49 protein-coding genes and 2 riboswitches are annotated in these 51,842 nt (G+C 34.2%); of the genes, 42 read left to right on the top strand and 7 right to left on the bottom strand.

The features are described from left to right. Positions 1–48 precede the first annotated feature (48 nt). The 23 genes from GH715_RS14445 to GH715_RS14335 all read left to right on the top strand — a co-directional run bounded on the left by GH715_RS14445 (position 49) and on the right by GH715_RS14335 (position 25,664). Positions 49–210 carry a hypothetical protein gene (locus GH715_RS14445; protein WP_163578678.1) on the top strand — a complete coding sequence of 54 codons (162 nt, stop codon included), beginning with the start codon at positions 49–51 and terminating at the stop codon, positions 208–210. Positions 211–848: 638 nt separating this feature from the next. After that, positions 849–935: riboswitch (cyclic di-GMP riboswitch) on the top strand. A gap of 98 nt (positions 936–1,033) precedes the next feature. Further along, positions 1,034–1,663 (top strand): LuxR C-terminal-related transcriptional regulator, encoded by a 630-nt coding sequence (locus GH715_RS14440; protein ID WP_153835925.1) that lies wholly within the window; start codon positions 1,034–1,036, stop codon positions 1,661–1,663. Between the two features lie 200 nt (positions 1,664–1,863). After that, the gene (locus GH715_RS14435; RefSeq protein WP_153835926.1) at positions 1,864–2,628 is read left to right on the top strand and encodes a YveK family protein; all 765 of its coding nucleotides are present in this window, start codon (positions 1,864–1,866) and stop codon (positions 2,626–2,628) included. Next, positions 2,603–3,295 carry a CpsD/CapB family tyrosine-protein kinase gene (locus tag GH715_RS14430; RefSeq protein WP_276208115.1) on the top strand — a complete coding sequence of 231 codons (693 nt, stop codon included), beginning with the start codon at positions 2,603–2,605 and terminating at the stop codon, positions 3,293–3,295. Before GH715_RS14435 ends, GH715_RS14430 begins: the two co-directional genes overlap by 26 nt. A gap of 199 nt (positions 3,296–3,494) precedes the next feature. Then, complete coding sequence (locus tag GH715_RS14425; RefSeq protein WP_153835927.1) at positions 3,495–4,256, top strand: CpsB/CapC family capsule biosynthesis tyrosine phosphatase; 762 nt, start codon at positions 3,495–3,497, stop codon at positions 4,254–4,256. Between the two features lie 159 nt (positions 4,257–4,415). Next, entirely contained in the window at positions 4,416–5,183 is a 768-nt protein-coding gene (locus tag GH715_RS14420; protein WP_153835928.1) for a tyrosine-protein phosphatase, read from the top strand. An 87-nt stretch (positions 5,184–5,270) separates the two neighbouring features. After that, positions 5,271–6,149: a UTP--glucose-1-phosphate uridylyltransferase GalU gene (galU, locus tag GH715_RS14415; protein ID WP_153835929.1), complete on the top strand. Its 879-nt coding sequence runs from the start codon at positions 5,271–5,273 to the stop codon at positions 6,147–6,149. Positions 6,150–6,185: 36 nt separating this feature from the next. Continuing rightward, positions 6,186–8,018: a polysaccharide biosynthesis protein gene (locus GH715_RS14410; RefSeq protein ID WP_153835930.1), complete on the top strand. Its 1,833-nt coding sequence runs from the start codon at positions 6,186–6,188 to the stop codon at positions 8,016–8,018. A 43-nt stretch (positions 8,019–8,061) separates the two neighbouring features. Next, complete coding sequence (locus GH715_RS14405) at positions 8,062–9,171, top strand: DegT/DnrJ/EryC1/StrS family aminotransferase (RefSeq protein ID WP_153835931.1); 1,110 nt, start codon at positions 8,062–8,064, stop codon at positions 9,169–9,171. Between the two features lie 4 nt (positions 9,172–9,175). Then, entirely contained in the window at positions 9,176–9,841 is a 666-nt protein-coding gene (locus tag GH715_RS14400) for a sugar transferase (protein WP_153835932.1), read from the top strand. Next, positions 9,838–11,052, top strand: a complete 1,215-nt coding sequence (locus GH715_RS14395; protein ID WP_153835933.1) for a glycosyltransferase family 4 protein — start codon at positions 9,838–9,840, stop codon at positions 11,050–11,052. The genes GH715_RS14400 and GH715_RS14395 overlap by 4 nt, the downstream gene beginning before the upstream one ends. Then, a complete protein-coding gene (locus GH715_RS14390; protein ID WP_153835934.1) occupies positions 11,053–11,907 on the top strand; it encodes a sulfotransferase family protein in 855 nt (284 codons plus the stop codon). Positions 11,908–11,918: 11 nt separating this feature from the next. After that, positions 11,919–12,935 carry a polysaccharide biosynthesis protein gene (locus GH715_RS14385; protein ID WP_153835935.1) on the top strand — a complete coding sequence of 339 codons (1,017 nt, stop codon included), beginning with the start codon at positions 11,919–11,921 and terminating at the stop codon, positions 12,933–12,935. A 1-nt stretch (position 12,936) separates the two neighbouring features. Next, positions 12,937–14,046, top strand: a complete 1,110-nt coding sequence (locus GH715_RS14380) for a capsular polysaccharide biosynthesis protein CapF (RefSeq protein ID WP_153835936.1) — start codon at positions 12,937–12,939, stop codon at positions 14,044–14,046. 2 nt (positions 14,047–14,048) lie between these two features. Next, positions 14,049–15,173 (top strand): non-hydrolyzing UDP-N-acetylglucosamine 2-epimerase, encoded by a 1,125-nt coding sequence (gene wecB, locus GH715_RS14375; protein ID WP_153835937.1) that lies wholly within the window; start codon positions 14,049–14,051, stop codon positions 15,171–15,173. A gap of 22 nt (positions 15,174–15,195) precedes the next feature. Beyond that, complete coding sequence (locus GH715_RS14370; protein WP_153835938.1) at positions 15,196–15,972, top strand: glycosyltransferase family 2 protein; 777 nt, start codon at positions 15,196–15,198, stop codon at positions 15,970–15,972. Between the two features lie 24 nt (positions 15,973–15,996). Beyond that, positions 15,997–17,223: an oligosaccharide flippase family protein gene (locus GH715_RS14365; RefSeq protein ID WP_153835939.1), complete on the top strand. Its 1,227-nt coding sequence runs from the start codon at positions 15,997–15,999 to the stop codon at positions 17,221–17,223. A 19-nt stretch (positions 17,224–17,242) separates the two neighbouring features. Further along, entirely contained in the window at positions 17,243–18,001 is a 759-nt protein-coding gene (locus GH715_RS14360; RefSeq protein WP_163578677.1) for a putative capsular polysaccharide synthesis family protein, read from the top strand. 138 nt (positions 18,002–18,139) lie between these two features. Continuing rightward, the gene (gene cysD, locus GH715_RS14355) at positions 18,140–19,039 is read left to right on the top strand and encodes a sulfate adenylyltransferase subunit CysD (RefSeq protein ID WP_153835941.1); all 900 of its coding nucleotides are present in this window, start codon (positions 18,140–18,142) and stop codon (positions 19,037–19,039) included. A gap of 1 nt (position 19,040) precedes the next feature. Then, the gene (gene cysC / locus GH715_RS14350; protein WP_153835942.1) at positions 19,041–20,867 is read left to right on the top strand and encodes an adenylyl-sulfate kinase; all 1,827 of its coding nucleotides are present in this window, start codon (positions 19,041–19,043) and stop codon (positions 20,865–20,867) included. A gap of 66 nt (positions 20,868–20,933) precedes the next feature. Continuing rightward, positions 20,934–22,712, top strand: a complete 1,779-nt coding sequence (locus GH715_RS14345) for an SLC13 family permease (protein ID WP_153835943.1) — start codon at positions 20,934–20,936, stop codon at positions 22,710–22,712. 23 nt (positions 22,713–22,735) lie between these two features. Next, positions 22,736–23,527 carry a 3'(2'),5'-bisphosphate nucleotidase CysQ gene (gene cysQ / locus GH715_RS14340; protein ID WP_153835944.1) on the top strand — a complete coding sequence of 264 codons (792 nt, stop codon included), beginning with the start codon at positions 22,736–22,738 and terminating at the stop codon, positions 23,525–23,527. Between the two features lie 979 nt (positions 23,528–24,506). Further along, entirely contained in the window at positions 24,507–25,664 is a 1,158-nt protein-coding gene (locus tag GH715_RS14335; RefSeq protein ID WP_153835945.1) for an O-antigen ligase family protein, read from the top strand. Positions 25,665–25,858: 194 nt separating this feature from the next. Here GH715_RS14335 and GH715_RS14330 read toward each other — a convergent pair whose 3' ends face one another. Together GH715_RS14330 and GH715_RS14325 are read right to left on the bottom strand one after the other, a co-directional pair. Continuing rightward, complete coding sequence (locus GH715_RS14330; RefSeq protein ID WP_153835946.1) at positions 25,859–26,023, bottom strand: hypothetical protein; 165 nt, start codon at positions 26,021–26,023, stop codon at positions 25,859–25,861. A gap of 186 nt (positions 26,024–26,209) precedes the next feature. Continuing rightward, positions 26,210–26,581, bottom strand: a complete 372-nt coding sequence (locus GH715_RS14325; RefSeq protein ID WP_153835947.1) for a helix-turn-helix domain-containing protein — start codon at positions 26,579–26,581, stop codon at positions 26,210–26,212. Positions 26,582–26,771: 190 nt separating this feature from the next. Here GH715_RS14325 and GH715_RS14320 point away from each other — a divergent pair, with 190 nt between their 5' ends. Then, entirely contained in the window at positions 26,772–26,954 is a 183-nt protein-coding gene (locus GH715_RS14320; protein ID WP_153835948.1) for an aspartyl-phosphate phosphatase Spo0E family protein, read from the top strand. A 75-nt stretch (positions 26,955–27,029) separates the two neighbouring features. Here the strand turns inward: GH715_RS14320 and GH715_RS14315 are convergent, their stop codons facing one another. Next, positions 27,030–27,476 (bottom strand): competence protein ComK, encoded by a 447-nt coding sequence (locus GH715_RS14315; RefSeq protein ID WP_153835949.1) that lies wholly within the window; start codon positions 27,474–27,476, stop codon positions 27,030–27,032. After that, a complete protein-coding gene (locus GH715_RS14310) occupies positions 27,473–27,772 on the bottom strand; it encodes a helix-turn-helix domain-containing protein (protein WP_153835950.1) in 300 nt (99 codons plus the stop codon). The genes GH715_RS14315 and GH715_RS14310 overlap by 4 nt, the downstream gene beginning before the upstream one ends. 478 nt (positions 27,773–28,250) lie before the next feature. Here GH715_RS14310 and GH715_RS14305 point away from each other — a divergent pair, with 478 nt between their 5' ends. The 4 genes from GH715_RS14305 to GH715_RS14290 all read left to right on the top strand — a co-directional run bounded on the left by GH715_RS14305 (position 28,251) and on the right by GH715_RS14290 (position 31,775). Next, the gene (locus tag GH715_RS14305; protein ID WP_153835951.1) at positions 28,251–29,459 is read left to right on the top strand and encodes a GHMP family kinase ATP-binding protein; all 1,209 of its coding nucleotides are present in this window, start codon (positions 28,251–28,253) and stop codon (positions 29,457–29,459) included. Between the two features lie 21 nt (positions 29,460–29,480). Further along, positions 29,481–30,209: a nucleotidyltransferase family protein gene (locus tag GH715_RS14300; RefSeq protein ID WP_153835952.1), complete on the top strand. Its 729-nt coding sequence runs from the start codon at positions 29,481–29,483 to the stop codon at positions 30,207–30,209. A 15-nt stretch (positions 30,210–30,224) separates the two neighbouring features. After that, positions 30,225–31,391, top strand: a complete 1,167-nt coding sequence (locus tag GH715_RS14295) for a nucleotide sugar dehydrogenase (protein WP_153835953.1) — start codon at positions 30,225–30,227, stop codon at positions 31,389–31,391. Positions 31,392–31,622: 231 nt separating this feature from the next. After that, positions 31,623–31,775, top strand: coding sequence for a LytR family transcriptional regulator (locus GH715_RS14290; RefSeq protein WP_153835954.1), 153 nt, complete (start codon positions 31,623–31,625; stop codon positions 31,773–31,775). Positions 31,776–32,046: 271 nt separating this feature from the next. Here GH715_RS14290 and GH715_RS14285 read toward each other — a convergent pair whose 3' ends face one another. After that, positions 32,047–33,048, bottom strand: a complete 1,002-nt coding sequence (locus GH715_RS14285; RefSeq protein WP_153835955.1) for an LLM class flavin-dependent oxidoreductase — start codon at positions 33,046–33,048, stop codon at positions 32,047–32,049. A gap of 171 nt (positions 33,049–33,219) precedes the next feature. Between GH715_RS14285 and GH715_RS14280 the strand changes: the two genes are divergently transcribed. From GH715_RS14280 to GH715_RS14265, 4 genes are all read left to right on the top strand, one after another. Then, entirely contained in the window at positions 33,220–34,161 is a 942-nt protein-coding gene (locus tag GH715_RS14280; RefSeq protein WP_153835956.1) for an LCP family glycopolymer transferase, read from the top strand. Positions 34,162–34,516: 355 nt separating this feature from the next. After that, entirely contained in the window at positions 34,517–35,020 is a 504-nt protein-coding gene (locus GH715_RS14275; protein WP_163578676.1) for a DUF5673 domain-containing protein, read from the top strand. Between the two features lie 65 nt (positions 35,021–35,085). Beyond that, on the top strand, positions 35,086–35,409 hold the full coding sequence (locus tag GH715_RS14270) for a hypothetical protein (RefSeq protein WP_153835958.1): 324 nt from the start codon (positions 35,086–35,088) through the stop codon (positions 35,407–35,409). A gap of 348 nt (positions 35,410–35,757) precedes the next feature. Beyond that, the gene (locus GH715_RS14265; protein WP_153835959.1) at positions 35,758–37,758 is read left to right on the top strand and encodes a bifunctional diguanylate cyclase/phosphodiesterase; all 2,001 of its coding nucleotides are present in this window, start codon (positions 35,758–35,760) and stop codon (positions 37,756–37,758) included. A gap of 120 nt (positions 37,759–37,878) precedes the next feature. Here GH715_RS14265 and GH715_RS14260 read toward each other — a convergent pair whose 3' ends face one another. Continuing rightward, positions 37,879–38,421 (bottom strand): phosphoribosyltransferase family protein, encoded by a 543-nt coding sequence (locus tag GH715_RS14260; protein WP_153835960.1) that lies wholly within the window; start codon positions 38,419–38,421, stop codon positions 37,879–37,881. A gap of 15 nt (positions 38,422–38,436) precedes the next feature. After that, complete coding sequence (locus GH715_RS14255) at positions 38,437–39,510, bottom strand: SulP family inorganic anion transporter (protein ID WP_163578675.1); 1,074 nt, start codon at positions 39,508–39,510, stop codon at positions 38,437–38,439. A gap of 159 nt (positions 39,511–39,669) precedes the next feature. Further along, positions 39,670–39,771, bottom strand: a riboswitch (purine riboswitch). A gap of 698 nt (positions 39,772–40,469) precedes the next feature. On the opposite strand from GH715_RS14255, the gene GH715_RS14250 reads away from it, so the two are divergent. The 10 genes from GH715_RS14250 to GH715_RS14205 all read left to right on the top strand — a co-directional run bounded on the left by GH715_RS14250 (position 40,470) and on the right by GH715_RS14205 (position 51,833). Continuing rightward, on the top strand, positions 40,470–41,468 hold the full coding sequence (locus GH715_RS14250) for a TRAP transporter substrate-binding protein (protein WP_240469397.1): 999 nt from the start codon (positions 40,470–40,472) through the stop codon (positions 41,466–41,468). Between the two features lie 26 nt (positions 41,469–41,494). Further along, positions 41,495–41,992 carry a TRAP transporter small permease gene (locus GH715_RS14245; RefSeq protein WP_163578674.1) on the top strand — a complete coding sequence of 166 codons (498 nt, stop codon included), beginning with the start codon at positions 41,495–41,497 and terminating at the stop codon, positions 41,990–41,992. 4 nt (positions 41,993–41,996) lie between these two features. After that, complete coding sequence (locus GH715_RS14240; RefSeq protein WP_153835963.1) at positions 41,997–43,277, top strand: TRAP transporter large permease; 1,281 nt, start codon at positions 41,997–41,999, stop codon at positions 43,275–43,277. 202 nt (positions 43,278–43,479) lie between these two features. Continuing rightward, positions 43,480–44,499, top strand: a complete 1,020-nt coding sequence (locus tag GH715_RS14235) for a LacI family DNA-binding transcriptional regulator (RefSeq protein WP_153835964.1) — start codon at positions 43,480–43,482, stop codon at positions 44,497–44,499. Positions 44,500–44,781: 282 nt separating this feature from the next. Beyond that, entirely contained in the window at positions 44,782–46,212 is a 1,431-nt protein-coding gene (locus GH715_RS14230) for an ABC transporter substrate-binding protein (RefSeq protein WP_163578673.1), read from the top strand. An 85-nt stretch (positions 46,213–46,297) separates the two neighbouring features. Next, complete coding sequence (locus GH715_RS14225) at positions 46,298–47,299, top strand: carbohydrate ABC transporter permease (RefSeq protein WP_153835966.1); 1,002 nt, start codon at positions 46,298–46,300, stop codon at positions 47,297–47,299. A 23-nt stretch (positions 47,300–47,322) separates the two neighbouring features. Continuing rightward, positions 47,323–48,126 carry a carbohydrate ABC transporter permease gene (locus tag GH715_RS14220; protein ID WP_240469396.1) on the top strand — a complete coding sequence of 268 codons (804 nt, stop codon included), beginning with the start codon at positions 47,323–47,325 and terminating at the stop codon, positions 48,124–48,126. Positions 48,127–48,145: 19 nt separating this feature from the next. After that, positions 48,146–48,781, top strand: coding sequence for a YesL family protein (locus GH715_RS14215; RefSeq protein ID WP_153835967.1), 636 nt, complete (start codon positions 48,146–48,148; stop codon positions 48,779–48,781). A 36-nt stretch (positions 48,782–48,817) separates the two neighbouring features. Continuing rightward, entirely contained in the window at positions 48,818–51,190 is a 2,373-nt protein-coding gene (locus tag GH715_RS14210) for a glycoside hydrolase family 2 TIM barrel-domain containing protein (RefSeq protein ID WP_153835968.1), read from the top strand. A gap of 427 nt (positions 51,191–51,617) precedes the next feature. Next, a complete protein-coding gene (locus tag GH715_RS14205; protein ID WP_153835969.1) occupies positions 51,618–51,833 on the top strand; it encodes a helix-turn-helix transcriptional regulator in 216 nt (71 codons plus the stop codon). The last annotated feature ends 9 nt before the right edge of the window (positions 51,834–51,842 follow it).

The following is a 51,842-nucleotide window of genomic DNA, read 5'->3' as shown; positions in this document are numbered from 1 at the left end:
AGAGTATATTAACGATATTTGAATTATATAGAGGGAGGAGTATATATAATGGAAATCATCATTGGATATTTTCTAGGTGCTGTTGTTTTAGTCTTATTCCTTATTTCACTAATGAAAATGATATCCACTCGAATTAATACCACCAATCGTGAATTAATGCAAAGGATAGATCATTTAGAAGAGCGAATAGAAGATTTAGAAAACAAATAAAAGGAGTTTATTCAAAGAAATCATTTTAATCAGTATTTTCTCAGCTATTATTATTTTTATGACGATTTATGTTTTGATTAAAGCTTGCCATATTGCCTACCAAAGAAAAGAAATATCGCTTAGGAATTTTAGAGTTTTAGTAGCTTCATTTCCAATGGTGACCAAGTATCGCTAGTTCTCGTATCATTTACTTGTAAACACTATAGTGGCAAGTTAGTAGAAAGTAACGAGGAGTCTCTGCAAACTAAGTTCTTTTCACTAAAAGCTCCATCAAAGAATATATTCCATTAACATAAGATGTTGGTTGATGATTTAGTATCTAAAAACAACAACCGATTGTTAGGTAATACCCTTCAATCGCTTCCTTTCGACACGCTTGTCAAATTCCCTCTGATTATAATGATAAAAATCGTCAAAATAACTAGAATTTCCCCGAAAAAATGCTAAAATAAAGAAATCGATTTCCGTTCTATCAACAATAAACTCCATAAATCGACAAATAAACACGTGTATATAAACCTATAAATTATCCATTTAATTTCCAATCAATAAACCAAAATACTTATTTTAAAAAATATTTCTACCTAAATATTGAAATAAATATAGGAAAACGGTAATATATAAGACAGAATAGAATAGTAAGAAAAAGGCAAACTGTTTGAAAAAGCAGGACGCAAAGCCTAGGATCTAAGGGTAAAAGTACCTATGATAGCCTGGTTACCTAATTGTTCGTATTATATCGTCGAAAGTATTTTAGGCTATTTCTGCACAAAAAAGAAATAGTCTTTTTAATTATAAAAAAAGGAAACAGGAGGAAATATCAATGCGTATAGCAATAGTGAAAGAAGCTTCTATCTATCGAGAAGGTCTAGTAGGGGTGCTTTCGAATGAGTTTAAAACTTATGATATCATTGCGGTTGAACCACAACAACAAGGAAAACTACGAGACTATATTATCGACCTGCTCATCATTGATATTGACACAGATATAGATACCATAAGTTTAATTAACACGTACATGAAAAATAACAAGAAAATTATTGTGTGGACAGAAGACAATGATCATCCAGATCTTACAGAATTATTTAAAATGGACCTTAATGGTTATTTCTTTAATGGTATGGAGAAACAAGAGCTTGTTCATGCCATTGAAAAGATTATATCTGGGCAAAACTATATCCACGAAGAATTAACACAAGTTCTATTAGGAGACTATCGCGAAATTCATAGTCGAAAAGATAAACGTCCAGTCGGTGTATTCACCAATCGTGAATGGGAAGTGATGGAGCTCTTAACGCAAGGGTATAGTAACAATCGCATCAGTTCGACATTGTATATCACCGATAAAACAGTTAAAAACCATATCAGCTCGATTTTAAGAAAATTAGAAGTACCTGATCGGACGAATGCTGTAATCACAGCATTAAAAAATCAATGGTTCCATGTATCTTAATAAAGTAAAGCCTGTGTTGATAGGTGACATGGGCTTTTTTTATTGCGCTAATGACAAATAGTACCTAGAAAATTCACAAAAAATCACAAGATATTTATGACAAATAAAAACAGTTTATGTTATAATTTCGTTTATGATGTGATCGTATGCAATTAACGACAGAAGTCATCTGAAAGAATTATATGCGGAGGTTACGAATAATGGAGGAAACGATATCACTGAAAGAGATTTTCGAAGTTCTGAAAAAACGTCTATTATTGATTATATTATTAATTGTTGGTGCTGCTGGTATCAGTGCTATCATTAGTTTTTTTGTTTTAACTCCAACCTATCAATCTAGTACGCAATTTATAGTTAATCAAGATACGAATGAGGTAAATAATGTTGATATTAACCAAATTCGTTCTAATGTCGAAATCATCAATACATATAAAGAGATAATGAAAAGTAACAGAATTTTAGATCAAGTTGTTGAGGAAATGAACTTAACAATAACACCGAGTGCTTTAGGAGAGAAAATATCGATCTCCAGTGCAGAAAGTTCACAGGTTGTAACACTTACTGCGACTGATTATGATCCTGAGGTAGCGGTGGATATTGCCAATACAACGGTAGAAGTATTCCGAGAAGATCTTCCAGAATTAATGAACGTTAACAATGTGAACATTCTATCCGAAGCGGTAGTCCCGGCAAACCCAAAACCAGTTAATCCGAAGCCAATGCTTAACATCGCAATAGCGATGGTGCTTGGCGCAATGGTTGGTGTAGGTTTAGCATTCTTACTTGAATACTTAGATAACACGATTAAAACTGAGCAGGATGTAGAAGATAAATTGGAACTACCGATTCTTGGAGTAGTCTCGCATATCGATGAAAAAGATATGATGTCGATGGGACAGTCAGTTTCTATCAATCAAAAAACGGAGAGGGGGAATTTTGGTGGTCAGAGGAAAAAAACAGTCTAATCTAAAAAATGTAAGACACTTAATTACCAAGATGAACCCTCGTTCTCCGATTTCAGAACAATATAAAACGATTCGGACGAACTTACAATTCTCGTCTGTGGATGGAGAACTAAAAACAATGCTGGTAACCTCTTCTGGACCTTCAGAAGGGAAGTCATCTACAACGGCAAACTTGGCAATTGTGTTTGCTCAACAAGGGAAGAAAGTATTGTTAATTGATGCCGATATGCGTAAACCAACATTACACTATACCTTTCGCATTGATAATAGAAAAGGGTTAAGTAGTGTTCTAGTCGGAGAAACAGAATTAAACGAATCTGTAACTAGCAGTGATGTAGCAGGATTGGATTTATTGACTTGTGGACCAATTCCGCCGAACCCATCTGAGTTGTTAGGATCAAAAGCGATGGAAAATCTTATATCTAATGCAAGTTTGGATTATGATCTAGTGTTGTTTGATACACCTCCTGTATTAGCAGTAACCGACGCGCAAATTCTCGCTAACATCTGTGATGGTGCTGTAATGGTTGTTCGTAGTAACCAGACAGAATATGATGCTGCCACCAAGGCTAAAGAATTATTGGATGTTGGGAATGCGAAATTGTTAGGAGTCGTCCTTAATGATCGTGAACAGAAAAAAGGTCACTATTACTATTATGGAAATTAAAAAATACCTTTCGGCTTAATAAATAGTCGAAAGGTATTTTTTTGAATAAATCCCCATAAAATAAAGATGTAAAACTAATGTATATAGTGAGGGTGTTGATGTTATTACTTTCCAAACAACGACGAATATGCTATTCTTTACATATAATGGGACTAAGGTCTAGTATGTATGAGTAGGATGACTAGAAAGGGTGGTGCATATGTTGGATATTAATCCATATATTCTTCCAATTAATCGAGAAAGTGTAACAAATATTTCCTCGTCAATCGCAATAGCGAAGGAAGCAGAAAAAGCGAACGTGAGAAAAATCATTGCAGCACCTAGATACATACAAGGAAAACAGGAAATCAATAAAGATACCATTATTAATTTGGTGCAAAAGGTTAATCAACAATTAATGGAAGAAAACATAGAAGTAGAAATAATTCCTGGACAAACGATCCGAATTTATGGAAACATGGAAGAAGATCTAGAGGCGGAAAGTTTAATGACTTATGGGGCAGAACCAAAATATGTCTTTATGGAGTTAATGTATGATCATATCCCGGAATATACCAAACAATTATGCTACGAACTTCAATTGAAAGGTTATAAACCTGTCTTTATGAATCCTGAAAAAAACCTGCAAATTCAGGAAGACCATGATCATCTTTACAGTATGGTAAAAAACGGTGTATTAGTACAAGTAAGTGCTAAAAGTATTATGGGTAAAAAAGGTAAAAAGCTGCAAAAACTAACACAGCAATTTCTGAAGAATAACCTCGTCCATTTCGTCGGTTCAGACACCTCAGAAGCAAAAGATTATCACATACAATCGGCTTGGAAGTCGATGAAACGCAATATTTCATTCCATCAGTGGTATTTACTACAAGAAAACCAAAATTTACTGTTAGACAATAAAATGGTTCAAGGGGAAGAACCAGCCCGTATTAAAAAGAAGAAAATCTTTGGAATCTTATAATATGGAGAAGATATACATAGTTTACAAAAATTAAAGTGAATTCGACAATACTCGTTTGATTAAATCCTATTTTCATTTAGGATGTTCCCTGTTATACTTTAGTATGATATTATGACGTACAAGTAATGTATTTTTGATTAGAAAGGGCGATGAATTAATATGATCGATATTCATTGTCATATCCTACCTGGTGTGGATGACGGAGCAAAGCATTTGGAAGATAGTGTGCAAATGGCGAATTCTGCAGTATCACAAGGAATTAACACGATTATTGCTACACCACATCACTTAAATGGTAGTTATGATAACTATAAAAAAGATATATTAATAGCAGTAGATCAATTAAAAGATAGATTACGAGAAGAAGAAATTCCCCTCACTATTCTTCCTGGTCAAGAAACACGAATAAACGGAGATATGTTAACTGACTTAGAGAATGGACAACTATTGCCACTGAATGATACAAGTGGATACTTATTCGTGGAGCTTCCATCCGACCATGTTCCGCGTTATACGAAGCAATTAATGTTTGATTTGCAATTACAAGGAGTCAAACCAGTTATTGTGCATCCTGAACGAAATAAAGAGCTAATTGAAAATCCTAATATATTATATGACTTAGTGAGTAATGGGACATTGACACAAGTTACTGCAGCGAGTGTTGCGGGAAAATTCGGTAAAAAAATCAGAAAATTCAGCCTTCAATTAATTGAAGCAAACTTAACGCATTTTATTGCCTCTGATGCACATAATATTACGAGTAGAGGTTTTGTGATGCAAGAAGCACATACAGTAATCAAGGATAAATATGGTGCTTCTTTGGTTTATTGGTTTATGGAAAATGCGCAATATTTAGTTAATGGAGATCATGTAGTAGGAGATGTTCCAGAAAAAATCAAGAAAAGGAAAATTATGGGGATTTTTTAGTTGTAGAGTGCTAAAAGTTAAAGTATACTTTAAAAGGTGTATTATAAGTGAATGTTATCATTATATTTTGGAGGATTGTTATCTATTATGAAAAAAGTAAGAAAAGCGATCATCCCAGCAGCAGGGCTGGGAACAAGATTTTTACCTGCAACAAAAGCGATGCCAAAAGAAGTTTTACCGATTGTGGATAAACCAACAATTCAATATATTGTGGAGGAAGCAATTGCATCTGGAATAGAAGATATTATTATTGTAACTGGTAAAGGGAAACGAGCAATTGAGGATCATTTTGATCACAACTTTGAATTAGAAGATAACTTATTAAAGAAAGGCAAGTTCGATTTACTAGAAAAAACAAAACAACCTGCAGAAGTGGATATCCATTATATACGTCAAAAAGAACCTCTAGGATTAGGCCATGCCGTATGGTGTGCACGTAAGTTTATTGGTGATGAGCCATTTGCGGTATTACTTGGTGATGATATTGTTCAATCGGAAACACCTTGTCTTAAACAGTTAATTGATGAGTATGAAAGTACAGGTGGTTCTATTATTGGTGTGCAACAGGTTCCAGATCACGAAACTCACCGTTACGGAATTGTTGATCCAAAAGAACAACACGGCAATAACTATTCGGTAAACAAATTCGTAGAAAAACCCGAACCAGGAACAGCGCCGTCAAACTTAGCGATAATGGGACGTTATGTATTATCACCTACAATCTTTAAATATTTAGAACAGAAAGAAGTCGGTGCTGGTGGTGAAATTCAATTAACGGATGCGATCCAAAGTTTAAATGAGTCTCAAAGCGTATTTGCATATGATTTTGTGGGGAAACGTTATGATGTCGGAGAAAAGCTTGGCTTCATCAAAACTACGATTGAATTTGCATTACAGAATGAGGAAATCGGTGAAGAAGTACAAAAAATTATTAATCAGTTAGCTCAAAACAAGGTGAAACAATAATTCCAATAATTCTTAACGATGGAAGGGATGGCCCCAATGGGTTACAAACAACGGATTTGCTTATTAATATTATTAGACTCTCTCATTGTTAGTACTGCGATTTTTATAGCTTCATGGATTGTTTACCCAACCCATTCATTTGGTGAATTAGATATAATGGCAATTACAGCAATTGCCTTATTTCTATTTCATCATCTATTTGCCTTTGTCTATAAGCTTTATCATAAGGTTTGGGCATATGCGAGCATAGGGGAGTTAATGGCAATCGTGAAAGCAATCACTTTCACAATAGTAGCAACAGGTATTGTTCAGTTCTTAGCAAATGATTTCACCATTTATAGAAGAGCACTTATTGTAACTTGGTTATTACATATTATATTAATTGGCGGTTCAAGGTTTGTCTGGAGAGTCTACCGCGACCACTATATGCAAGATAAGACTAATAGAAAACGAACATTAATAGTCGGAGCCGGTGCTGCTGGTGCAATGATTGCCAGACAATTAAAGAATGAACAGCAACACACCGATCTTTTACCTGTGGCTTTCGCAGATGATGATATGGCTAAACATAAAATGCAACTTTATGATTTACCGGTTGCAGGTAACACGAACGAAATCCCTGAATTAGTGAAAAATTTAGAGATCGATCATATTGTAATAGCTATTCCATCTTTAACAAATGGAGCACTATCAGAATTAGTCGCAATCTGTAACAGTACCAATGTCAAAGTGCAAATGGTACCGAAGATAGAAGATATTGTATCAGGTAAAATATCGGTAAGTTCTTTGAAAAATGTAGATGTCGAAGATGTATTGGGGCGCGATCCAGTTGAATTAGACATCAACTCCATATCAGAATATGTAACAGGTAATACTGTAATGGTTACTGGTGCAGGTGGTTCAATAGGTTCGGAGATTTGTAGGCAATTAATGCGATTTACACCATCAAAAATATTGTTAGTCGGTCATGGAGAGTTTAGTATTTATTCGATTGATATGGAACTACGTCAAAAATATCAACAAGAAGAAATTGAAATTATACCAATTATTGCAGATGTACAAGATCGACAACGTATTTTTGAGGTTGTACAAGAACATAATCCACGGATCATCTATCATGCAGCAGCTCATAAGCATGTACCGTTAATGGAGCATAACCCTCACGAAGCAGTAAAAAATAATATTATCGGAACGAAAAATGTAGCGGAATCGGCAGATGCATTTGGCACTCATACATTTGTTTTAGTTTCTACAGATAAAGCCGTAAACCCTACTAACGTGATGGGAGCAACGAAACGCATAGCAGAAATGGTTGTACAAGACTTAGCAGCTCGTAGTAAAACAAAATTTGTTGCGGTAAGATTCGGTAATGTACTTGGAAGTCGTGGCAGTGTTATTCCACTATTTAAGAAGCAAATTGAAAAAGGCGGACCAGTCACGGTTACACATCCAGACATGACGCGTTATTTCATGACAATTCCTGAAGCTTCACGATTAGTTGTCCAAGCTGGAACCTTAGCCAAAGGTGGAGAAATATTTGTCTTAGATATGGGAGAACCAGTGAAAATAGTAGATCTAGCGAGAAACCTTATTAAGCTATCAGGTTATACAGACTCTGAAATTCCGATTGAATTTACCGGAATTCGTCCCGGTGAAAAAATGTATGAAGAATTGCTTGGAGAAAAAGAAGTTCACCCTGAAGCTATATATGAAAAGATTTATGTAGGGAAAACTATAGAAGTATATGCGGATCAGTTTAACGAACTAATCCATCATTTTAATCAATTAAATAGTATAGAACTAAAAGATAAATTAATGAGAATAGTATTTAAGGAACTTGAAAAGAAACAAATAGAATCCGTTAATTAGCAAGAGTTATAGACTTATAACAATGAGGAAGGACGTCAAATATATGGCTGATAGAATTTACCTTTCTTCACCACACATGAGTGATGAAGGGTATGAACAACAATATGTTCAAGAGGCATTTGATACAAATTGGATAGCTCCTTTAGGTACTAATGTGAATGAGTTTGAAGTAGAATTAGCTAGTAAAGTAGGGGCTAAGTCTGCTGCAGCATTATCTTCTGGAACAGCGGCAATTCATTTAGCTTTAAAAGCAGCGGGTGTAGAAGATGGAGATGTTGTATTTTGCTCCACACTAACGTTCTCTGCAACGGCAAATCCTATTATCTATCAAAATGCAATTCCTGTTTTTATAGATAGTGATGAAAAAACATGGAATATGGATCCAAATGCGTTACAAGAAGCATTCCGAAAGTATCCAGAAGTGAAAGCAGTAATTATTGTTCATTTATATGGTTTATCTGCAGATATGGATAAAATTATGGAGATTTGTAATAAGCATGATGTAGTTGTTATTGAAGATGCTGCCGAATCATTAGGTGGTTATTATAATGGGAAGCATACGGGAACTTTTGCAGACTATGGAATATATTCCTTTAATGGTAACAAGATTATTACTACCTCTGGAGGAGGTATGCTTGTTTCAGATAATGAAGAAAAAATTGCAAAAGCTCGATTTTGGGCCACACAATCTCGTGATCAAGCACGACATTATCAGCATAGTGAGTTAGGTTATAATTATCGTATGAGTAATGTGGTTGCTGGTATTGGTAGAGGACAATTGAAGGTATTAGAAGAACGGGTAAAGAAAAAGAAATTTATATTTGAGTATTATAAGAAAGAACTCGGACAATTGGAAGGAGTTTCTTTTATGCCAGTTAATGACTGGGATCAGCCAAATTACTGGTTAAGTACTATAATTTTAAATGGTGTAATTAAACCAATTGATATATTTAATGCGCTTGAAGAAAAAAATATTGAATCAAGACCGATATGGAAACCAATGCATATGCAGCCTTTCTTTAAAGAATTTGATTTTATCGGTGCAGGTGTATCAGAGAAACTGTTTGAAAAAGGTGTATGCTTACCTTCAGATACTAAAATGACTGAGCATGATCTAATTAGAGTAACTACAATAATAAAAGAATTGTGGTGATAGAATGGAATTTCAGAAAAACTATCATGGTATAGACCTCGAAAGTGATGATAAAACAATAACATCAATAAATAGATATGTGCAAATAAAAAGAGTATTAGATTTTATTTTAGCACTCATGCTTTTTATCATGTTGTTACCAGTTTCTATTATTATAAGTATATTTATCATTGTTGACAGTGGTATGCCTATATTCTTTAAACAAGAACGAATGGGGTATAAAGGACAAACATTTCATATCATAAAATTTAGAACAATGAAAGTTAATACATCAACAAATGATGGAATTACTCATAAAGGAGATATGAGAATTACAAGAATTGGTAAAGTTTTAAGGGAGCTTAGGTTAGATGAAATACCACAACTTCTTAACGTACTAAAGGGAGAAATGAGTTTTGTCGGTCCTCGGCCAGATATGCCATATCTATACCAAAACAGAGATAAATTTTATCGATATGTACTGTTAGTACCACCTGGAATAACTGGTAAAGCTACTTTAGAGTTTAAAGATGAAGATGAACTATTAAGTAAAAGTGAAAATCCTGAACGATATTATAAAGAGATAATTTTTCCAGAAAAGGTACGGATAAATGTAGAATACATCAAAGATGCAACATTAATTAAAGATTTCAAAATCATGTTAGAAACTGTAGTGAGGGTATTAAAATGAATGTATTATTTTTAATGTTGAACTATCCATTTGATCAAAAAAGAGAACATATGTATAAAGACTTAAGTAGGAAATTTGCCGAGGAAGGTCATAATGTATATGTTGCGGCTCTCTTAGAAAATAAAAATGGTAGTGAAACTTTTGTTCAAAAAGAAGAAAACCATCACATTCTATGGATCAAAGCGGGCAACTATTTTGAAGTGAATAAATTCAGAAAAGGGTTTACGACACTTTTTTTACCATTCTATTTTAATAACGCTATTGATCGACATTTCAAAGATATACAATATGACCTTATTATATACCCAACACCTGCAATCACTTTATACTACACAGTAAAGAAATTGAAAAAGAAGCATAAAAAAGCTAAGTATTTACTAGTAGTAAAAGATATTTTTCCACAGAATGCTTTAGATATTAAAATGTTGAATAAAGGACTAATCTATTCTTTTTTTAGAAATATTGAGAAAAAAATTTATAAAATATCAGACTATTTAGGGTGTATGTCTAAACAAAATGTAGATTATTTAAAATCAAATAATCAAATTGAAGACAAAAAATTCTTTATACTGGAAAATTGGTCATCAGTATATAAAGTTAAGAAACCAACAGATAGTGAGATTCAAAATTTAATTATAAAATATGATCTAGAGGATAAATTCATTTGTACTTTTGGAGGTAATATTAGCCCGGCGAATGAATTGGAATTTTTAATAGAACTAGCTGATAAATTGTATAAAGAAAATGTCAATGATGTACGATTTTTAATTATTGGTAAAGGAATAGCCAAGGATAAAATTAAAGACTTAATAGATAAAAAAAGACTTCCGAATGTAAAAATGTATGATTTTGTTCCTACAGAGGAATATGATCAATTATTAGCGCTTAGTGATCTTGGTCTAGTAAATTTAAGTAGAAGTTATACGATTCCAAATATTCCTTCTAAGACGCTAAATTTAATGCGAATAGGAAAGCCGGTTTTAGCTGCAACTGATGTAAACACTGATTTTGGTGAATTGATTATGAAAGATGCAAATTGTGGTTTGTGGTGTGAAACAGGTGATTTAGAAGCATATTATAAAAATTTAATGACTTTAAAAGAATCTTCTGCTTTAAGAGAAGAATTTTCTGAGAACGCAAGAAAATACTTTGACCAATTTTTAACAACAGATTCAGCTTATAAAAATATTATTAAAAAAATAGGTGAGTAGATGAATATTGTTATAATAGGTGCAGCAAGGTCAGGAACTAATATGTTAAGAGATTTACTATGTAAACTAGATGACTTTGCAACATGGCCTTGTGATGAAATCAATTATATATGGAGATACGGCCAAAAAAAAATAGAACATGATCAATTTACGCAAGATGATGCGGATGAAAAAAAGAAGGATTATATAAATAAGCAATTTGATTGGGTAAGGAAAAAGTATGGTGTTAATAATGTCATAGAAAAGACATGTGCTAATTCACTAAGAGTGGATTTTGTAGACGAAATAGTACCTAATGCAAAATATATATTTCTTTTTAGAGACCCTTTGGATGTTGTGGCTAGTGCTGAATTAAGATGGAAAGCCCAACTTGACCTTAAATACCTCATGGCAAAAGCTAGGTTTATTCCAACTGCAGATATACCTTATTACGGATCAAAGTACTTGTTAAATAGATTAAACAAAATGTTTAATAAAGAAAAAAGGTTGAGCTATTGGGGACCAAAATATAATGGCTTTGAAAAGGATGCGAAAAACATGTCAGCTATTGAGATATCGGCCAAACAGTGGTTAGAATCTGTAGAGGCGTCGGCTAAGTCCTTTAAAAAAATGTCTAACGATCAATATATATCAATTGATTATAATACGTTTGTTAGTCATCCTTCCCTTGAATTGGCTAGAATATTGAAATTTTTAGGCTGTTCACATGATAAAAAAATCTTAGAAGAAATTAGTGCGAACGTTTCTAATAAAAGTGTGGGTAAAGGTTATCGCACAATTAAGAAAAAAGAAATAGATTTGGTTAAAGACATAGTTGGAGAAAAATATTCGAAATTACAAAGCGAATTTTTATAGGATGTGAAGATATGTTCGAAGGGAAAACGTTATTGATAACAGGTGGTACTGGTTCTTTCGGTAATGCAGTGATGGAGAAATTTTTAAATAGTGATATAAAAGAAATACGTATATTTTCTCGTGATGAGAAAAAACAAGACGATATGCGTAAGAAGTACAAGAATGAGAAGTTAAAGTTTCACATAGGTGATGTTAGAGATATAGCTAGTGTGAAAAATGCAATGTATGGTGTTGACTATATTTTTCATGCAGCAGCATTAAAACAAGTACCTTCTTGTGAATTTTTTCCAATGGAGGCTGTGAAGACAAACGTTGAAGGTACAGATAATGTAATAACCGCAGCAATAGAATGTGGTATTAAGAAAGTAATTTGCTTATCTACGGATAAAGCAGCTTACCCAATAAACGCAATGGGCATCTCTAAAGCAATGATGGAGAAGGTCTTTGTTGCTAAGTCTAAAACAGTAGATCCAGATAGAACATTAATATGCGGAACAAGATATGGAAATGTGATGGCATCTAGAGGTTCGGTAATTCCATTGTTTATAGAACAAATTAAAAATGGCCAACCATTAACTGTAACCGATCCTACTATGACTAGATTTTTAATGAGTTTAGAGGAAGCAGTGGAATTAGTAGCTTTTGCCTTTGAAAATGCTGAAGTAGGAGACATTATGGTACAAAAAGCACCTGCATCTACGATTGGAGATTTAGCACAGGCTCTAAAGGAATTGTTTGAGGTAGATAATGAGATAAAAGTCATAGGAACTAGGCATGGAGAGAAATTATATGAGACCCTCCTAACGAAAGAGGAGCATGTAGTTGCTGAAGATTTAGGAGGCTTTTACCGAGTTCCAGCTGACCAAAGGGACCTGAACTATGATAAATATTTTGTAGAGGGAGACCAAAAGCTTTCAACAGAGGAAGAATATAATTCACATAATACTTATCGGCTTAATGTTGAAGAAGTAAAGAAGAAGTTAATGGAACTACAGCTTGTACGTGATGAACTGAAAGGTTGGAGATAATATGAAAATTCTCATAACTGGATCAAATGGTTTTATCGCAAAAAACTTAATCGCTGAACTTCGAAATCGTCAATATAATGATCTATTACTATTTAATAGAAGTAAAAATCTAGATGATTTATATGAATATTGCAAAGAAGCTGATTTTGTTTTTCACTTAGCAGGTATAAATAGACCTAAAGATGAGTCTGAATTTATGGAAGGTAACTTTGGTTTAACTTCTTTACTAATCGATCGACTAAAAGAAAATAATAATAACTGTCCGGTCCTTGTTACTTCTTCTATTCAAGCAGAGCTTGATAATCCATATGGTAGGAGTAAAAAAGCTGGAGAAGACTTACTATTAGACTATGGCGAGGAGAATGAAGTTAAAACTTATATATACAGGTTACCAAATGTATTTGGAAAATGGTGTAAACCAAATTATAATAGTGCTGTAGCTACTTTTTGTCATAACATTGCAAATGATTTACCAGTTAAGGTGAATGACCCAAGTGTATTGATGAATCTGGCTTACATTGATGATGTAATAAACGAGTTGATAAACGCATTAGAAGGTAATGCCAATCAATTCGAACAAAGGTGTGAAATTCCAACTATTCACAAAATTAAGTTAGGGAAAATAGTTGAGTTATTACAATCATTTAAAAAAAGTCGTGAAAACCGTTTGATTCCAAATATGTCAGATGAATTCACAAAGAAATTATATAGTACTTATTTAAGTTACTTGAGCAAAGATAATTTTAATTATTCTTTGGAAAAGCATGTTGATAATCGAGGATCTTTTACAGAATTTATTAGAACAATAGATCGTGGACAAGTTTCTGTTAATGTTTCTAAGCCAGGTATTACAAAGGGTGATCACTGGCACCATACGAAGAATGAGAAATTTTTCGTAGTTAGCGGTAAAGGTGTCATACGTTTTAGAAAAATCGATTCTGAAGAAGTAATTGAATATTTTGTTAGTGACGATGAATTTGAAGTTATAGATATACCTGTTGGTTATACACATAACATAGAAAATTTAGGTGATACAGATATGATAACGATTATGTGGGCAAATGAATTATTTGATCCTGAAAGACCTGATACTTACTACTTGGAGGTTTAATAATGAAGAAGCTAAAAGTAATGACAGTAGTAGGGACAAGACCAGAAATTATTCGCTTGTCAGCTGTGATTAATAAGTTAGAAGAATCAGAAGCAATTGAACATATTCTTGTTCACACGGGTCAAAATTATGATTATGAATTAAATGAGGTATTTTTTAATGATTTTAATTTAGATAAACCCGACTATTTTTTGAATGCAGCAACTGGAACTGCTGTAGAAACAATTGGAAATATACTAGTGAAAATAGATCCCATCATGGAGGAAGTAGACCCTGATGCTTTTCTGGTATTAGGTGATACAAACAGCTGTTTATGTGCTATTGCTGCAAAACGAAGAAAAATACCAATTTTTCATATGGAAGCTGGAAATCGTTGTTTTGACCAGAGAGTTCCTGAAGAAACAAATCGTAAAATTGTTGATCATACGGCTGACATAAATTTAACTTATAGTGATATTGCAAGAGAGTATCTGTTAAGGGAAGGGTTTCCGTCTGATCAAATAATAAAAACAGGAAGTCCAATGTTTGAAGTATTAAATTGGAAGAGGAAGGACATTGAAAATTCAAATATATTAGAAATCTTACAGCTTGAAAGAAATAAATATTTTGTTGTATCAGCTCATAGAGAAGAAAATATCAATTCAAAAAAAAATTTTATAAATTTAATCGAAAGTTTAAATGCGGTTGCTAATAAATTCCAATTACCAGTTATAATAAGCACGCATCCAAGAACGAGAAATATGCTAGATTCAACAGGTCTGGAATTACACCCATTAATTAAAACTTTAAAACCGTTGGGCTTTAATGATTACAACAAATTGCAACTTAACTCTCGAGCTGTTTTAAGTGATAGTGGTACAATAAGTGAAGAATCTTCTATATTGGGTTTTAAAGCCTTAAATATTAGAGAAGCACATGAGAGACCTGAAGCAATGGAAGAAGCAACTGCAATGATGGTAGGATTAAGAAAGGAAAGAATTTTGCAAGGCTTAACGATATTAGAAACCGAGGATAAAAATACTTTAAAACTTGTAAGTGATTATAGTATGCCAAACGTGTCAGAGAAAGTCTTACGTATAATAGTATCCTATTCAGATTATGTTAATTACCGTATATGGAAGAAATAATGCTATGAAAGAGTGAAAAGCAATGTTTTTATTATCAATAATAATACCTACAAAGAATCGATCTGATTTTTTACGTGATAATTTAGCTAGTCTATCTGATGATTTTTTGCTAAAAAACGGAATTGAATTAATTGTGGTAGATGATGGTTCGGTTGAAGACCAGAGATATAATAATAAATTAGCCTGTAACCAACTGGAGAGTTGCACGTATTATTTTCAGGATCTAGGTGGAGCACCAAAAGCAAGAAATTTTGGTTTTTTTCAAAGTTCAGGTGAATATATCTGGTTTTTGGATGATGATGATTTTGTATCCGAAAATACAATGAGACAAGTAATAGAATATTTAGAAAAGAAGCCTTCAGAACAACATTTTATTGTTTTACCTTGTAGAAAAATTTTTGACAATAATAAGTATGTCGAAATTTATCCTCAAGGTGATAATAATAATTTTGAAACCTATAGAACTAAAGGCCATCAGGTTAATACCTCCTGCACAATATTTTCAAGAAAGGTTATTAATAATTTAAATGGCTGGGATGAAATACTTAAAACTGGGCAAGATACTGATTTGTTTTTAAGAGCATCTAAAATAAGCAATGTAATTTGTTTGAAAACCGAACCAATAATAGTTTATGTAGCACATAGTGATAGGATTGGAAAAAAGGTCTTTAAACAACAATACGGTAAGCTACAGTTCTTGTATAAGCATTGGAAAACTCTAAGTATGAGAAGAAGGCTATACTATATATTTACATTTATATTCTGGGTTCCTTTGCTTAAAAAAATTATGATAAAATAATTTATATTCTTACGAGGTGTTTTCTTGAAAAGATTTTGGAATAAACCTTTGCTTAATAATGAATTTATTAAAAAACTACTAGAGTCATTTGTTGGTAGAGGTACTTATATAATTTTTATGCTTCTGTTTTCTTTTTTTTGTACAAGATTATATGGTGCTGAGATCTACGGTGAGTTCACTTACGCTTTTACACTGGTTACAATGTTAATGGTGGTCTCAAGAGCAGGTTTTGATCAAAGTTTAATCTATTCCATTCCTAAAAATGGTAACAAACATATCACCATGAGTTTTGTATTGAATTTTCTTTTTTCCTTTGTTATAGTAATCATCTTTACTTTATACTTGAACAATGCCTTTATAAGATTTATGCTTCCAATGGTATGGCTATTTGCTGTAGAATATTTGTTTTTCGCACTTTATAAAAGTGAGCAGAAAATTAAAGAGTATTATTTTATAAATGGTTTTATTGCTCTTTTGTTAAGAATATTACTATGTATTATTTTTTATTTTATTATGGATAAAAGTGCATATAGTATAGGACTAGCTGTTTATATATCGTTTATTGTTTCAATCTTCTTATATTTTCGCTATCATAAAAATAAGTTTGATAGATATATTTTTGACATTGAACACTTGAAATATTCTCTCCCACTAACCTTTGCTACTTCATTGGGAATCGTAATTAACAAAGTTGACATTATTATGATAGGTAATTTTCTAGACAACACGTCAGTAGGAATATATCAGATAACAGTACAAGTTTCAAATCTAATAGCAGTAATTCTTATCGTCTTTAATACAGTATTTGCACCTAGAATTTCAACATTATATCATAATAATGAAATTGACAATCTTAAAGCATTATATATAAAGGTTACCCGTTTCTTATCAATTATTGCAATAATAATTACAGTACCAACTATTGTATTCAGTGAATCTATACTAAATCTCTTTGGATCTGAATTTTCTTCTGGTCAACTGGCATTAATATATAGAAGTATTGGGCAATTTATTAATATAGCAGTGGGTGGAGTATGGCTAATGTTATCAATGACTGGTCAACCTAAATTCCAAATGTATGCAAATATTATTGCTTTATTCATAAATATAATCCTTAATTATCAACTTATACCAATTATTGGGATTAACGGAGCGGCCATTGCTAGTATGATCACCCTAATTTTTATAAATGTTTCGGGTTATTTGGTGGTTTCTAGAAGATTTGGAATTAAAGTATATAAGGTTATATAAATTTAGGGGGAAGATTAAAATGTTCAAGAAGAAAATAAAAGCTCTTGCTAGTTTTTTAAAAGCTTTATCTAGTGGTGTAATTATATATCAAATGGGGAAGGTTGGATCTACTAGTATTTCTTTTTCTTTGGGTAAGAAAGTTCCGCATATACATTCTTTTGGCCCAGATATAACAAATTATTTCTTTAAGCGCCCAGTGAAAAAAAGAAATTATATTAATTATTTGATTAAAAAGGTCATTTTATTTTTCTTTAAATTAAAGAAAGAACCTAAGATAATAACATTAGTAAGAGATCCTTTGTCAAGAAATGTATCTGCTTTTTTTCATTATTTAGAAGAAACAAATAAGCATGAATATGAAAATCTAATAATTGATGAATATATGAGTTTGTTTAATAAAAGAATGCCGCATGATACACCATTAATTTGGTTTCAAAATGAATTGGAAAAATATTTTAACATTGATGTATATGGTTACGAATTTGATAAAGAAAAAGGCTGGAATATTATACAAAAGGGAAAGGTTAAAGTTTTAATATTACAAATGGAAAAGTTAAATGAAAACGAAGATGTGATTGCAGAATTTCTTAATAAACCAGATTTTAAACTAGTGAGAGCTAACACAGCTTCCAATAAAAATTATATTGAAACGTATAATGAGTTCAAGTCAAAATTTAAACCAAATAAACAACTTATAGATATTCTATATAATAGTAAGTATATGGAACATTTTTATACTAATGCTGAAAGAAATATATTTGTAAAAAAATGGAGATAAAATATACTAATTTATTTGTGATAGAAATATCGATTTATCATAATCAATTTAAAACTATTTTGTTCTTGTCAATTTAACCTTTATATATTAAACGATGATATTTTTGGGAAGTATATAGTGAATTTTAGGAGGTATATTATGAAACTATTATCACACCTCGACCAACTCGAGGCAGAAGCAATCTACATAATCCGCGAAGTAGCAGCGGAATGCGAAAACCCAGTAATGCTATATTCAATTGGTAAAGACAGTTCTGTCATGCTACACCTAGCAATGAAAGCTTTCTATCCGGAGAAACCACCATTTCCCTTCTTGCATGTGAATACGACATGGAAGTTTAAAGAAATGATAGATTTTCGTGATAAAAAAGCAAAAGAATTAGGTATTGAAATGATTGGACATATCAATCAAGAAGGTGTAGAGCAAGGTATTAATCCGTTTGATCATGGTTCTGCCTATACAGATATTATGAAAACACAAAGTTTAAAACAAGCGCTTGATAAATATGAATTTACTGCTGCATTTGGTGGCGGTCGTCGTGATGAGGAGAAATCACGTGCAAAAGAACGAGTTTTCTCTTTCCGAAACAAGAATCATGCGTGGGATCCAAAAAATCAAAAGCCAGAAATGTGGAAGTTATACAATACCAGAATTAACAAAGGCGAAAGTATGCGAGTATTCCCACTGTCTAACTGGACAGAGAAAGATATCTGGCAATACATAAAACGTGAGAACATAGACATTGTTCCACTCTATTTTGCTAAAGAGCGTCCTGTAGTAGAGCGTGACGGTAATATAGTGATGGTAGATGATAACCGTTTGAAACTAGAACCAGGTGAAGAAATCAAGCATAAGAAAGTTCGTTTCCGTACATTAGGATGTTACCCACTAACTGGCGGCGTTGAATCAGATGCAGAAACTTTAGATGAGATTATCGATGAAACTTTAGGAGCTGTATCATCTGAACGTACAAGCCGTGTGATTGACCAAGAAGCAGCTGGAAGCATGGAACGTCGTAAGAGAGAGGGGTATTTCTAGAATGAAAGGTTTATTAAAGTTTATTACATGTGGTAGTGTTGACGATGGGAAATCTACGTTAATTGGACATATGCTTTATGATGCAAAGCTATTATTTGCCGATCAAGAAAAAGCTCTGGAACTAGATTCAAAGGTTGGTAGTCGTGGAGGCGAAATAGACTATTCTTTACTACTTGATGGATTAATGGCAGAGCGGGAACAAGGTATTACGATTGATGTTGCGTATCGCTATTTCACAACGGATAATCGTTCCTTTATTGTTGCTGATACACCGGGACACGAAGAGTATACTCGTAATATGGCTGTTGGTGCATCTTTTGCCGATTTAGCCGTTATATTAGTAGATGCAACAAAAGGTGTAATTACCCAAACGAAACGTCACGCACGTATCTGTGCATTAATGGGTATTAAACATGTTGTGCTTGCAGTAAACAAGATGGACCTCATTGGCTTTGATCAAAAGCGTTTTGAAGAAATAAAAAATGACTTCTTACAAATGACATACGGTTTTAACCTTGAAAGTGTTCAGGTCATTCCAGTTTCTGCTACAGAAGGGGATAACATTACAAAGAATTCCGAAAATACACTTTGGTATGACGGTAAAGCATTGTTACCATACTTAGAAGACATCGAAGTTGAAGATGATGTAGACCAAGAAGAATTTGTGATGCCTGTTCAGCGAGTAAGTCGTCCAAATCATACTTTTCGTGGTTTTCAAGGACAAGTTGAAGCCGGTAATATAAAAGTCGGTGATGAGCTTATTACACTTCCTAGTCAGGAAAAGGCTAATGTTAAAAGCATTCTCGTAACAGATAACGAAGTATCTGAAGCTGGTGCAGGGCAGCCTGTAACGGTACAATTAGACCGAGAAGTGGACGTTTCTCGAGGGTGTGTTTTAACGACATCAGAAAATATCCAGGTTACAGATATGTTTACTGCCACTATTCTATGGATGGATGATACGGAATTAGTAGAGGGACGTAACTATTTAGTAAAAGTAGGAACCAAACTATTACCAGGTACAGTGATGTCTATTAAGAATAAAATTGATATCAATACGGGGAAAGAGGTTCCAGCTGATAAAATCTTCAAAAATGAATTAGTAGAATGTGATATTTCACTATCAGAAGACATGGTTTTTGATAAATTTGAAAGCAATGAATCTCTAGGTGGTCTGATCCTAATTGATCGAGTGACAAATATGACGTCTGCCTGCGGGGTAATAAAACATGAATTACGCCGATCAACAAATGTCGTGTGGCAGGATACAGATGTAACACGTGAGGTTAGAGCGCAGCAAAAAGGTCAAAAACCATTAACATTATGGTTTACTGGTCTTTCAGGTTCTGGTAAGTCTACACTAGCTAATGAAGTTGAAAAGCGACTTGTAGCAACTGGTCATCATACGATGTTATTAGATGGTGATAATGTTCGCCATGGCTTAAATAAAAATTTAGGTTTTAAAGAACAGGATCGAGTAGAAAATATTCGTCGTATTGCAGAAGTAGGTAAATTGATGAATGATGCTGGACTTATTGCCTTAACATCATTTATTTCACCTTATGAAAGTGATAGACAAAATGCACGAGAGATTATTGGAGATTTTTATGTTGAAATTTTTGTTAGTACACCACTAGAAGTTTGTGAAGAACGTGATGTTAAAGGACTGTACAAAAAAGCACGTGCTGGTGAAATTCCTAACTTTACTGGTATTTCTAGTCCATATGAAAAACCAGAAAATCCAGAAATTGAAATCGATACAAGTAAATATTCGTTAGAAGAAGCTACCGATTATGTAGTAAAAGAGATTATGAAATATATAGACTAAATGATAAAAGCTACTATCAACTTTCATGGTAGTAGCTTTTTCTCTGAGAAGGAGGTGATCCCTCTTATGACATTTGAAATGGCTTTTGTTTTAATCATTATCATTGTCATGTTTGTGGCCTTGCTTATCGAAGTGGCTAGACCTGACATGATTATATTTGCAGCGTTAGTTTTATTTGTTTTAACGGGGTTATTAACTCCTGAAGAGGCATTTAAAGGGTTTTCTAATCAAGGTATGCTAACAATTGCTTTATTATTTATCGTAGCAGGAGCTGTTCAAAAACATGGAATCCTAGAACATATGATGACAAGTTGGTTAAATAAAAGCAGTCAAAAGAAAGGGTCTATGATTCGTTTTTATTTACCTGTTTCTGTTTCATCTGCATTCTTAAACAATACACCGATCGTAGTTGCCTTTACGCCAATGATCAAAAAGTGGTGTCAAGAAAGAGGGATTGCTCCTTCTAAGTACTTAATTCCTTTATCATATGTCACCATATTAGGTGGAACGTTGACTTTGATGGGGACATCTACTAATCTAGTTGTCCATGGTATGTTGATTGATTATGGGTTAGAAGGATTTACCCTTTTTCAATTAGCGATTGTCGGTATTCCCGTATTGATTTTAGGTTTTATTTACCTTTTCACAATAGGATATAAAATTTTGCCAAACAATAAAGGCTTTAGTGAACAAGTGAAGAAGGATACGCGTGAGTATATGGCCGAAATGTTCGTAACTAGTGAATTTCCTTTCTTAAGCAAGTCCGTTCAGGAAGCTGGTTTACGTGATTTGAAAGGCTTATATTTAATAGAAATTATCCGAGAGAATGAAAGAATATCTCCTGTTAAATCTACTACTATTGTGAGTGCTGGAGACAGGTTAATCTTTACAGGGTTGATTTCTACTATAGCAGAATTACAGCAAATAAAAGGACTAAGATTAGAAACAGGTACACACTTAGATTTAGATGATCTTAAAAATGGCGAAGTCCAGTTAGTAGAAGCAGTAGTATCTCATCAATCATCCTTATTATCCAAGTCATTTAAGCAATCACAATTTCGTTCAAGGTATGATGCAGGAGTGTTGGCTGTACACCGTAACAATGAACGGATTAAAAGTAAAATTGGAGATATTGTACCAAAACCAGGAGATGTCTTACTTTTACTAGCAGGTTCTGATTTTATCAACACTTATAACAACTCTAATGACTTCTATGTTGTATCAACACTAGATACACCTAATAACTTAAATGAGAACAAAGGTAAAGGCTGGCTTTCTCTAGTCGTCTTAATCGCGATGATACTAACTGTAACATTTGGTTTGTTATCAATGTTTAAAGCTATGCTATTAGCTGTGTTTATTTTTATTATAACCAAAATTATAACTCCAGAAGAGGCAAAGAAAAATATTCAGTTCCATGTGCTTTTATTAATAGCTAGTGCTTTCGGAGTTGGAACGGCGATGACGAAGACAGGACTTGCGTCGTGGATGGCTAAAGTAATCCTTGGGATCGGTGAACCGCTAGGCATTATCGCGTTGTTAGTTGCGATTTATCTATTAACCAATATATTTACAGAACTTATCACCAACAGTGCAGCGGCAGTGCTGATGCTTCCGATTGGAATAGAAATGGCGAGTTCATTAGGAGTTGATTACATGGGGTTTGCGGTTACTATAGCTATCGCGGCTTCAGCTAGCTTTATAACCCCTATTGGTTATCAAACAAATCTCATTGTCTACGGTCCTGGTGGATATACATTTAGTGATTATATGAAGGTAGGTACTCCGTTAAGTATTCTTGTTATGCTTGTTACTGTAACCATAGTTAACATGGTATGGTTTTAAATAAAAGAAAGGGTGGGAATAAAATGAGCAAATACATAGTTGATTTGTTTCAAGTTTGTTTAGACGCAGGAAAAGAGATTATGGAAGTATATCAACAAGACTTTGATGTTGAATTTAAAGAAGACGATTCACCATTAACCTTAGCAGATCAGAGAGCACATCATGCAATTGCAGAAGGTTTGGAGAAAATAGATTCTAGTATTCCGGTATTAAGCGAAGAAGGCAAGGAAATTCCATATGAAGCGCGTAAAGATTGGGAACAGTTCTGGCTAGTTGATCCCCTAGACGGAACGAAAGAATTCATAAAGAAAAATGGTGAATTTACGGTTAATATTGCTTTAATTGAAGGCAAATATCCGAAATTGGGAGTTATTTATGCACCAGCATTGGATACCTTTTATTTTGGTATGAATGATGACGGAGCTTACAAGTTAAATGATGCATCAAAAGTAACTATTACAAGTTTAGAAGATTTGATCGATCAAAGTGTAAAATTACCAGAAGTAAACGACAGTGCCAATACAAATGTAGTAGCTAGTCGTTCTCATATGTCTGAAGAGACAGAGGCATTTATTAATAAGCTAGACGGTGAAGTGAATGTAGTTTCATCCGGGAGCTCTCTTAAGTTTTGCTTAGTAGCTGAAGGGAAAGCAGATTATTATCCACGATATGCTCCTACAATGGAATGGGACACTGGTGCGGGACAAGCAATCGTAGAAGCTGCAGGCGGAAAAGTTTTTCGATATGAAGATCAGAAACGTTTTTATTATAATAGACAAAGTTTGGTTAATGGCTGGTTTTTAGTTCAAAGCTAAATGACTGAAAAAAAATAATAATAATTATTAAAAAAATGATCATAGTTGTTATTTAGCAAGTGAGAATTCAAACTATTGGCATATAACGAGGAAATAGTGAATAATTCATGTTCATAAATGTTTTAGCACTGCACAGTTTATTAACACGTATTCAAGAAAAAGTCTTTTAAGGAGTTACAAGATAATGATTATATACTAGAAACTACTAGCAGCTATTCTTTAATACAATTATATAATTCCTTTCTATTGATAGTTTGTCAGATTAAGTGCAACAGTTAGTCCTGTGATTCTTCGTGTGCTGTTTTCCAGTTTGAATATTTTGTTGGTCTAAACAGTGATATTCTATTGTCTTTATCTTGCTCAATGCAATTGTTACAGGCGAAGTTTTTTCCTTCTGTCTTCCGTATGGTTTTGAGAACCTCGAGAAGGTAAGTGTTCATGCAATGTTCGTATGCTATTTTATAAAATTAGAGTTTCGATTAGTCATCTTGAACGCTATGTACCAATTGATTTTACATTTTACAAAAGTAGCGAAACGTCTTTTACTTTTTCCCTAAGACGCAGAACTTGTAAGTCATGATCTATTAAGAGACTTGATAAATAGTTTTTAAGCAAAAGATTCTTTAAAAAATGCCAGATCATAAAGGTTTAAAATGTGGTATACGTGGTTCATGGTAATATTTATGAGTGGGTGGAAGATGTAAGAGAAATTGTAGTCTGTGGGGATTGCTATGAAAAGATTGTAACCTATTCATTTTAAAGTGTATAGATATTTCTCTAACTCTTTAAAATGCCTGATAGAAAAAAACTTATATTAATATTGAGAAATTCCCAACTGGAAATAAACATGGTGGGTAAAGCTTTAATTATTATATACTTGATTTAGCAAAGTCTTTTATTATGTATAATGAACCTAATTAATATATTGATTTTCTACTTAGAAACCTTCATACTATATTTAGTATAAGGAGTGAATTTAATGTTTAAAAATTTTGCGATAATTAGTTTCGCATTCTTTGTATTATCTGGGCATTTTAACAATTTTCCTTTTATAGATAACTTGCCTATCGATATTACTATATTATCTTTATTTATACCTATTACTTACTTTGTATTATTTTTCTTAATTAAACTAGAAATACATAAATCTTTTTTTGTGATTCTACTATTCTTTATTCCCTTTACCATCACTTTAAATATATCGTCGTTTCAAGATGATAAACTATTTTCTTTTTTGGCAGTCTTTTTAACTGCTACTATTATAAGCCCTGTACTTTTGAATGATAATAAATCAATAAACTTATTTTTTAAGTCATTATTAATCACTGCCTTATTAATATGTACCTCTTCCATTGTAACTTTAGATTTTAACTTTTCTGGAAGATTAACATTGTTAGGTAGTAATCCAATCTGGTTAGGTAGAGCAGTTGCTATTGGGCTTTTAATAATAACAGTTTCCTTAATCCATGAAAGAATTAAATTAGGGATTTTTATTATACTTGCTTCACCAATGCTTTTTGCTTTAATATCAACAGGATCAAAAGGGCCATTCTTTTCATATCTCTTAGTAATTTTCTTGATTTTTATCAAAGATATTCTGATACTAATAGCTCGTAAAAAAACAGTTATTCGAGCATTGCATGTTTCATTTGTTGGCTTACCTGTTTTATTTATAACTTATTTACTACTCCCTGATAATACAATTGTTAGAATGTTTAACTTTCAAGAAGAAGGTTCTGTAAATGTTAGAAAAGAATTATATTTAACTGCAATAAACATAATTAAACAATACCCCAATGGCATAGGTCTTGGTAATTTTGGGAATTACACCACTTTAAATAATAACTACCCTCATAACATTATACTTGAAATGTTCTCTGAAATGGGATGGTTAAATGGTTTACTTTTTATTATGTTACTAATTATATCTTTTATTGGATTAACAAAAATACGTTCTTTATTCACTCGAAATCTTTTGATTTCTTTGTTTTTACTAAGTTTGTTTAATTCGTTTGTTAGCGGAGATTTGACTAGCCCAAAAGAAATTTACATATTAGTACCACTAGGGATAAATTATTTTATTGCACAATTTAGAGTTAAGAATTTAATATCAATTAAAGGCACAGCTTTTAATTAGTTTTAGTTAATAACTCTAGGTTATTTTTTAATATTGATAAGCAATAGACTTACAAGGTAATTTTGTATAAGGAACATTATTAGATCATTGGTTACCTTAAAAATTGGATAATAGGTTTAATATAGTTCCACAATAATCGTCTCAGGGAATCCTGGACGATTATTTTACTATTAATTTCAGAAATTAGTTTAACTTTACTCTTTCTTCAAGCGATAATTTTTGGCTGTCACGATCAAATGTAACAAGTCATCAGGTAATTCTTCTTTTCCGGAATAGTAAAATGTAGCTAAATTGAAGGAATGGAGAGAAAGTGGATTAAGCACAATGGTAGGGTGTAGTAACTTGATATCAATATTCATCAAATGTATTACTGGAACAGTAGGTTAAAATTGATAAATAAAATAAAATCCAAACATTAAGACAAATGGATCCAATCCAATTATCACCAGAATTTTTCTAAAACATACCTAGTTAGCCCGTATGGTACATAGTGTCGTAATTTAAATTCTATATAACAGTCCTTCATCGAAAAATACTTCACTTCTCTAAAATTCATCTCTAATAAAATCCAAAATTCGTTTGATCCGTCTTATATTATTGTCTCTATCATCGTTAATTTGCTCTAGAAGATGTTCTTTTTTCATAAGATGGACTGTTTTGATCTCATCTTCGGTTAGCATTATTTCTTCTGAAAGGCGAACGGGATGTTGTTTCGTATCAATTAAGCCTAGTAAATAATCAGCAGTTACCTCAAATATTTCAGCTAATTGTTTGACAGTTTCAAGAGATGGTTCATTTCTTCCTTGTTCGTAGTATCCATAAGCACTTGTCGATATATTTAGCTTTTTTGCTACTTCTTCTTGCATTAAATCTTTTTCTTCCCTTAAATTTTTCAATCTCTCTCTGAATATTAACATAAGATACTTCCTTTCTTGGATGCATTATACAATGGAATGTTTGAAGAGGGTTCTTTATACAACTAAAAATCGTTTTATTAATTTACAAACAACAAAAAGTTGTATATAATGTTTTCTTAGAGTGGGAAGTGTAACTTTAAATTATTCATACCTGTAGAGTGGTAATGGGTAAGGGGGTAATCAAGTAACCATGATAAAGGAAAGTAATGAAAAATTAAACATTAATTTGTTATTAGAACAAATTGAAAAAATGCGAGAAGAATTAGTGGATATTGGATTACGAGATGGATTAACAGCACCCTCAACACTAGAATATAGTGAATTATTAGATGAACAAATTAAGGTTTATCAAAGATTGCTGAAGGAGACATAAATTGCTTTTATTTGTTGCAGCAATTCCGTTTTTTCATTACATATGTAAGTGCTGGTAATATTAGTGGCACGCTCATCATAATTGATCAAATACAACCTTACACATTCCCGTACGATCATATTGAGTTTTTAAAGTATATGTGGAAGTATCTAAGGTCAACCATTTCTCGTTAATAAATAGAACGATTGTATTTTCCGTATTGTTAAAAATGTATTTCACTCCATGGAAAAATAACCAACAACAGTTATCATTTTCTGGTGCTTCGGTAGGGAAGGTATATATTCCTTTGGAAGGAGACACAGGGATAGGTGTCTTCTGGTGAAAGTTTAGGTGATGTTGTACCGACTTTTTACGACCATCATAAGCGGCACCGTAATGCATACAGTTTTCTTTGATGATTGGAAATGGAGAAGATGAATGGTAAATCTCTTTCTCCCTTTCAATTATTTTGGACTGATAGAATATATCTTTGTTTGGTACAATGGCTAACGTTTTTCTAGTAATCCTATAATCTTTTATCATCTTTTTTTCTTTTCCTTTCGATTCGTTACTTCTCTTACTTGCTCTTGAAAGGAATGGTAGCTATATGTTTTGAATTGTTCTTCTACAATCGAATAAGGTACATTCAATAACTCAGTTAATTCTACAAAGCGGGATATTGCTAGATTAAGCTCACCCTTTTCAAATTGTTGAATGGCACGAACACTCATATTTAAAGCCTCGGCTACTTCACTTTGTGTCCAGCCTTTGGCAATACGCTGTTTCTTATAATATTCTCCTAATACGTATAGAAAATTATCCTTTTCGAAATCATTCATAAAAATCCAACCTCTTAGCCATTCTCTTAAAATAAGTAAGGGGTTGGAACGAAATATAATTCACATTAAGGTTAAATATGGAAATTGATCAATAGCACCACTCTAGTCAGTAAAGATAGGTTGGAAATGAATCCGAAAAATTATGGAGCTAATTTCTATTAATGTAATGGTGGAAGAAAATTAATAGATAGGCTGGAGAAAATTCGTTTAACATTATATCCAATTTGCTTCTAGGAGAACTTGTAACAGGATTGATAATTGAAATATATGAAATTATCTTATCTCGAGCTAAACTCTCGTTTGAATTGAACTCATCAATCTAGTTTATGCTATCAGTAACTTCTTTCAATGTTCCTCATTTATTTCTTTGATAGTTTTTATAACAAAGTTAAATAAAAGTAGTTTATTTCAAGAAATAAGGTTATTTATTTGTTATAATTTAGTATGCAAGATCAACATTGTGAATGGAGTAGCTAGTATGCAAAAACTTGTTGATACATTTAAACAATTATATGGTGAACAGCAATTACGATTAATCCAATCACCATTGCGTATTTGTCCACTAGGTGCTCATGTGGATCACCAAGATGGTATTGTCACAGGTATGGCATTGGATGCGAATGTCGAAATGGTTTTTGCTCCTTCAGATGATGGTTACATTCGAGTTAGTAGCATGGATTTCCCAGATGAAGAGTATTTTCATATAGATCGAATTCCGGAGATGTTACCTGGCTTTTGGGGGAATTATATTCGTGGAGCCGTTTTGTCGTTACAGCAAGACCGTAAACTTCGATATGGATTCCAAGCAGTGATTAGTGGAAAATTACCGATAGGCGGTCTAAGTTCCTCTGCTGCAGTAACAACTGCCTATCTAATGGCCCTAAGTGAAGCTAATCAACTCGATTACACTAAAAAAGATTTGATTTCCTATAGTCACTGGGTCGAAACGGAATTTATCGGATTAAAAAATGGTATTCTTGATCAGTCAGCGAATATCTTAAGCAAGGATAATCATTTACTTGTGATGGATTGCCAAACAGAAGAACATCAATTAGTAGAGAAAGCTAATTCTATGCCGGAATTTGAAGTAGTGGTAGTATACTCAGGTGTGACACAAGCATTAATTAGCACAGACTACAACAATCGAGTAGACGAATGTAAAGTTGCAGGCTGGATCGTAAAAGAATTAGCAGGCCTCAAGCGAACTGCCTTACAAGATGTGAAACTTCGGAATATCTCAGAAGAGCATTATCATAGGTATCGTGACCAAGTTCCAGGCAAATTCCGTAAGCGACTGGATCACTTTTTTACCGAACAGGAACGTGTACGTCAAGGAATTGAAGCATGGGAACAGGGAGATATTGTACAATTTGGTAAACTAATGTTTGAATCTGGCGAGAGCTCGATTCATCAATATGAATCAGGCTGTCCGGAGTTGATTACGATTTATCAAGTGTTGAAAGAGACTGAAGGTGTATATGGCGCTCGTTTTAGCGGGGCAGGGTATCGAGGTTGTTGTATTGGATTGATTGATCCAGCATACAAACAACAAATCAAAGCAAACATTGATGCTGTTTATCCAAACCAACACCCAGCATACAAAGACGTATACAAAGTCCATTTTTGTAAAACCAACAATGGAGCCCGTCTTATAGGTGAAGATGATATCGGAACTGTTCTAAAATAGGATTAGCCTGGAGGGAAAAAGATGAAATGTATAATCCTAGCTGCTGGCTATGCGACAAGGTTATATCCCTTAACCAAGAATAAAGCGAAACCTTTATTAGAAGTTGCGGGAAAACCAATATTGAATCATATTATCGAAAAGGTCGAAAAAGTTGATTCCATTGACGAAGTCTATATTGTCACCAATGAGAAATTCACACCAAGTTTTCAAGACTGGGCTCGAAGCTATCAAGGCAATAAGCAGATAATCGTCGTTAATGACCATACGACAACCAATGATAATCGATTAGGAGCGATTGCTGATATCCAGTATGTATTGGATCAGCATGAGATTGACGAAGACATCATGGTCTTAGCAGGTGATAATCTGTTTGATTTTGAATTGGTCGATTTTGTTCACTTTTATCAAGAAGTGAATGCAGATAGTATTACGGCTCATGAGTTAGATGACCCTGAGGAAATGAAACGAACTGGTATTGTCGAAGTAGATGCAGATGGAGTGGTTACTTCATTTGAAGAAAAGCCGCAAGAACCAAAATCAAAATTAGCTGTACCACCTTTTTATTTATATAAGGCAGAGACATTACCTTTATTTAAGCAATATTTAGCAGAAGGGAATAATCCTGATGCACCGGGGAACTTTATCCCATGGTTAATTCAACACAAGCCAGTATATGCCTTTACGTTTGAAGGCTTACGGTATGATATTGGAACGATAGAAAGTTATCATAAAGTACAAGAATTATTTTAGAGGTGAACAGAGAAAATGAAAATAACAGTAGCGGGGACAGGCTATGTTGGATTATCGAATGCTGTTTTATTAGCACAACATAATGAAGTAGTAGCCTTGGACATTATGGAAGATAAAGTCGATATGATAAACAATAAGAAATCTCCAATTGTTGATGAAGAGATCCAAACCTATTTAGAAACGAAAGATTTGAATTTGTTGGCTACTACAGATGTATATAAAGCATATGAAAATGCGGATTATGTGATTATTTCTACACCAACAAACTATGATCCAGATCAGAATTATTTTGATACAAGCACAGTAGAAAATGTAATTGAGACGGTATTAGACATTAATCCAGAAGCTGTCATGGTGATTAAGTCAACGATTCCAGTTGGATATACATTGGAAGTACGTGAAAAATACAATACAGACAATATTATTTTCTCTCCTGAATTTTTACGTGAAGGACAAGCATTATATGATAACCTGTATCCATCACGAATTGTGGTAGGGGAAAGATCAGAACGTGCCAAAGTATTTGCTAATTTGTTAGCTGAGGGCGCTATTAAAGAGGAGATCGATATTCTTTTTACGGACTCAACTGAGGCAGAGGCCATTAAGTTATTTGCGAATACGTATTTAGCGATGCGTGTATCCTTTTTCAATGAATTGGATACTTATGCAGAAATTCGTGGCTTGAATACGAAGCAGATTGTGGAAGGGATCGGACTTGATCCTCGTATTGGTGATCACTATAATAATCCTTCCTTTGGTTATGGTGGTTATTGCTTGCCGAAGGATACGAAACAATTGCTTGCGAACTATCAAGATGTACCAAACAATCTTATTAAAGCCATTGTAGATGCGAACAGTACTCGTAAAGATCACGTTGCTGATAGTATTCTGGCGAAGAATCCGAAAGTTGTTGGTATCTATCGTTTAACGATGAAGACTAATTCTGATAACTTCAGACAGTCTGCCATCCAAGGTGTAATGAAGCGGATTAGAGCCAAAGGCGTTGAACTTGTTATTTATGAACCAGTATTGGAAGAAGCAGAGTTTGATGGTTCACGCGTTGTGAAGGACTTTAATGAGTTTAAAGAGGTTTCCGATGTTATTGTGGCTAATCGGTTGACGGATGATTTGAAAGATGTGCGTGAGAAAGTTTATACACGGGATTTGTTTAGTCGGGATTGATTAGTGACTTTAATTAAAAAATATATTGAATCAAAAACACTTTATTGTGATATATAGAAAGAACCTTAGGCTCTGATGTTAGTTAAGAAAAGATCACAAATCACTCACTTATTGTGAAAGGTGTGATCTTTTTTCAATTGAGGGTATGTAGTTTGCTTGAAAATTGCTTCGGTTAAAATGAAAAATTGACAGACAAAACAACTTTCAAATTGAAACAGGAGTGTAGCACTATTGAAATTATTCAATAACTTGCCGAAGTCTGTAAAAAAGACTATAAGATATATATATCAAGATGTAAAATCAATAGAGAAATTGGAACAAATTGAAAAAGAGCTTGTTACTCATATAGAAAAAAGAAAAGAACAATTAAAGAAAGATAACTAACCTATTTCGGATGTAACTGGTGAAACCTTGGTTGTAGCAAATAACACTAGATAGAAGGAGTGAAAAAAGATTTCCTAACACTTAACCAATTGAAATAAAGTTATTTATTATTGGTGACAAAAAATAAATTAATTACTTATCCATTTTTAAGATAAGACCAAAAAAGTTTCCACATTTCGTGTTTTTGGTACTTATTTAGGAAATCGTATTTCAAAAAAAAGCGCAGGGAAAGGAATGATTATTCCAACCCTGCGCTATTTACATGCATTTATTATTCACCATCCACCACTTCTTTTAATATTTGATAAGATCTTTTTTGTTTCTCTGTATCATATATATAAGAAACGGCCATTAGTTCATCTACTTGGTATTTTTCTTGGAAATTTGTTAATTGTTCACGAATCGATTCCTTGCTACCTAGCAGTGTAGCGCTAGACATAGACGAAGCTACTTGTTTCTCTTGCATGGTCCATAACTCATCCATATCTTCTACAGGAGGACTTAAAGGATTTTTCGATCCTCGAACAACATTTAAGAAAAATTGTTGCATCGTAGTTGATTCAAATTTCGCTTCTTCATCCGTTTCTGCTGCAATCACATTCAAACAAACCATCATATATGGTTTATCTAAATATGGAGATGCTTGAAACTCTTTCCGATAAATCGAAATAGCCTCTTCCATATGTGTTGGTGCAAAATGTGATGCAAATACATAAGGTAAGCCCAGTTTTGCAGCTAAATGAGCAGAATCAGTTGATGAACCAAGAATATAAATCGGAATATTGGTGCCAGTACCAGGAAAGGCTTTGACATATCCTTGTTCTTCTTCTGGTCCAAAATAGGTTAACAACGATTGTACATCTTGTGGAAATGTATAAACCGGGTCATCCTTCGATCTTCTTAAGGCGCTTGCTGTTAACTGATCTGTTCCCGGAGCTCTACCTAATCCTAAATCTAATCGGTCTGGATATATTGTTGCCATTGTACCAAATTGCTCGGCTACTGCTAATGGAGCGTGATTTGGCAACATGACACCACCTGATCCAACTCGAATCTTCTTCGTATTCTCAAGTGTATGTTTCATTAACATGGTTGTCGCAGAACTAACTAATGTTGTTGTATTATGATGCTCGGCTATCCAATATCTTTCATAGCCCATTTGATCAACAGCTTGTGCTAGTTCTACCATTTGGTCAATTGCTTCTTTCGGTCCATTTCCTTTACGAATCGGAACTAAGTTAAGGACAGAAACGGGTATATTTATATTTGTCATATTTCATTTCCTTTCTTCAATGACTTACTGTTCTATCGTAACAATAACCGTTATAGAAAAATATTAATTTGCTTGAAGCTAATTATCAATGAAATGGAAGCTTTTAGTAACAAATTACCAAAATATGATATAATGCATATGGATTAAATTTAATAGGAAAGAAGCGATAAAATGTCAGCGGAAATCAAACAATCTAAAAAAAGAAAGCCGTTATGGCTAAAGGTTCTTATCGGCGTATTAATCGCAATCTTCGTTCTAGTGATTGGATTGGCTATTTATGCTTATTCTGTTTATGACAATGCCAAGAAAACAGTAAATGATCAAATGCACAATGAAGTGGAAAGCATTGATCGTAAAGTGACCAAAGAGAAAGTAAATGATCTTGAACCATTGAATATTTTATTATTGGGTGTTGATAAGCGACCTGGTGAACGTGGTAGGTCTGATTCTTTAATGGTACTAACCTTGAAACCAAAGCAGGATCAAATGAAAATTCTTAGTATTCCTCGTGACACACGAACTACTATTATTGGTCGTGGAACAGAAGATAAGATTAATCACGCTTATGCATTCGGCGGTGTTGATATGTCGATTAATACCGTAGAAAACTTACTAGATATTGAACTTGATTATTATGTTGAAATGAATATGGAAGGCTTGGTTGAATTTATTGATGAGCTAGGCGGAATCACTGTTCAAAATGATCTAGACTGGGTAGATAAAGGATTTCACTATGCAGAAGGTGAGCTAAATCTAGACGGAAAACAGACATTAGGATATGTAAGAATGCGTAAACAAGATTCAAGTGGCGATTTCGGTAGAACTGGTAGACAACGTCAAGTAATTGAAGCAGCTATCAATAAAGGAGCAAATATTGCCTCCGTAGGTAAAATTAACAGTTTCATAGACATATTAGGTAGTAATATGGAGACTAATATGGATTTTGATGATATGCAAGATTTATTATCCAATTATGCAAATGTTCGTCATAACACGGAAGAATATATGTTACAAGGAAGTGGCAAAAGAATTGATGGTATTTACTATTATATTGTGCCAGATGAAGAATTAGCTAAAGCTCACAATATGATTGTTGAAACAGGTAGTAACTAACATAGTTGTAATTGCATTAACCCTCATCTATTTTAGTCTAGGTGGAGGTGATATTACACAACGAATGTGGAGAAATGTCCCCATGGCCAGAATGGTGAATTAAACCTTTTAAGGCACATACTCATAATGATAAATGCCTTTTGGTTTACGTGAACTCGACATGGAACTGGATAGGGAAGAAACCTGAAACTTGAAACGGCTCTAATACGTATATAATGTAAGAGATAGATGAGGCGGTGATAAGATGTATTTATGGATTAATCTGTTGTTTATAAGTATTGTGATATATCATATGTACCGAGTGGGGCGAACTTTGAGAGAATTAAAGAGTCGAAGTATTTTCCCAAGTTCGGAGATGGATTATCGTAATATAAGGTTGGAGCCACTTCGAACCATTGATTATCCAGAGATAGCATATCACAAAAAGCGTCTTGTTATTTACGCGTGTCTTCTTGTGCTGATTTGGAGTGCATTTTTCTATGCTTTATTTACAGAGGAATTGTTCCCAATTTATCTGTTTCTCATGCCGTTCACTTTGTTTTCTTACCAGGTGTTAAATACGTTTGCTATAAAAGAAGAGGGGTTAATGATAGGCACTCAGTTTATCCCGTGGCAGAAAATTAAGTATTATCAATTTGTCCGTATTGATGTTAATCATAAATTCTATGGTCATACCAAAGAGGTAAATGATAGTTACGAATTGAAGGTAAAGCTAGGTTTTATTAGCGCAAGCTGTATTATAACATCGGATGAAACTAAAGAACAGATAGCTATGTTTCTTGCTTCTTATGCTCCATATAAACAGAAGATAACTGCTGAAAAGGAAGAAACAGAGAATGAATCAGTTTATGAACAATAACTGAGATTATAGTTTTCTGTTTAGTCATGAATTATTACTTAAACGTTATAGAGGAGTGTCTGAACATGATTGAAACCCTTAAAAAAAGATATAGGGAAAGAAATAAGCTATTTTTGACACTAGATATTACGTTCAGAATCGCCACTCTTTACTTTGCTGTTCAATTAATATTTTACTCTGTTTCAGGACTGATATCCTCCCATCCATCAAATGATTCGTCCGAGTTTTTAATGATAGGTATGCTCTTTTCACTTGGCTTAATGAATGCAGTTCATGTTGTGGAAATGATAGTTAGTGGAAAAAGGAAACATTTGACATCACTCGTTATATCAACCATCTTTGTTTTTGGTGTAGCTATATTTATATGGCTTTTAAGCTATATAAAGTGAAAAGTGGAAATTCATCTCATATGACATTCCATTTACCAGCATTTGAGATGAAAATAAAAGTGGATTAAATTGATCAAAGAAAAAACCTCTCTTTTAATTGGTTATATTTACCGGTTAAATCAATTTTTAACCTGTTTATTGCAAAGTGTATTTAGCAATAAGAAAAGGTATTTACCACCATACTTCTAACTTTTAAATCTGTTCCAAAACCATTCTATTCGTATTTTTGATCCCTCCACTATAAAATCTTCTGAATCGATCTGTTTCCATCTATCCTTTCAACTTCATTTTTTTTAGTCGAAAAGGAATATCACTGACATCCACAATTCAAAGAGAGGATATAAATTCATGGTGGAACAATATAACCTTTATATCGTTGTATTATCAATTATTATCGCAATCATAGCTTCCTTACTATCATTAACGAATGCTTCCAATCTTTCAAATGCAAAAGGGAAAAGTAAATTATTTTGGCTTGTGTCTGGTTCCATTGTAATGGGATCAGGAATTTGGTCCATGCATTTTATTGGGATGATTGCATACCACCCACATATACAAGTTTCATACAATGTTTGGATTACGACTCTCTCACTGGTGGTAAGTATTCTCTCATCCTTTATTGCCTTTTACGTTACAATGCCCAAAATAATTCTCTGGTATCGGATTGTCGTTGGTGGAGTGATGATGGGATCTGGAATTGTCATCATGCATTACTTCGGAATGGCAGCAATGGAGATGGACGCACAAATCAGCTATAATAGCACGCTTGTGGTTTTGTCAGTTCTTATTGCATTTATTGCCTCTTATGTTGCGGTCTTGTTATTTATCCGTTTTCGCAACCGTGCAGCTTCTAAGTGGTTGAAATCACTTTCTGCTATTGTAATGGGAGTTGCTATTGCAGGTATGCATTATACTGGGATGGCAGCTGTTAGTATGGAATTCCATCATTCTGTTTCCGATCCTACAAATATACCGACAAACCATTTTCTATTATACGGAGTTACCATTATTGTAATAGTTATTTTACTAGTTTCGTGGGGAACGATGATATTTGATCGGCATGTATTGAATAAAATGGCCTACCAAGATACCGTTACGCAATTATCAAACCGTAATGCATTGAATAAATATTTTAATACTAATCAGGATTCCGGGCACGTTAGTGTGCTTTTTTTGGATTTAGACTCGTTTAAGTCGGTTAATGATACGCTAGGACATCAAGTAGGGGATGAATTATTAGAAACAGTCGGTTTGATTCTTCATCGCCATTCTCATGAAGGTATAGAAGGCTATCGAATTGGTGGTGATGAATTTATTTTATTAATCAATCATAGTGACAAAGAGCTTATTGAACAACTAGCAGTTGAAATACTAGAGGAAATCAATCAGCCTTCTGAAGTAGACAATAAACCACTCTATATCTCAGCAAGCATTGGGATCAGTTTAGGACTACCCCATCAGAAAAAAGGAATGAAAATCCTAGAAGAAGCAGACATAGCTATGTACAAGGCGAAGGAATCAGGAAAGAATCAGTATGCTTTCTACACAGATGAAATGGGAGAAGAAAGAATTAGACGAATTATTTTAGAACATGACTTACGTAGAGCAATTGAAAATGAACAACTATTTATTCTATATCAACCAAAGTTTAATATCAAAACTTCTTCTATTGTTGGAGTAGAGGCATTAACTAGATGGCAACACCCAACGTATGGTTATGTATCACCCATGGAATTTATTACGATGGCAGAGGAAACGAATTATATTATGGAATTGACCGAGTGGACCCTTGAAAAAGCTTTTGTACAAGCCACAGAATGGAGCCGAATGGGGATAAGTTTACCTATTGCTATCAATCTATCAATTAAATTCATAGAAAATAAAAATGTAAAAGGCATCTTCGAAGATATGCTTAGCAAATATAAGTTAGATCCCTCGTATCTAGAAGTGGAAATTACGGAAACGGTGATGTATTCAAATATGGAACAGATCATTCAGCAAATGAATCAATTACGACAGTTGGGGATTAGGGTATCGATGGATGATTTCGGTACAGGTTATTCGTCTATATCTCTATTAAACACATTACCATTAGACACAATCAAACTAGATAAAACCTTTATTGATAACATTGATGATAAAAATAAACAAGTCATAATCGGTGGAATTCTGTCAATGGCGGAACAGCTAAACCTTAGTGTCGTGACAGAAGGGATCGAAACAAAAGACGAGGAAGAAATCTTAACATGTCTCGGTGGCTATTTGGTGCAAGGCTATTATTATAGCAAACCAAAAAATGCAGCGGGTGTATTAAAGATGATACGTGAACAGAAAGGAGTTCATTTATAGTTTTTCTTAATGTATTAAATTTAAAGGAGAGGGTTTTTAACACGTTCTCTTCCTTGGATATGCTTTATCCAAGGAAGATTAATACTTTCCAAGGTATTACCTTTCATCAGAAATTGTTTACTAATTCGTAAAAACCGGTAGTTTCTCAAGAAAAATCAAATCATCACGATCAGCAGCATCCCCCTCTGCAAGGATTGCAGCTTTTGCCTCAACGATTGCGCCAGCTTGGTGTACAAGTTCCTCCAGTGCGCGAATAGATTCTCCTGTACTGATGACATCATCGATAATTGCCACCTTTTTACCTTTTAACAATTTAGCATCTTTCCCATCTAAGCAAAGCAGTTGCTCATCGCTAGTCGTGATTGAATTTACTCTATTAATGACAGGATCCTCCATGTATGCTTTCACACTTTTACGTGCAATGATATATTCCTTTTTGCCCATTACTTTAGTTAATTCATGAATCAATGGGATCCCTTTTGCTTCTGCTGTAACAATGTAGTCCACAGGAGGTAATTTCTCCGCTAGTAAAGGAGCGACATGGCAGACAAGCTCTGTATCTCCTAAAATTACGAAACTCGCAATGCTAAGGTGATCATCAACTTCTACAATTGGCAATTCTCTTTCCAATCCGCTAATAGTAAGTTTATAGGTTTCGGTCATTGTTCTCCTCCTCGATTAAAATCCAAGTATGTTCATTAAAAACTCAACAACTACACCTGATAACATGCCGATAAATGGATCTGTTATCGCTGTAACAACCATTGTAATAGCCCCAACTATACCTTGTGCTCCTTCTCCTGCTGTAAGTGCCGCCGTTGCATTTCCTGGTAGTGTTACAATTGCGCCTAATACGAATAGAAAGCCTGCAATCGAAGCGGTTGGAATATACTTTCCGATTTTTGGTAATAGTTTCCATAATAAAATGACTGCCATGATCGCCATCATTAATACTCCAGCCCAAACCGGATGAGGTGCACTTGCAGTAGCAGAAATAACAACTTCGACAGGTCCACCACCAAAGAGAGAAGATGCCATATCTGCTAAACTACTAATCATAGCTAGTGTATCAATATTCACATCGCGATTTGCTATATCACTATTAATGTTTCCAAATGCAATGTTTGCACCGATATTCAAACATACCATAGCTAATGCACCACGTATGACCATCGGATTAAGGATGAAGCGTGTTCGGTGGAATCGATCGTCTACAAATGGTTTATTGACATTCTTGTCTTCATCTCTACTAGTAAAAAAAGCGACGATACTAGATAAGACAACTGAAATGGTGATCGTATATACCAAGTCTTGTGTAGCTAAATAAGTGATTAACCCTGTAGCGAAAGAAACCATTCCAGGAATTTTATCACCCTTTGCCATATCCCATGCAACTTTGGTAAGCATAATACCAACACCCGCCATCATTCCATTGGTAATGACTGGCCCAATCCATTCAATGATCATTTCTAGTGCGCCAAATGCACCAATCACAAACATGATGAAGGCACCAAAAAAGATCATCGATAATCGTTCACGCATATTTTTTCCCATCGATCCTGCAACGGTAATGGTTTCTGCTTGGAATGAGATGACTGCGACGGATCCTGTTACACTATTTCCTAATGCACCTACAATAAAGGCCATTGCAGTTGGAACGGAGGCAAAGCCAAATGCTAATGCTAGAAGTCCTTGTGGTAAACCGTTCAGCACACCACTAAGTGCAGCTAAAATGTCTTTTAATATTTCCACTGTTTTCCTACCTTTCTGTTTTCTACGGAGCTTACCTTATATGCACTGCTACAGAAATTAGGAGAATAAATATAAAAAAACGCCTATGGTTTCCATAGACGTTTGTATCTTAAAATATACAGAACTAAAGAATGATAGCACAATAATTGTAGATAAAGTGTTCTAACATCCAACGTCCATAGTAGAGCAATTATCGGTTGCTCCGTAGAAACTCCCAGACCATATTACCGGGATTATATGATATAGTTTTTGTTTATTCATGTAATTTATCACATTATGTCGGATAAGACAAGGTATTCTGTTAATGTTACTATACGAATTCTATCGGAGGAGTAAGTTATTATTATTGAGCCTAATAAGTATACAATTATCCTGCACACAGTTTTTAGAAGAGGTTAGGAAGAGTAGAAGGAATCGTTTGAATAGATAGGCAGAATAATTTCGTCTGTCCGGATAAATTCGAAACCGATTTCATGTATAAACATTTGAAGATAAAATATAATAACAATATATTGGAACTAAAAAGTATCAAACAGTTAGTATGAATATTGATGATTTTTACGTATATTTTTCTCAATCCGATGTGTTACTAACACCAACAATGAAAACGAATTCGTATTTATTTTTTAACCATATTAAGCAAACCAACTACTTATTTATAAGTTATTGTTAGTTATTTGTGTAGAAAGCAGTTTAATGGAGAGGTCTGGGAATTTAGTCTTGCTAACAAGTTATCCGAAATTTGTTAATTAAAAAATAATTAACAATTTAAAAATAGACTAATCTTGATTTTCATTTAATTTTCATTTATTATTAACAAATAACAACGTTGTTATTTTTGGAACTATAAATAGACATCGTTTACAAAGGGGTGTCTTTTTTTTTCTCTAACTATTTAGTTAGAGTTTAAAATTTATCTATGTATCTTGAGTTCAGCGGATATTGAGGGGGGAGACTTGGTGAATAAGAAAGCGATAACATTATTTGGGTTAGTTTGTTTAACTACTATTCTTTTAGCTGGGTGTAGTGAATACACTGTGAAATCAGAAGGGAAAACCACCTTGATTTTGGCCGAAAATCAACCGGCCGATTATCCAACCACGATTGGGGCAAAAGAGTTTGCTAGATTGGTGGAGGAAAAGACAAATGGAAGATATGAAATCAAAGTGTATCACGGTGGACAATTAGGTGATGAGAAAAAAGCTGTGGAGCTTACGCAATTAGGTGCAATAGATTTTATTAGGGCTAATACAACACCATTAACGGAATTCAATGATCAGATAGGTGTATTAGCTATGCCATTTCTATTTGAAGATGAAGATGAAAAGTGGGATATGTTAACAGGCGAAGTAGGAAACGATCTTTTGAATACGTTTGCAGGTACTAGGTTAGTAGGTTTAGCATTCTATGATTCTGGAGAAAGAAGCTTTTATAATACAAAACGACCAATTGAAACTCCGGAAGATATGAAGGGGTTAAAAATCCGTGTGCAATCTTCAGAATTGGCGATAGATATTGTGGAGTCTCTTGGAGCATCTGCTACGCCAATGGATTATGGTGAGGTGTACTCTTCTTTGCAAAATGGTGTGATTGATGGGGCAGAGAATAATTTTCCTAGTTATTATACTTCTAGCCATTATAATGTATCTAAATACTATACAGTAAATGGCTTTCAAGGAGCTCCTGAAGTTCTTTTAGCATCACAAGAAACTTGGGATGAGTTAGGCGAAGAAGATCAAGAGGCTTTTAAAGAAGCAGCTATGGAATCAATAGAAGTTCAACGTGAGGCATGGGCTAATTTAACTGAAGTTTCAAAAGAGGCGGTAACAGAAGCTGGAAGTGAACTAATTGAGGTGGAGGACACCAGTGAATGGAGAGAAGCCGTGCAATCAGTCTATGATAAATACGGTGATGAATACAGTGAATGGATTGAAAGATTGTCCAACGATGATAAATGAAAAGCACATCAATGAGGAGGATCCTTATGAAAGCGTTAATAAAAGTTAAGAGGGTAATAGATCAGGTAATGCTAGTTCTATCTGTAACTTTAATTGGCATTATCGTTCTAACGATACTATTTCAAATATTTACTCGAACGTTTTTAAATTTTACACCGGCCTGGTCAGAAGAACTTGCACGCGTATTATTTGTTTGGATTAGTTTCTTTGGTATCGCCTATGGTTTTAAAGAAAAACTCCATATAGCCGTAGGGATATTCATTAAGAAATTTAATGAGAAAATTAAAAGGTTAATTGATAATATAGCAAAAGTTTTAATTATTATCTTGGGTGTTATCTTAATGTATTTTGGAACAGAATTTATGTTGTTGATGAATTATTCTACCATGGCAGGATTGGGAATTTCCTCAAGCTTTCTATATGCTGCAATTCCAGTATCGGGTTTCTTTATAACGATTAATGGTATTGAGTTATTGTTTATAGAAGGATTACATCCAGAATATGACGATGGAGTAGAGGGGTGAAATAATGGAGATATTAATTTTAATTGGTGGTTTTATATTTTTATTATTGCTTAGAGTTCCAATTGCACTTTCCCTTGCTATAGCTTCGATTGGTACAGGAATTTATATGGGTATCAGTCCTGCTGCAATTATACAACAAATGGCTTCAGGGTTAGATTCCTTTTCTTTATTAGCAATTCCCTTCTTTATCCTTGCTGGTGAAATTATGAATGAGGGTGGCATTTCGAAAAGATTAATTAATTTAGCAAATGTTATTATTGGAAAAATCAGAGGTGGACTTGCCATGGTTAACGTATTGGCTAGTAGTTTCTTTGGAGGTATATCTGGCTCAGCATTAGCTGATACATCTTCATTAGGATCTGTTTTAATTCCAATAATGAAAAAACAAAAGTACGATACAGATTATTCGATTGCCGTTACCATTTCTAGTTCTGTGCAAGGGGTATTAATTCCTCCTAGTCATAATATGATCATTTATTCTACTGTTGCTGGAGGGGTCTCCATTGGAGGACTTTTTATGGGTGGGCTTATTCCTGGAGTATTACTAGGACTAGCCATAATGATCCTGACATATGTGATAGCAGTGAAGAAAAACTATTCCCGTGGAGAAGTGATTAAACAAGAAGAAGTACCTAAAATTGTTCGCGAAGGCTTATTAGGTATATTTACTATAGTAATTATTATTGGTGGGATTTTAACGGGCATATTTACTGCTACAGAATCTGCTGCTATCGCAGTATTATACGCGTTTTTCATTACTTTTTTTGTTTACCGGGATATCAAGATTTCAAGAATGGGAGTTATTTTACAAAAAACGTTTAAGACATTAGCAATGGTATTATTTTTAATTGGGGCTTCTTCAGGTTTTGGTTGGTTATTGGCATTATTAGAAGTTCCCTCAATTGTTTCAAATGGATTGATTAATTTCTCTCCAAATGCAGCAATTACGTTGCTAATGATCATTATAATTTTATTACTACTAGGGATCATTATGGATATGGCACCGCTTATTTTAATTGTAACGCCTATTCTACTGCCAGTTGCAACAGATATCGGGATGGATCCTATCCATTTTGGTGTAGTATTAATGTTAGCTTTAGGGGTAGGATTAGTAACTCCCCCTGTTGGTTCAGTTCTTTTTGTCGGTTCAGCTATTGGTAACCTATCGATAGAAGAAGCAACCAAGGGAATGCTTCCCTTTTACATTGCTATGATAATAGCATTATTAATCATTGCATACTTTCCAACCTTGACGTTATTTTTACCTAATTTATTAGGGGTATAAAGAGGTGTTTTAAAAAGGGGGCTTGATAAGAACTAGTCCCTTTTTTTACGTCATATGTTGTTAAGTTCTACTCTCCATTCTTCCAACCGCTATGAAACTATTGATCTATTTTTTGAAAATTACAAAAATAGAATTGACAATACTTCGAGTGTAGTGTACATTGTATAGAAACCGGTTACATAGGGAGAAGGAAGAGCATACAATGAAACAAAAATCAATCACTATATACGATATAGCAAGGGAAGCAAACGTCTCATCTGCTACTGTTTCTAGAGTAATTGCAGGGAATTATCCAGTAAGTGAGAAAACGAAGAAAAAGGTCTTCGATTTGATTGAAAAATATGATTATCAACCAAATGCGGTTGCAAGAAGTCTGACAAAGAAAGAATCCAAGATGATAGGGGTTATTCTTCCTGATATCACAAACCCTTTCTTTGCTCAAGTATTCATCGAAGCTGAAAAATACGCACTTACTAAGGGATATACTTTGATTTTATGTAACTCTATGAATAGTAGTGAATTGGAGTCAAGGCATTTAAGAGTATTATCTGAACGACAAGTTGAAGGCATTATTTTTATGGGTGGAAGAATAAATAAGACCCATCCTGAAGTGTCGGAGATCAATGAATTAAAGTATGTCATCGAAAAAATTCCAGTCATACTTGTTAATGGCAGAATGGAAACACTTGAATGCCCGAGTATTTCTACAAATGAGGCCAAGGGCATAGAATTAATTATCGACCACCTAGTCAAACAAGGACATACAAAGATTGGCTTGATCGGTGGGATGACAGGGATTACCACTACAGACATCAAGGTAGAAGCTTTTAGGCAAAATTTAGAGAAACACAAATTAGCTGTTGTGGACAGTTGGCAAATTTATAGTGGATATGATGTCAAACGTGGTAAAGAAGCAATGGAGGAAATGTTGGAAGTAAACAAACATAATTTACCAACAGCGATCATAGGTATTAATGACCTAGTTGTTATCGGGGCATTAAAGCTGTGTCATCAAAAGAAAATCAATAACTTCTCTTTTGTAGGATTCGATGATAGTGAATTAACCCAGAATTCTATACCTGAAATTACCTCTGTCAGTCATCCATATAATGAGTTGGGAGAAAAAGCAGTAGATATGTTAATAAAATCGAAAACTACTGATAGTAAAGCAGAAAATCTTTTCATTGACCCTCATTTAGTTGTAAGAGAATCAACGATTTAGTAATAGTATTTTATTTTTTCACTAGTTAGTAACCGGTTACTATCAGATTACTTTTTTACCTCGAAATAGTAACCGGTTGCTATTATTAGATCATTAAAGTAACCGGTTACTAACTAGTTGCTTTAGATAAATAACAAATGCTCTCCCTATATAGTATTTAACTTCTTAAGGAATGATAGCGCTTACTAATACTTGTTAGGGATGACGATAAAGGAGGTGGTGTATAGCTATATACATGCTATCGCGCAACTAAATTATGATAAGAAAAAGGGGAGTGTAATGGTGAAAAAATTTAGTTTATTATTCATTCTAATAATGTCTGTTGTGTTCATTTTAGGAGCTTGTAGTGATAATGAGAGTGTTGATTCTGAAAATGGAGATGAAGATGTTGTTACTCTTTCACTATGGAATAGATATTCAGAATTACGGGGAGGATTTGCTCAATTAATTGAAGATTTTGAGGCAGAGCATCCTGGAATAAGAATAGAAACACAAGACACACCGGAACCTGAGACACAACTAAGAACCGCACTTTCAGAAGGCAACTTGCCTGATATGTGGACCAATATCGTAGATTTATCAGAATTAATGGAAGTTGATGCTGTCAAAAATCTAGATGAAATATTTACGGAAGATGTAAAAGCGCAATTCCAAGATGGAACATGGTATGAAAATGGTACAACAGCAGATGGATCTGTTTATGGTTTTCCGTTAGCAGCACCACAAAGTAAAGCAATGATTATGTACTATAATAAAGACGTTTTTGACATGTTAGGGTTAACGGAGGATGATATTCCTGCATCATGGGAAGAGTTCAAAGCGTTAGGTCAAACGATTGTGGATGAATCGAATGGAAGTGTTTATCCGATTGTTTGGAATAATCCAGGGTGGGCGAATGAACAATTAGTTTCTATGATGGGTACTGCTATTACGCCTGAAGTACCTTGGCAAGAGAACTATAAAGAGGGAGTACCTCAAGTTTATACAGAAGGTAAAATTGAAAGCGCTAAATTTATTAAAGAGTTATTAGATGAAGGGTTAATGTCACCTGAAAGTGTTGAGATCGGATTAGGTGAAGCAGAAGCTTTATTTTCTGTTGGACAAAGTGCATTTTTGTGGAGTGGTGACTGGGTTGGCAGACAATTAGTTGTGGAAAGCGAATTCGAAAATTGGGGTGTAGCACCTCTACCAACGAAAGATGGAAATCCTTATTACTATCATGCTGGTTCTGAAGCTACAAGTATCAGAGTTAGTAATGATACAGAGCATTGGGAAGAAGTTAAGATTTTCTTAGAATACGCATTAGATCATCTCCATGAGACTGTTTATGTCAATACTGGTGCTGGTTTACCTGCGAAAGAAGATGTTGGGGGAGAGCCACCTTTTGAACAATATAACGATATCCTTGAATTAGAAAGTCAATTAGCCATTCCAGTTCCAAAACCGGCAGAATTAAATCCAGAGATTGTAGAATTCAACCGTGCATATCGAAATAAACTCGAAGTTGGTGGGATTGGTGATGCAGTTGTCGGTTATATCACAGGGAATATAGATGATATTGATAGCGAAATAGAGCAAATTGATCAAGATATGAAGGATGCCTTTATGGAAACATTAGACGAATTTCCTGAAGTTTCTCAAGATGATTATATTTATCCGAACTGGGAGCCGTTCGAGCCATTTACAGTGGATAAGTATGATGAATTAAGGTAGGCAGTTGACATTACTATAGTCTGGTGCGAGCGAGACTATAGTGATGTATCCTTTTCCTAACTAAAATATGAAAGGGTGATGGAAGTTGGCAAACAATATGGAATTAAGTCAGAAATCGACTAACAAAGATACATCAAATTTAAAAACGCTTCAGAAACGAAAAACAATTTGGGCTTATATCTTTCTTGCTCCACAAATCATTGTCTTCTTTATCTTTTCTGCTTATCCCATTGTGATGAGTTATGTCTATTCCTTCTATGAATGGAGTGGCATTGGTCCGTTAAATGATTTTATTGGGTTAGCGAACTACCAGCAATTATTGACTTCAGGAAGGTTTTGGAACTCTGCGTTAGTATCCATTTATTATATTTTAGGTACAACGTTACTAGGTGTAGGTGGTGCATTAATTTTAGCGATTATCTTAAATGACCAAAAGTTAAAAAGCAAAGGCTTTTACCGCGCTATCTATTTCTTACCTGTTGTTACCACTACTGCCATTGTAGGGATCATTATGGGAAGTATATTTGGTATCAATGGTTTCTTTAATCAGTTACTTGTTGACTTTAATATCATCGATAAGCCGATTCCATGGTTAACTGATCCGGTTCTTGCCGTTATTATTTTAATTGTGATTGGTTCTTGGAAAGGGTTAGGGATCAATATGGTATATTGGTTAGCCGGTTTACAATCCATACCAAATGAACTGTATGAGTCTGCTCAACTTGATGGAGCCGGTTTCTGGGCGACATTAAGACATGTCACATTACCACTTTTGAAACCAATAGCTGCTGTTATTATCTTGCTTTCTTTAGTAAGTGGGATTAATGCGTTTGATTTGGTGAAGACGCTTACTAATGGTGGTCCTAACTTTGCGACGGAAACGATGGATTTGTTTATCTATAATTACGCTTTTTCGAGCCAATTAGGTGGAGGGCAAGTCAGAATGGGATATGCTTCTGCAGCAGGCGTATTACTAGGATTGTTTACCTTTGCTATTAGTATGGTTTTTGGTGCAGCTTCCTTTGGTAAACAAATCATTAAACTGAAAGGAAATAAAAAGAAAAAAGGTGGTGTGAAAGCACTATGATTACTACCAAATCAGCTAGGGTTATGATACACGTTTTTTTACTTCTGTTCGGAATTGTGTGGATCTATCCTTTCGTTTGGATGGTGTTTTCTTCTTTAAAAACCAATAAAGAGTTTTTAACAAGTGGTACGAAGTTAATACCAGAAGACTTTCAGTGGCAAAACTATTCAGAGGCATGGATCACAGCTAATTTCTCTGGGTATTTTTGGAACACCGTTATATTTACTGTTTCTACTGTAATTATCGTTATCGTACTTTCCTCTTTAACAGGCTATGCCTTAGGTAGAATTGATTTTCCTGGAAAGAAAACGATTATGATCTGCGTCGTGGCAATCATGTTTATTCCCAAAGGATATACGATTATCCCATTATTTAAGTTAGTTAATGCAATGGGATTGGATAACTCCATATTAGGGATTATTGTAGCGGAGTCATCAGGGGCCCATGTGTTATTTATCTTAATGTTTGCTTCCTTTTTTGCGAATTTACCAAAATCAATTGAAGAGGCAGCAGAAATCGATGGAGCTGGCGTTTTAACGATTTTCACAAAAGTAATGCTCCCTTTAAGCATGCCTATTGTTGCAACTACGGCCATCATGCAATTTATTTGGACCTGGAGTTCGTTCCTAGTACCACTAGTCTTAACGATTAGTAAACCGGAACTAAGAACATTAGCGGTCGGAATGGAAAATTTCGTTCAAACCTATGCAGTAGACTTTTCAGGTATGGCGGCAGGTGCGACGATATCTCTTTTACCAGTTATGATTATCTTTATTATCATGCAAAGATACTTTATTGAAGGTGTCGCAGGGGCAGTTAAAAGCTAGATAGGAAGGGTTGAATAAAATGCCAACTTATACCTCTTCATTTATTTATAAAGTTTCAGATTGGATCATGAAGTTGAGCTTAGTTAATTTGTTATGGATTTGTTTTTCTATCCTTGGCTTAGGGTTCTTAGGTTTGTTTCCTGCAACAGTAGCCATGTATACGGTAGTAAGAAAATGGATGAAAGGAAATACCGATGTTTCAGTAACGAAGACTTTTATCCATGCTTACAAAGGCAGTTTTTTGAAAGCGAATCTCTTAGGCTATATAAGTTCAGTAGGTGGTCTAGTGCTATATGCTGATTACCTGCTAGTTCGAAATATGGAAGGTATGCAATATATAGTGATGCTGCTTTTACTTGTAACAGTTAGTTTCTACTATATGATGATGTTGTTCTTTGTTTTTCCTGTCTATGTCCATTATGACATTAAGTTGATGGAGTGCTTTAAGTATGCCTTTATTATCGGTGCCTCCTATCCGCTAAGAACGATTTACATTTTATTTGTAGGCTTTGTTGTATGGTATATAACAGCATCTATTCCTATTATTTTATTATTTTTCTCTGGAAGTGTGATGTGTTTAGTAGTGATGAGGTTTGCTTACGTAGCTTTTAAAAAGACAGAAGAAAGGAATCGAAACTTAACATCAGCTGCATAGCATAAAAGAAATACTAAATCAGAAGGAGTGTGCTGCATGAATAATAGTAGATTACAGCAAAATTTGAATCTAGACTGGAAATTTTATCGAGGTGATGAGCCGAAAGCATGGTATAAAGGATTTGATGATTCTAAGTGGCGCAATATCAGCCTGCCACATGATTGGTCCGTCGAGGAGCCTTTCTCTCAACAATATTCTAGTGGTACAGGTTATGTAGCGGGAGGTGTTGGCTGGTATCGAAAAGCATTCAAGCTACCGGCTAATGCAGACAATAAGAAAGTGTTCATTACGTTTGAAGGGATTTATAATCATTCACAGGTATGGTGCAACAGTAACTATTTAGGAAAAAGGCCGTTCGGTTATAGTACGTTTACATACGACATCACAGAATTTGTGAAGGAAGATGATGTGAATGTAATTTCAGTAAAAGTTAATCATAAAGACGTGGCAGACTCTCGTTGGTTTACTGGCTCTGGTATATATCGTGATGTATATGTAACGATTACTGATCCTGTTCACGTTGATCAATATGGTGTATTTGTCACCACACCACAAGTTTCTAACACAGAAGCAATTGTGCAAGCTGATACACAGGTAGTGAATGAACAAGAGACAGCTGAAACAGTGATTATTCAGCAAACATTGGTCAACATGGAAGGTGAAAGAGTTGGTGAAGCGCAAGAATCTATCACGGTTGATTCATTCTCAACAGGAAAGGTGGAACAACAGATAAAACTGGAGAATCCAGCTTTATGGTCTCCAGACCATCCTCACTTATACCAATTAGTAACAGAGGTTGTGGTAAATGAAGAAGTGAAGGATGAAGTCATTACGACAACAGGTATACGCTCGATTGCCTTTGATGCAAAGAAAGGCTTTTTTCTAAATCAGGAGAATATGAAGATAAAAGGTGTGTGTATTCATCATGATGCTGGCGGCTTGGGAGCAGCGGTACCAAAAAAAGTATGGGTCCGAAGATTAAAGGCTTTAAAAGAGATGGGATGCAATGCCATACGAACGGCACATAATCCACCTGCGCCTCACTTATTAGATCTATGTGATGAACTCGGCTTTTTAGTAATGGATGAGGCTTTTGATGAATGGGAAGGTGTTAAAAATAAATGGGCAGTTGGGCATAATGTATATCCCCCTGAACATTATGGATATTATGAAGATTTTCCGCAATGGGGAGAGATGGATTTAAAAGAGATGGTTTTAAGGGACAGAAATCATCCATCCATTATCATGTGGAGTATTGGTAATGAAATAGATTACCCCAATGATCCGTATTGTCACCCTTCTTTTCAGTCAATGACAGGGAATAATGACGCAAACAAACCTAAGCAAGAAAGAATCTATGATCCTGATAAACCGAATGCTGAGCGGTTAGCGACTATTTCCAAGCAGCTAGTTCACTATGTAAAAGAGTGTGATACGACAAGACCAGTTACTTCTGCGTTAGCCTATCCGGAATTGTCTAACTTAACCGGTTATGCGCAATCTCTCGATGTAGTAGGCTATAACTATAAAGAGCACTTATACAAAGAAGACATCAATAAATATCCGAATCATGTGATATATGGGAGCGAAAATAGTCCTGGATTGGAAGATTGGTTGATTGTTAAAGATAACGATGAAATAAGTGGGCAATTTATATGGACTGGTATTGACTACCTAGGTGAAGCAAAAGGCTGGCCTGTCAGAGCTTCCCCAGCTGGATTTTTAGACTTGGCAGGAAATAAGAAATCTAGTTTTTACTATCGAAAGAGTCTTTGGAGCGATAAGCCAATGGTATATTTAGCAGCTAAACCCAAAGACGAAAGAGATCATCATTCTAGATGGAAAGGCGATCCACATTGGGAATGGCAAGAGAATGAAAAACTGGAAGTGTTTTGCTATACCAATTGTGAAGAAGCGGAATTATTCTTAAATGAGCAATCATTAGGTGTGAAGCGAAAAGGAGAAAAAGATAGTTATTTATCCTGGGATGTATCATTTGAAAGCGGGTTATTAGAGGTTATCGCAAAAGATGAATCAGGAAATGAACATAACTGTCAATTAATGACACCATCCACACCTTACTATATTGATATGGTTACAGATAGTCATCATCTAAAGGCTGATGGGCAAGATATAGCTCATATTGAAATGCAAATCACAGATTCCGATGGTAACCCTGTCTATCTTGCGGATAATGAAATCCACTTATCGATAGAAGGACCTGGTGAACTTATCGGAATGGAAAACGGTAATATTCAAGATTTAAAACCGTATTATGAATCTAGCAGAAAGGTATATCATGGTAAGCTGCTAGCATTTGTTAGAGCAGGAGTTGATCAAGGAGAGATAACGCTACATGCTAGCTCAAGTAAGTTAGAAGATGCAAGTATAACTATTTTGGTGGATTAGTTGTATTCTCTTCCTTGGATATGTCTTTGTTTCTGGAGCATATTACAGAATTGATGGCGGACAAGGCGCAACCTCTGTTTAATGAAGTAGCATTTAAAAGTGACTGATAAATGATTAAAAGTGACTGATAAGTATGTGAAAGTGACTGGTAAATACTCAAAAGTGACTGATAAATAGAAACCACATGGAACTTTCCAGTATCACGAATGAATCATAATATTGAAGCACCCCAAAAGACTCGATCATCTTAAAATGATGCGCGAGTCTTTTTGGGGTGCTTATGTTTTACCACCTCTTGACAATAAAAGTGTTCATAATGACAAAAATACTTGTCAAAATAACAAGGATACTTTACAATGGAAATATGTATAGGATTTCTCGTTCATGTAACTGTGAATAAGATAGAAAAACATGCGAGGTGACAAGATTGAAGACAAGACTGAAAGAATTACGTGCAAGGGATGGATTGAATCAGACTGAACTGGCTAAACGAACAAAAGTTTCGCGCCAAACGATTAGTTTGATTGAACGTGAGGAATTAATGCCCTCTCTCCTCATAGCTATGAAATTATCACGTATTTTTAATGAACCGATTGATCAGATTTTTATATTTAAGGAGCATTCCTGTTATGAAGAAATTTGAGGTTTGAAT

The sequence above is a fragment of the Gracilibacillus thailandensis genome (assembly GCF_010994055.1).
Classification (GTDB): domain Bacteria; phylum Bacillota; class Bacilli; order Bacillales; family Amphibacillaceae; genus Gracilibacillus; species Gracilibacillus lacisalsi.
Note: the sequence above shows the minus strand (reverse complement) of the source record. Positions and strands in the feature narration are given on the sequence as shown.

Coding starts and splice junctions, on each gene's coding strand:
- GH715_RS14245 (WP_163578674.1), top strand. CDS start 41,495: ATGAAAGCGTTAATAAAAGTTAAGAGGGTAATAGATCAGGTAATGCTA.
- GH715_RS14395 (WP_153835933.1), top strand. CDS start 9,838: ATGAATGTATTATTTTTAATGTTGAACTATCCATTTGATCAAAAAAGA.
- GH715_RS14235 (WP_153835964.1), top strand. CDS start 43,480: ATGAAACAAAAATCAATCACTATATACGATATAGCAAGGGAAGCAAAC.
- cysC (WP_153835942.1), top strand. CDS start 19,041: ATGAAAGGTTTATTAAAGTTTATTACATGTGGTAGTGTTGACGATGGG.
- GH715_RS14410 (WP_153835930.1), top strand. CDS start 6,186: ATGGGTTACAAACAACGGATTTGCTTATTAATATTATTAGACTCTCTC.
- cysD (WP_153835941.1), top strand. CDS start 18,140: ATGAAACTATTATCACACCTCGACCAACTCGAGGCAGAAGCAATCTAC.
- GH715_RS14305 (WP_153835951.1), top strand. CDS start 28,251: ATGCAAAAACTTGTTGATACATTTAAACAATTATATGGTGAACAGCAA.
- GH715_RS14295 (WP_153835953.1), top strand. CDS start 30,225: ATGAAAATAACAGTAGCGGGGACAGGCTATGTTGGATTATCGAATGCT.
- GH715_RS14370 (WP_153835938.1), top strand. CDS start 15,196: ATGTTTTTATTATCAATAATAATACCTACAAAGAATCGATCTGATTTT.
- GH715_RS14240 (WP_153835963.1), top strand. CDS start 41,997: ATGGAGATATTAATTTTAATTGGTGGTTTTATATTTTTATTATTGCTT.
- GH715_RS14310 (WP_153835950.1), bottom strand. CDS start 27,772: ATGAATGATTTCGAAAAGGATAATTTTCTATACGTATTAGGAGAATAT.
- GH715_RS14425 (WP_153835927.1), top strand. CDS start 3,495: ATGTTGGATATTAATCCATATATTCTTCCAATTAATCGAGAAAGTGTA.
- GH715_RS14380 (WP_153835936.1), top strand. CDS start 12,937: ATGAAAATTCTCATAACTGGATCAAATGGTTTTATCGCAAAAAACTTA.
- GH715_RS14360 (WP_163578677.1), top strand. CDS start 17,243: ATGTTCAAGAAGAAAATAAAAGCTCTTGCTAGTTTTTTAAAAGCTTTA.
- GH715_RS14265 (WP_153835959.1), top strand. CDS start 35,758: ATGGTGGAACAATATAACCTTTATATCGTTGTATTATCAATTATTATC.
- GH715_RS14435 (WP_153835926.1), top strand. CDS start 1,864: ATGGAGGAAACGATATCACTGAAAGAGATTTTCGAAGTTCTGAAAAAA.
- galU (WP_153835929.1), top strand. CDS start 5,271: ATGAAAAAAGTAAGAAAAGCGATCATCCCAGCAGCAGGGCTGGGAACA.
- GH715_RS14330 (WP_153835946.1), bottom strand. CDS start 26,023: ATGAATATTGATATCAAGTTACTACACCCTACCATTGTGCTTAATCCA.
- GH715_RS14285 (WP_153835955.1), bottom strand. CDS start 33,048: ATGACAAATATAAATATACCCGTTTCTGTCCTTAACTTAGTTCCGATT.
- wecB (WP_153835937.1), top strand. CDS start 14,049: ATGAAGAAGCTAAAAGTAATGACAGTAGTAGGGACAAGACCAGAAATT.
- GH715_RS14440 (WP_153835925.1), top strand. CDS start 1,034: ATGCGTATAGCAATAGTGAAAGAAGCTTCTATCTATCGAGAAGGTCTA.
- GH715_RS14280 (WP_153835956.1), top strand. CDS start 33,220: ATGTCAGCGGAAATCAAACAATCTAAAAAAAGAAAGCCGTTATGGCTA.
- GH715_RS14220 (WP_240469396.1), top strand. CDS start 47,323: ATGATACACGTTTTTTTACTTCTGTTCGGAATTGTGTGGATCTATCCT.
- GH715_RS14385 (WP_153835935.1), top strand. CDS start 11,919: ATGTTCGAAGGGAAAACGTTATTGATAACAGGTGGTACTGGTTCTTTC.
- cysQ (WP_153835944.1), top strand. CDS start 22,736: ATGAGCAAATACATAGTTGATTTGTTTCAAGTTTGTTTAGACGCAGGA.
- GH715_RS14320 (WP_153835948.1), top strand. CDS start 26,772: ATGATAAAGGAAAGTAATGAAAAATTAAACATTAATTTGTTATTAGAA.
- GH715_RS14300 (WP_153835952.1), top strand. CDS start 29,481: ATGAAATGTATAATCCTAGCTGCTGGCTATGCGACAAGGTTATATCCC.
- GH715_RS14315 (WP_153835949.1), bottom strand. CDS start 27,476: ATGATAAAAGATTATAGGATTACTAGAAAAACGTTAGCCATTGTACCA.
- GH715_RS14260 (WP_153835960.1), bottom strand. CDS start 38,421: ATGACCGAAACCTATAAACTTACTATTAGCGGATTGGAAAGAGAATTG.
- GH715_RS14420 (WP_153835928.1), top strand. CDS start 4,416: ATGATCGATATTCATTGTCATATCCTACCTGGTGTGGATGACGGAGCA.
- GH715_RS14335 (WP_153835945.1), top strand. CDS start 24,507: ATGTTTAAAAATTTTGCGATAATTAGTTTCGCATTCTTTGTATTATCT.
- GH715_RS14390 (WP_153835934.1), top strand. CDS start 11,053: ATGAATATTGTTATAATAGGTGCAGCAAGGTCAGGAACTAATATGTTA.
- GH715_RS14400 (WP_153835932.1), top strand. CDS start 9,176: ATGGAATTTCAGAAAAACTATCATGGTATAGACCTCGAAAGTGATGAT.
- GH715_RS14445 (WP_163578678.1), top strand. CDS start 49: ATGGAAATCATCATTGGATATTTTCTAGGTGCTGTTGTTTTAGTCTTA.
- GH715_RS14270 (WP_153835958.1), top strand. CDS start 35,086: ATGATTGAAACCCTTAAAAAAAGATATAGGGAAAGAAATAAGCTATTT.
- GH715_RS14325 (WP_153835947.1), bottom strand. CDS start 26,581: ATGTTAATATTCAGAGAGAGATTGAAAAATTTAAGGGAAGAAAAAGAT.
- GH715_RS14210 (WP_153835968.1), top strand. CDS start 48,818: ATGAATAATAGTAGATTACAGCAAAATTTGAATCTAGACTGGAAATTT.
- GH715_RS14275 (WP_163578676.1), top strand. CDS start 34,517: ATGGATTATCGTAATATAAGGTTGGAGCCACTTCGAACCATTGATTAT.
- GH715_RS14405 (WP_153835931.1), top strand. CDS start 8,062: ATGGCTGATAGAATTTACCTTTCTTCACCACACATGAGTGATGAAGGG.
- GH715_RS14345 (WP_153835943.1), top strand. CDS start 20,934: ATGACATTTGAAATGGCTTTTGTTTTAATCATTATCATTGTCATGTTT.
- GH715_RS14215 (WP_153835967.1), top strand. CDS start 48,146: ATGCCAACTTATACCTCTTCATTTATTTATAAAGTTTCAGATTGGATC.